The 57227-nt window shown below is 41.1% G+C and carries 59 protein-coding genes and 1 pseudogene (2 of these 60 running past the window's edge); 51 read left to right on the forward strand and 9 right to left on the reverse strand.

Annotated features, from left to right (window positions below; translation table 11 throughout):
- The 15 genes and pseudogenes from IGJ28_RS11050 to IGJ28_RS11120 form a co-directional block, all read left to right on the forward strand.
- Window positions 1-691: the 3' portion of an RluA family pseudouridine synthase gene (locus IGJ28_RS11050; RefSeq protein WP_003126615.1), read on the forward strand. Its footprint begins 215 nt before the window's first position; 691 of the gene's 906 nt are visible here — the last part of the coding sequence; its start codon lies beyond the left edge, outside the window; it ends in the stop codon at window positions 689-691.
- 242 nt (window positions 692-933) lie between these two features.
- The gene (pyrR, locus tag IGJ28_RS11055) at window positions 934-1470 is read left to right on the forward strand and encodes a bifunctional pyr operon transcriptional regulator/uracil phosphoribosyltransferase PyrR (RefSeq protein WP_003126614.1); all 537 of its coding nucleotides are present in this window, start codon (window positions 934-936) and stop codon (window positions 1468-1470) included.
- A gap of 19 nt (window positions 1471-1489) precedes the next feature.
- Window positions 1490-2770 carry a solute carrier family 23 protein gene (locus IGJ28_RS11060; RefSeq protein WP_003126613.1) on the forward strand — a complete coding sequence of 427 codons (1281 nt, stop codon included), beginning with the start codon at window positions 1490-1492 and terminating at the stop codon, window positions 2768-2770.
- 41 nt (window positions 2771-2811) lie between these two features.
- On the forward strand, window positions 2812-3738 hold the full coding sequence (locus IGJ28_RS11065; protein WP_060814300.1) for an aspartate carbamoyltransferase catalytic subunit: 927 nt from the start codon (window positions 2812-2814) through the stop codon (window positions 3736-3738).
- Window positions 3739-3779: 41 nt separating this feature from the next.
- Window positions 3780-5069 (forward strand): dihydroorotase, encoded by a 1290-nt coding sequence (locus tag IGJ28_RS11070; protein WP_029486819.1) that lies wholly within the window; start codon window positions 3780-3782, stop codon window positions 5067-5069.
- Window positions 5066-6145 carry a carbamoyl phosphate synthase small subunit gene (locus IGJ28_RS11075; RefSeq protein WP_003126609.1) on the forward strand — a complete coding sequence of 360 codons (1080 nt, stop codon included), beginning with the start codon at window positions 5066-5068 and terminating at the stop codon, window positions 6143-6145. The genes IGJ28_RS11070 and IGJ28_RS11075 overlap by 4 nt, the downstream gene beginning before the upstream one ends.
- Entirely contained in the window at window positions 6146-9328 is a 3183-nt protein-coding gene (gene carB, locus IGJ28_RS11080; RefSeq protein ID WP_252711987.1) for a carbamoyl-phosphate synthase large subunit, read from the forward strand.
- Between the two features lie 10 nt (window positions 9329-9338).
- Window positions 9339-10127, forward strand: a pseudogene (locus IGJ28_RS11085) (dihydroorotate dehydrogenase electron transfer subunit); the annotation flags it as partial.
- Window positions 10128-11048 (forward strand): dihydroorotate dehydrogenase, encoded by a 921-nt coding sequence (locus tag IGJ28_RS11090; protein ID WP_367178280.1) that lies wholly within the window; start codon window positions 10128-10130, stop codon window positions 11046-11048. It abuts the pseudogene before it with no gap.
- A 1-nt stretch (window position 11049) separates the two neighbouring features.
- Complete coding sequence (gene pyrF / locus IGJ28_RS11095) at window positions 11050-11769, forward strand: orotidine-5'-phosphate decarboxylase (RefSeq protein ID WP_252711986.1); 720 nt, start codon at window positions 11050-11052, stop codon at window positions 11767-11769.
- Window positions 11766-12401, forward strand: coding sequence for an orotate phosphoribosyltransferase (gene pyrE / locus IGJ28_RS11100; protein WP_005473159.1), 636 nt, complete (start codon window positions 11766-11768; stop codon window positions 12399-12401). Before pyrF ends, pyrE begins: the two co-directional genes overlap by 4 nt.
- A 149-nt stretch (window positions 12402-12550) precedes the next feature.
- A complete protein-coding gene (locus IGJ28_RS11105; protein WP_034704506.1) occupies window positions 12551-13228 on the forward strand; it encodes a carbonic anhydrase family protein in 678 nt (225 codons plus the stop codon).
- Between the two features lie 30 nt (window positions 13229-13258).
- On the forward strand, window positions 13259-13627 hold the full coding sequence (locus tag IGJ28_RS11110; RefSeq protein ID WP_003126601.1) for an iron chaperone: 369 nt from the start codon (window positions 13259-13261) through the stop codon (window positions 13625-13627).
- Window positions 13628-13880: 253 nt separating this feature from the next.
- Window positions 13881-14825 carry an AraC family transcriptional regulator gene (locus IGJ28_RS11115; RefSeq protein ID WP_252711985.1) on the forward strand — a complete coding sequence of 315 codons (945 nt, stop codon included), beginning with the start codon at window positions 13881-13883 and terminating at the stop codon, window positions 14823-14825.
- Window positions 14812-15300, forward strand: coding sequence for a pyridoxamine 5'-phosphate oxidase family protein (locus tag IGJ28_RS11120; RefSeq protein WP_005473156.1), 489 nt, complete (start codon window positions 14812-14814; stop codon window positions 15298-15300). The genes IGJ28_RS11115 and IGJ28_RS11120 overlap by 14 nt, the downstream gene beginning before the upstream one ends.
- A 252-nt stretch (window positions 15301-15552) precedes the next feature.
- Here IGJ28_RS11120 and efbA read toward each other — a convergent pair whose 3' ends face one another.
- Both efbA and IGJ28_RS11130 read right to left on the reverse strand, forming a co-directional pair.
- Window positions 15553-17250: a fibronectin-binding protein EfbA gene (gene efbA, locus IGJ28_RS11125; protein ID WP_252711984.1), complete on the reverse strand. Its 1698-nt coding sequence runs from the start codon at window positions 17248-17250 to the stop codon at window positions 15553-15555.
- Between the two features lie 200 nt (window positions 17251-17450).
- Window positions 17451-17840 (reverse strand): DUF1622 domain-containing protein, encoded by a 390-nt coding sequence (locus IGJ28_RS11130; protein ID WP_003126597.1) that lies wholly within the window; start codon window positions 17838-17840, stop codon window positions 17451-17453.
- Window positions 17841-17981: 141 nt separating this feature from the next.
- Here IGJ28_RS11130 and IGJ28_RS11135 point away from each other — a divergent pair, with 141 nt between their 5' ends.
- From IGJ28_RS11135 to IGJ28_RS11235, 21 genes are all read left to right on the forward strand, one after another.
- The gene (locus IGJ28_RS11135; RefSeq protein WP_103300875.1) at window positions 17982-18554 is read left to right on the forward strand and encodes a hypothetical protein; all 573 of its coding nucleotides are present in this window, start codon (window positions 17982-17984) and stop codon (window positions 18552-18554) included.
- A 362-nt stretch (window positions 18555-18916) separates the two neighbouring features.
- Window positions 18917-19975: a tryptophan ABC transporter substrate-binding protein gene (gene trpX, locus IGJ28_RS11140; protein ID WP_252711982.1), complete on the forward strand. Its 1059-nt coding sequence runs from the start codon at window positions 18917-18919 to the stop codon at window positions 19973-19975.
- Window positions 19976-20148: 173 nt separating this feature from the next.
- Window positions 20149-21033: an ABC transporter permease gene (locus tag IGJ28_RS11145; RefSeq protein ID WP_252711981.1), complete on the forward strand. Its 885-nt coding sequence runs from the start codon at window positions 20149-20151 to the stop codon at window positions 21031-21033.
- Window positions 21033-21791, forward strand: coding sequence for an ABC transporter ATP-binding protein (locus IGJ28_RS11150; protein WP_103300872.1), 759 nt, complete (start codon window positions 21033-21035; stop codon window positions 21789-21791). The genes IGJ28_RS11145 and IGJ28_RS11150 overlap by 1 nt, the downstream gene beginning before the upstream one ends.
- 418 nt (window positions 21792-22209) lie before the next feature.
- Window positions 22210-23079: a shikimate dehydrogenase gene (gene aroE / locus IGJ28_RS11155; RefSeq protein ID WP_113849704.1), complete on the forward strand. Its 870-nt coding sequence runs from the start codon at window positions 22210-22212 to the stop codon at window positions 23077-23079.
- A gap of 33 nt (window positions 23080-23112) precedes the next feature.
- The gene (gene aroF, locus IGJ28_RS11160; RefSeq protein WP_003126590.1) at window positions 23113-24138 is read left to right on the forward strand and encodes a 3-deoxy-7-phosphoheptulonate synthase; all 1026 of its coding nucleotides are present in this window, start codon (window positions 23113-23115) and stop codon (window positions 24136-24138) included.
- 83 nt (window positions 24139-24221) lie between these two features.
- Window positions 24222-25274 carry a 3-dehydroquinate synthase gene (gene aroB, locus IGJ28_RS11165; RefSeq protein WP_103300870.1) on the forward strand — a complete coding sequence of 351 codons (1053 nt, stop codon included), beginning with the start codon at window positions 24222-24224 and terminating at the stop codon, window positions 25272-25274.
- 22 nt (window positions 25275-25296) lie between these two features.
- Window positions 25297-26463 carry a chorismate synthase gene (aroC, locus tag IGJ28_RS11170; RefSeq protein WP_060814365.1) on the forward strand — a complete coding sequence of 389 codons (1167 nt, stop codon included), beginning with the start codon at window positions 25297-25299 and terminating at the stop codon, window positions 26461-26463.
- 78 nt (window positions 26464-26541) lie between these two features.
- On the forward strand, window positions 26542-27627 hold the full coding sequence (locus tag IGJ28_RS11175) for a prephenate dehydrogenase (protein ID WP_113849701.1): 1086 nt from the start codon (window positions 26542-26544) through the stop codon (window positions 27625-27627).
- Between the two features lie 10 nt (window positions 27628-27637).
- Entirely contained in the window at window positions 27638-28924 is a 1287-nt protein-coding gene (aroA, locus tag IGJ28_RS11180) for a 3-phosphoshikimate 1-carboxyvinyltransferase (RefSeq protein ID WP_252711979.1), read from the forward strand.
- Complete coding sequence (locus tag IGJ28_RS11185; RefSeq protein ID WP_103300868.1) at window positions 28921-29427, forward strand: shikimate kinase; 507 nt, start codon at window positions 28921-28923, stop codon at window positions 29425-29427. The genes aroA and IGJ28_RS11185 overlap by 4 nt, the downstream gene beginning before the upstream one ends.
- The gene (pheA, locus tag IGJ28_RS11190; protein WP_252711978.1) at window positions 29428-30303 is read left to right on the forward strand and encodes a prephenate dehydratase; all 876 of its coding nucleotides are present in this window, start codon (window positions 29428-29430) and stop codon (window positions 30301-30303) included.
- A complete protein-coding gene (locus IGJ28_RS11195) occupies window positions 30266-30730 on the forward strand; it encodes a GNAT family N-acetyltransferase (RefSeq protein WP_252711977.1) in 465 nt (154 codons plus the stop codon). The genes pheA and IGJ28_RS11195 overlap by 38 nt, the downstream gene beginning before the upstream one ends.
- A gap of 131 nt (window positions 30731-30861) precedes the next feature.
- Window positions 30862-32118: an LCP family protein gene (locus IGJ28_RS11200; protein ID WP_252711976.1), complete on the forward strand. Its 1257-nt coding sequence runs from the start codon at window positions 30862-30864 to the stop codon at window positions 32116-32118.
- 96 nt (window positions 32119-32214) lie between these two features.
- Window positions 32215-33063, forward strand: coding sequence for a DegV family protein (locus IGJ28_RS11205; protein WP_252711975.1), 849 nt, complete (start codon window positions 32215-32217; stop codon window positions 33061-33063).
- 211 nt (window positions 33064-33274) lie between these two features.
- Window positions 33275-33754, forward strand: coding sequence for a DUF6530 family protein (locus IGJ28_RS11210; protein WP_113849696.1), 480 nt, complete (start codon window positions 33275-33277; stop codon window positions 33752-33754).
- A 16-nt stretch (window positions 33755-33770) separates the two neighbouring features.
- Window positions 33771-36041 carry an AAA family ATPase gene (locus tag IGJ28_RS11215; RefSeq protein WP_438845400.1) on the forward strand — a complete coding sequence of 757 codons (2271 nt, stop codon included), beginning with the start codon at window positions 33771-33773 and terminating at the stop codon, window positions 36039-36041.
- 959 nt (window positions 36042-37000) lie between these two features.
- A complete protein-coding gene (locus IGJ28_RS11220; RefSeq protein WP_252711973.1) occupies window positions 37001-37720 on the forward strand; it encodes an ABC transporter ATP-binding protein in 720 nt (239 codons plus the stop codon).
- A complete protein-coding gene (locus IGJ28_RS11225) occupies window positions 37704-39338 on the forward strand; it encodes a hypothetical protein (protein ID WP_252711972.1) in 1635 nt (544 codons plus the stop codon). Before IGJ28_RS11220 ends, IGJ28_RS11225 begins: the two co-directional genes overlap by 17 nt.
- A gap of 92 nt (window positions 39339-39430) precedes the next feature.
- Window positions 39431-40105, forward strand: a complete 675-nt coding sequence (locus IGJ28_RS11230; RefSeq protein WP_021149701.1) for a hypothetical protein — start codon at window positions 39431-39433, stop codon at window positions 40103-40105.
- Between the two features lie 4 nt (window positions 40106-40109).
- Window positions 40110-40964 (forward strand): sce7725 family protein, encoded by an 855-nt coding sequence (locus IGJ28_RS11235; RefSeq protein WP_103300861.1) that lies wholly within the window; start codon window positions 40110-40112, stop codon window positions 40962-40964.
- An 801-nt stretch (window positions 40965-41765) separates the two neighbouring features.
- On the opposite strand, the gene IGJ28_RS11240 is transcribed toward IGJ28_RS11235, so the two are convergent.
- Complete coding sequence (locus tag IGJ28_RS11240; RefSeq protein WP_252711971.1) at window positions 41766-42002, reverse strand: glutaredoxin domain-containing protein; 237 nt, start codon at window positions 42000-42002, stop codon at window positions 41766-41768.
- Window positions 42003-42371: 369 nt separating this feature from the next.
- Here IGJ28_RS11240 and IGJ28_RS11245 point away from each other — a divergent pair, with 369 nt between their 5' ends.
- From IGJ28_RS11245 to IGJ28_RS11260, 4 genes are all read left to right on the forward strand, one after another.
- Window positions 42372-42734 (forward strand): hypothetical protein, encoded by a 363-nt coding sequence (locus tag IGJ28_RS11245; RefSeq protein WP_029486803.1) that lies wholly within the window; start codon window positions 42372-42374, stop codon window positions 42732-42734.
- An 89-nt stretch (window positions 42735-42823) separates the two neighbouring features.
- Window positions 42824-43102, forward strand: coding sequence for a hypothetical protein (locus IGJ28_RS11250; protein WP_005473132.1), 279 nt, complete (start codon window positions 42824-42826; stop codon window positions 43100-43102).
- A complete protein-coding gene (locus IGJ28_RS11255) occupies window positions 43099-43383 on the forward strand; it encodes a hypothetical protein (protein ID WP_252711970.1) in 285 nt (94 codons plus the stop codon). Before IGJ28_RS11250 ends, IGJ28_RS11255 begins: the two co-directional genes overlap by 4 nt.
- 89 nt (window positions 43384-43472) lie before the next feature.
- Window positions 43473-43823, forward strand: a complete 351-nt coding sequence (locus tag IGJ28_RS11260) for a DUF2200 domain-containing protein (RefSeq protein ID WP_252711969.1) — start codon at window positions 43473-43475, stop codon at window positions 43821-43823.
- Between the two features lie 258 nt (window positions 43824-44081).
- Here IGJ28_RS11260 and rsgA read toward each other — a convergent pair whose 3' ends face one another.
- Window positions 44082-45035, reverse strand: a complete 954-nt coding sequence (rsgA, locus tag IGJ28_RS11265; protein ID WP_208774409.1) for a ribosome small subunit-dependent GTPase A — start codon at window positions 45033-45035, stop codon at window positions 44082-44084.
- A gap of 698 nt (window positions 45036-45733) precedes the next feature.
- On the opposite strand from rsgA, the gene IGJ28_RS11270 reads away from it, so the two are divergent.
- Window positions 45734-46726, forward strand: coding sequence for a DNA/RNA non-specific endonuclease (locus IGJ28_RS11270; protein ID WP_113849691.1), 993 nt, complete (start codon window positions 45734-45736; stop codon window positions 46724-46726).
- 52 nt (window positions 46727-46778) lie between these two features.
- On the opposite strand, the gene IGJ28_RS11275 is transcribed toward IGJ28_RS11270, so the two are convergent.
- Window positions 46779-47036, reverse strand: a complete 258-nt coding sequence (locus IGJ28_RS11275; protein WP_103300856.1) for a LexA family protein — start codon at window positions 47034-47036, stop codon at window positions 46779-46781.
- A gap of 194 nt (window positions 47037-47230) precedes the next feature.
- On the opposite strand from IGJ28_RS11275, the gene IGJ28_RS11280 reads away from it, so the two are divergent.
- Complete coding sequence (locus tag IGJ28_RS11280) at window positions 47231-47563, forward strand: helix-turn-helix domain-containing protein (protein WP_003126562.1); 333 nt, start codon at window positions 47231-47233, stop codon at window positions 47561-47563.
- A gap of 82 nt (window positions 47564-47645) precedes the next feature.
- Here IGJ28_RS11280 and IGJ28_RS11285 read toward each other — a convergent pair whose 3' ends face one another.
- A complete protein-coding gene (locus IGJ28_RS11285; RefSeq protein WP_252711968.1) occupies window positions 47646-48668 on the reverse strand; it encodes a Gfo/Idh/MocA family oxidoreductase in 1023 nt (340 codons plus the stop codon).
- Between the two features lie 172 nt (window positions 48669-48840).
- Here IGJ28_RS11285 and IGJ28_RS11290 point away from each other — a divergent pair, with 172 nt between their 5' ends.
- The 9 genes from IGJ28_RS11290 to IGJ28_RS11330 all read left to right on the forward strand — a co-directional run bounded on the left by IGJ28_RS11290 (window position 48841) and on the right by IGJ28_RS11330 (window position 53598).
- Window positions 48841-49206: an HIT family protein gene (locus tag IGJ28_RS11290; protein ID WP_252711967.1), complete on the forward strand. Its 366-nt coding sequence runs from the start codon at window positions 48841-48843 to the stop codon at window positions 49204-49206.
- 49 nt (window positions 49207-49255) lie between these two features.
- Window positions 49256-49735: a GNAT family N-acetyltransferase gene (locus tag IGJ28_RS11295; RefSeq protein ID WP_252711966.1), complete on the forward strand. Its 480-nt coding sequence runs from the start codon at window positions 49256-49258 to the stop codon at window positions 49733-49735.
- Between the two features lie 353 nt (window positions 49736-50088).
- Window positions 50089-50454 (forward strand): hypothetical protein, encoded by a 366-nt coding sequence (locus IGJ28_RS11300; RefSeq protein ID WP_003126558.1) that lies wholly within the window; start codon window positions 50089-50091, stop codon window positions 50452-50454.
- A gap of 14 nt (window positions 50455-50468) precedes the next feature.
- Window positions 50469-50930, forward strand: a complete 462-nt coding sequence (locus IGJ28_RS11305) for an HIT family protein (RefSeq protein ID WP_103300852.1) — start codon at window positions 50469-50471, stop codon at window positions 50928-50930.
- 100 nt (window positions 50931-51030) lie between these two features.
- Complete coding sequence (locus IGJ28_RS11310) at window positions 51031-51573, forward strand: sigma-70 family RNA polymerase sigma factor (RefSeq protein ID WP_103300851.1); 543 nt, start codon at window positions 51031-51033, stop codon at window positions 51571-51573.
- A complete protein-coding gene (locus IGJ28_RS11315) occupies window positions 51563-52345 on the forward strand; it encodes a hypothetical protein (RefSeq protein ID WP_103300850.1) in 783 nt (260 codons plus the stop codon). The genes IGJ28_RS11310 and IGJ28_RS11315 overlap by 11 nt, the downstream gene beginning before the upstream one ends.
- Window positions 52346-52392: 47 nt before the next feature.
- Entirely contained in the window at window positions 52393-53043 is a 651-nt protein-coding gene (locus tag IGJ28_RS11320) for a hypothetical protein (RefSeq protein WP_252711964.1), read from the forward strand.
- Window positions 53044-53130: 87 nt separating this feature from the next.
- Window positions 53131-53313, forward strand: a complete 183-nt coding sequence (locus IGJ28_RS11325) for a hypothetical protein (RefSeq protein WP_252711963.1) — start codon at window positions 53131-53133, stop codon at window positions 53311-53313.
- A 33-nt stretch (window positions 53314-53346) separates the two neighbouring features.
- A complete protein-coding gene (locus IGJ28_RS11330) occupies window positions 53347-53598 on the forward strand; it encodes a hypothetical protein (protein ID WP_003126551.1) in 252 nt (83 codons plus the stop codon).
- Window positions 53599-53799: 201 nt separating this feature from the next.
- Here IGJ28_RS11330 and IGJ28_RS11335 read toward each other — a convergent pair whose 3' ends face one another.
- The 3 genes from IGJ28_RS11335 to IGJ28_RS11345 all read right to left on the reverse strand — a co-directional run.
- On the reverse strand, window positions 53800-55773 hold the full coding sequence (locus tag IGJ28_RS11335; protein ID WP_252711962.1) for an ABC transporter permease: 1974 nt from the start codon (window positions 55771-55773) through the stop codon (window positions 53800-53802).
- A gap of 3 nt (window positions 55774-55776) precedes the next feature.
- Entirely contained in the window at window positions 55777-56535 is a 759-nt protein-coding gene (locus IGJ28_RS11340) for an ABC transporter ATP-binding protein (protein WP_252711961.1), read from the reverse strand.
- 94 nt (window positions 56536-56629) lie between these two features.
- Window positions 56630-57227, reverse strand: partial view of a sensor histidine kinase gene (locus tag IGJ28_RS11345; protein WP_252711960.1) — the 3' portion only. It continues 386 nt past the right edge of the window; the window shows 598 of its 984 coding nt (coding positions 387-984); its start codon lies beyond the right edge, outside the window; its stop codon occupies window positions 56630-56632.

Consider the following 57227-nt stretch of genomic DNA (forward strand, 5'->3'; position numbering starts at 1 on the left):
ACCTGAAGATATTCCTTTGACGATTGTGTATCAAGACCAAGATGTTGCCGTGATCAATAAACCGCAAGGAATGGTCGTTCATCCTTCGGCAGGGCATCCTAACGGAACGCTGGTCAATGCATTGTTGTATCATATGACCGATTTATCTTCGATCAATGATGTTGTACGACCAGGAATTGTTCATCGTATCGACAAGGATACGTCAGGGCTATTGATGATTGCCAAAAATGATCATGCCCATGAAGCGTTAGCCAAACAGTTGAAAGACAAAACTTCTTTACGGAAGTATGTTGCGCTGGTCCATGGGAATATTTCTCACGAAAAAGGCACGATCAATGCACCGATTGGCCGTTCTAAAGTGAATCGCAAGATGCAAGCAGTGCAAGAAGATGGTAAGCCGGCTGTGACACATTTTACAGTTTTGGAACGTTTTGATCAATTTACTTTAGTCGAATTACAGTTGGAAACGGGTCGGACCCATCAAATTCGGGTCCACATGCAATACATTGGCTTTCCATTAGCCGGCGATCCTGTATATGGCCCTAAAAAGACTTTGAAAGGCAATGGCCAATTCCTTCACGCCAAACTGTTAGGATTTACCCATCCGACAACTGGAGAATCAATGGTTTTTGAAGCGCCATTACCCGAACTTTTTGAGGAAACCTTAAAAAAATTGCGAAAAAATGATTGATTTTTTTTTCAAAGAACTGTATAGTGTGTGTAACAAATAAATAGCTCCTTTAAGTGTAGTCCCGTGAGGCTAAGAAGGAAATGAGCAAGCAGACGACTCCCGCGTTGGAGCATCGAAAACTTGCTGGATGATTGCGCATATTCTGGATCGCTGTATACAGCGCCAGAAAGTATGATCGGAAAACATAACTCCTGCCTCACTAGGCAGGAGTTTTTTTATGTTCAAAATTAGGAGGGAACGAAATGCCAACCAAAGAAGTAGTAGATGCAGTAACAATGAAACGAGCATTGACCAGAATCACTTATGAAATCATCGAACGCAACCGAGGGATTGATGACCTAGTCTTAGTAGGAATCAAGACTAGGGGAATCTATATCGCACAACGAATTGCTGAACGCTTGAAACAATTGGAAGGAGTAGAAGTCCCCGTTGGCGAACTGGATATCACATTGTATCGAGACGATAAAAAATCAGATGAAGATCCTGAGATCCATTCTTCTGACATTCCAACAGCAATCGATGGCAAAGAAGTCATCTTGATCGATGATGTGTTGTTTACAGGGCGCACCATCCGGGCAGCATTAGATGCCATCATGGATTTCGGTCGTCCTCGCCGGATTTCACTAGCCGTACTAGTCGATCGGGGGCATCGAGAATTACCGATTCGGGCAGATTTTGTAGGGAAAAATATTCCAACGGCATTAAGCGAACAAATCATTGTTGAAATGGAAGAATCTGACGGTTCTGATCGAATCATGATCAATAAAGAAAACGAGTAGGAAGAAGAGTGACAGACACATGGAAAAGCAAGAATTTCGCAATACCGATGTGGTATTAGATATCAATGATCGTCCAAAGGCATTGCCTTGGTTAGGCTTAAGTCTTCAACATTTATTCACGATGTTCGGAGCAACTGTTTTAGTACCGATCCTAGTTGGGATCAACCCAAGTATCGCTTTAGTAAGTTCCGGTTTGGGGACACTTGTTTACCTCGTTACGACGAAAGGAAAGATTCCCGCATACTTAGGGAGCAGCTTTGCTTTTATCGCTGCAATGCAAATGTTGATGAAATCAGACGGCTACCCGGCAATCGCCCAAGGAGCTGTTACAACAGGACTGGTTTACATCATCGTTTCTCTGATCATCAAAAAGATTGGTGCTGCATGGCTGGATAAAATTTTGCCGCCGATCGTCGTAGGGCCTGTGATCATGGTTATCGGGTTAGGACTAGCTGCTAATGCCGCTCAAAACGCAATGTACAATGGGGACATCTATGATTTTAAATTTATCTTAGTTGCATTGGTTACATTGGGATTGACGATTTTCTTCAACATGTTTTTGCGAGGGTTTCTTGGCTTGATCCCCATCTTACTAGGGATCATTGGTGGTTACTTAGTAGCTTTAGCTGCTGGGATCGTAGACGTGCAGCCAATTATTGATGCTGCTTGGTTCTCATTACCAAGCTTCGAAATTCCCTTTGTTCAATACAAGCCAACGCTACATTTGAATGCGATCACGACGATGGCGCCTATCGCTTTTGTCACGATGACAGAACATATTGGCCATTTGATGGTTTTGAATAAACTAACAAAGCGTAACTTTTTTGAAGAACCAGGATTAAACAAAACATTGATGGGAGACGGCTTTGCGCAAATCGTTGCCGGATTCGTTGGGGGACCCCCTGTGACAAGTTATGGTGAAAACATTGGTGTCTTGGCCATTACGAGAGTGCACAGTGTCTTTGTTATCGGTGGTGCGGCTGTCTTGGCTGTCTTGTTAGGCTTTGTCGGAAAATTGAGTGCTTTGATCTTGAGTATCCCAAATCCGGTCATTTCTGGAATCAGCTTCCTATTGTTCGGTGTCATTGCTGCAAGTGGGATGAAAATCTTGATCGACAATAAAATCAATTTTGACCGCAAAAAGAATTTGATCATTGCTTCTGTGATCCTGGTGATCGGAATCGGCGGCCTTGTCTTTACGGTCGGAACATTCACCTTATCAGCCATGGCATTAGCAACTGTCTTAGGAATCATTTTAAATCTAATTTTGCCAGAAACATCACGCAGTGAAGAACAATAGCTAGCAGTCAACTAAAAGGGAAAAACTAGGAGGTATTATTCATGATCATCCAATCAGAAAGAATCAGTTTAAAGCATCTTTTGACCGTTGAAGCATTAACAGATCGAGAAGTGATGGGGCTTATCCGCAGAGGGCAGGAATTTAAAAGAGGGGCCAAATGGATGCCGCAAAAAGAACAATACTTTGCTACGAACCTTTTCTTTGAAAATAGTACCAGAACCCACAAAAGTTTTGATGTAGCCGAAAAGAAATTAGGTCTTGAAGTGATTGAATTTGACTCCTCAACGAGTTCTGTGCAAAAGGGCGAAACCCTTTATGATACCGTGCTGACAATGTCAGCTCTTGGCGTGGATGTCGCTGTGATCCGTCACGGAGACGAGAACTATTACGACGAGCTGATCCAAAGTAAAACGATCCAATGCAGCATCATCAATGGAGGCGATGGCAGCGGACAGCATCCCACGCAATGCTTATTAGACTTGATGACGATCTATGAAGAATTTGGCCACTTTGATCAACTGAAAGTAGCGATCGTCGGAGACATCACCCATTCCCGTGTCGCCAAATCAAATATGCAAATGCTCAAACGATTAGGCGCCAAAGTGTATTTTTCTGGCCCGCCACAATGGTATGACAATGAATTTGAAGTGTATGGACACTGGTTGCCTCTAGATGAATTAGTGGATCAAGTCGATGTGATGATGATGCTTCGGGTCCAACACGAACGCCATGATGGCTCAGAAAGTTTCTCAAAAGAGGCTTACTTACGGGATTATGGATTGACAGTGGAACGTGCAGCAAAAATGCAAGACCATGCCATCATCATGCATCCAGCTCCAGTCAATCGTGATGTTGAGCTGGCAGATCCATTAGTTGAAGGGCTGCGTTCAAGAATTGTCACGCAAATGACGAATGGCGTGTTTGTCCGGATGGCAATTTTAGAAGCGGTATTGAATGGCAAAGCTTAATTATAAGAAACGCGACCAATAGAGATAGAGGAGGAAGCAACATGAAAACACTTATTAAGAACGGAAAGATCATCGCTGACGGTGATCATTGTATCCCTGCAGAAATTTGGATCGAAGATGGTATCATCCAAGCGATTGGAACGACTTTTTCAGAAACAGGGTTCGATCAAGTGATCGATGCAAAGCAACAACTGATCACTCCAGGATTAGTGGATGTTCATGTTCACTTCAGAGAGCCAGGATTTGAATACAAAGAAACGATCAAAACAGGAAGTATGGCAGCCGCTCGTGGCGGTTTCACTACGGTTTGTGCCATGCCAAATTTAAATCCTGTGCCAGATACCGCAGAAAAATTGCAACAAGTCTACCAACGTATCCAAGAAGACGCCGTGGTTCATGTTTTGCAGTATGCACCGATCACAGAAGAATTACGTAGTGAAGTTTTAACGGATCAAAAAGCATTGAAAGAAGCCGGCGCTTTTGCATTCACCAATGATGGCGTTGGCGTCCAAACTGCTGGTACGATGTACTTGGCGATGAAAGAAGCGGCCAAAAACCAGATGGCATTAGTGGCGCATACAGAAGATGACTCTCTGTTGTTTGGCGGTGTGATGCATGCGGGTAAGAGAGCAGCAGAATTAGGCTTGCCGGGGATTCTTAGTGCCACAGAAGCATCACAAATTGCCCGGGATGTACTGCTGGCAGAAGAAACCGGGGCCCATTACCATGTCTGCCATGTTTCGACAAAAGAAAGTGTGCGGGTCATACGTGAAGCTAAACAAGCAGGAATCCATGTGACGGCAGAAGTTTCCCCCCATCACTTGCTTTTGATCGATGAAGATATCCCTGGCGATGAAGGATTTTGGAAAATGAATCCGCCGCTTAGAGGTAGAGCAGATCGCGAGGCATTGATCGAAGGATTACTGGATGGGACGATCGATTGTATCGCAACAGACCACGCGCCACATGGCTATGACGAAAAAATGCAAAGTTTTTTAAAAGCACCATTTGGAATCGTCGGTTCAGAATATGCTTTTCAATTGATTTATACGCATTTTGTCAAAACGGGCCGCTTTACACTCCAACAAGCGGTGGCTTGGATGACCGAGAAGCCTGCTGAAATCTTTGGATTGAAAGCTGGCAGATTAATGGTGGGAGCTCCGGCAGATCTCGCGATTTTTGATCTAGAGACAGCTTATACTGTCGATTCGGATCAATTTCTTTCAAAAGGAAAAAACACACCATTTAATAACTGGCCATTATATGGGGATACCACCCATACATTGGTCAATGGAAAATTAGTTTGGCAAAAAGGTAGGGGGATTTTATGAAACGCTGGTTGATTTTGGAAGATGGCACATTATTTGAAGGTGAGGGATTTGGCGCAGAGATCAATGTCTATGGCGAGATTGTCTTTACCACTAGTATGACAGGGTATCAAGAAACCATTACGGATCAAAGTTTCAACGGTCAGATCATCACCTTTACCTACCCAATGGTGGGAAATTACGGTGTTAATCGCGATGACTATGAATCAATCGCTCCCACTTGTAAAGGTGTTGTAGTGAAAGAACATGCTCGTGTAGCCAGCAACTGGCGGAAACAATTGACCTTAGACGAATTTCTAAAGCGCAAAAACATTCCGGGAATCGCAGGAATCGATACTCGGGCTTTGACTCGTAAAATCCGCCAATTTGGAACGATGAAAGCTAGTATTGTGGATGCCAATGATGAATTTGCTCATGCCTTTGATCAATTGAAAGCAGCCGTTTTGCCCACCAATCAAGTGGCACAAGTTTCAACTTCAAAGCCTTATCCAAGTCCAGGAACAGGACGGAATATCGTCGTGATCGATTTTGGCTTGAAACACAGCATTCTAAGAGAACTTTCTCAACGAAATTGTAATCTGACGATTTTACCCTACAATACCACCGCACAGGAAATTTTGGATCTCGCGCCAGATGGTGTCATGCTGACCAACGGACCTGGTGATCCGAAAAGCCTCCCTGAAGCCATCAAAATGATTCAAGAAATCCAAGGAAAAGTACCGATTTTCGGTATCTGTTTAGGACATCAGTTGTTTGCTTTAGCTAATGGCGCTGATACTTACAAAATGAAATTCGGTCACCGAGGATTGAACCATCCCGTTCGAGAAATCGCTACAGGAAGAATTGATTTCACCTCACAAAATCACGGTTTTGCAGTAGCAGAAGCATCGATTGATCAAGAGAAACTGATCATCACTCATGTGGAAGTCAATGATGGAACCATTGAAGGTGTCCGTCATCGTCGCTACCCAGCATTTAGTGTTCAGTATCATCCAGATGCTGCACCGGGACCACATGATGGCGTACATTTGTTTGATGAATTTTTAGAAATGATCGATGCATGGAAGGAGCAGAACTAAATGCCAAAACGTACAGATATTAAGAAAATCATGGTTATCGGTTCTGGACCGATCATTATTGGCCAAGCAGCCGAATTTGACTATGCAGGAACGCAAGCCTGCTTAGCGTTGCGAGAAGAAGGCTATGAAGTTGTGCTGGTCAACTCGAACCCTGCAACGATCATGACCGATAAAGAAATTGCCGACAAAGTCTATATTGAACCAATCACTTTCGAATTTGTCTCCCGGATTTTAAGAAAAGAACGTCCGGATGCGATCTTGCCAACATTAGGCGGTCAAACCGGCTTGAATATGGCGATGGAATTAGCTAATTCCGGCATCTTGGATGAGTTGGAAATCGAGTTGTTAGGAACCAAATTAGCAGCGATTGATCAAGCAGAAGACCGTGATCTATTCAAACAATTAATGGAAGAGTTAAATCAACCGATTCCTGAATCGGAGATCGTTTCAACAGTGGAAGAAGCAGTTACTTTTGCAACTAAGATTGGGTATCCAATCATCGTTCGTCCAGCCTTTACCCTTGGTGGTACTGGAGGCGGTATGTGTAATAATGAAGAGGAATTGCGAGTGATTGCTGAGAATGGTCTAAAACTGTCACCAGTGACGCAATGTCTGATCGAACGCAGTATTGCCGGCTATAAGGAAATCGAATATGAAGTCATGCGGGATTCAGCCGATAATGCGATCGTTGTCTGCAACATGGAAAACTTTGACCCTGTCGGGATCCATACAGGTGATTCGATCGTTTTTGCACCGAGTCAAACACTCTCCGATCATGAGTACCAAATGTTGCGTGATGCTTCTCTAAAAATCATTCGCGCATTGAAAATCGAGGGCGGTTGTAATGTTCAATTAGCGCTTGATCCCTACAGCTTTAATTACTATGTGATCGAAGTCAATCCCCGGGTTTCCCGTTCGTCTGCTTTAGCAAGTAAAGCAACTGGCTATCCGATTGCGAAGCTAGCAGCAAAGATTGCTGTTGGGTTGACATTAGATGAAATGAAAAACCCTGTCACAGAAACAACTTATGCCGAGTTTGAACCGGCATTGGATTACGTGGTAGCCAAAATCCCTCGTTGGCCCTTTGACAAATTTGAGTCCGGCGAACGCCGTTTAGGGACACAGATGAAAGCAACCGGTGAAGTGATGGCTATCGGTCGGAATATCGAGGAATCTTTGCTGAAGGCTGTGCGTTCATTGGAGATCGGCACACATCATATTGAAATGAAAGAATTAGAACAGCTTTCAGACAATGACTTGATCGATAAGGTGATCAAAGCGCAAGATGATCGCTTATTTTATGTCATGGAAGCCATTCGCCGCGGCTATGCTATTGAAGAATTGAATGAAATGACTAAAATCGATCTTTTCTTCTTGGATAAAATGCTGCACATTTATGAAATCGAACAAGAACTTGCTGCCAACAGCCAAGATTTTACAACATTAAAACGAGCGAAGCAAAACGGCTTTACCGATAAAAAAATTGCTGAGTTATGGCAGATGACAGAACAAGAGATTCGAGACATCCGTAAGGAAAATCAGTTGCTTCCCGTCTACAAAATGGTAGACACTTGTGCTGCCGAGTTTGAGTCGGCAACGCCTTACTTTTATAGTACGTATGAGTTTGAGAACGAGAGTGTTCGCAGTGAAAAAGAATCTGTTTTAGTCTTAGGTTCTGGGCCGATCCGCATCGGTCAAGGTGTGGAATTCGATTATGCAACAGTACACTCGGTCAAAGCAATTCAGGCTGCGGGCTATGAAGCCATTATTATGAACAGCAATCCGGAAACCGTTTCGACAGACTTCTCGATTTCCGATAAATTGTATTTTGAGCCATTGACACTAGAAGACGTCTTGCATGTGATCGAACTGGAACAACCAATTGGGGTCATTGTTCAATTTGGCGGTCAAACAGCGATCAATTTGGCGGAGCCATTAGTTGCCGCAGGAGTCAGCATCTTAGGTACGAGTATCGAAGACCTCGATCGTGCTGAAAACCGTGATCTCTTTGAACAAGCGTTACAGGCATTAGCTATTCCGCAACCCCCAGGAGATACTGCTACAAATACCACGGAAGCAGTGGCGATCGCTAATCGCATCGGTTATCCGGTCCTTGTTCGTCCGAGTTATGTCTTAGGTGGTCGGGCAATGGAAATCGTTGAGAACCAAGCGGATCTGGAAGATTATATGAAGCATGCAGTAAAAGCTTCTCCCGAACATCCTGTTTTAGTCGATCGGTACTTAGTAGGGAAAGAATGTGAAGTTGACGCAATTTGTGATGGCACGACGGTTCTGATTCCGGGAATCATGGAACATATCGAACGAGCTGGGGTCCACTCAGGTGACTCGATGGCAGTCTATCCACCGCAAAACCTTTCTGACGCAACGATTGCCACCATCGAAGACTATACGAAACGGTTAGCATTGGGATTGAATTGTGTTGGAATGATGAATATTCAATTTGTTATCCACGAGGAAAAAGTTTACGTCATTGAAGTCAATCCTCGGGCCAGCCGAACCGTTCCATTTTTGAGCAAGGTCACAGAGATTCCTATGGCACAGATCGCGACAAAAGCGATTTTAGGAGAAAAATTGGCGGATCTGGGCTACCGTGATGGCCTTTATCCAACACCAAACGAAGTTCATATCAAAGCACCGGTCTTTTCTTTCACCAAGTTACAAAAAGTCGATACTTACTTAGGTCCGGAAATGAAATCAACCGGTGAAGTCATGGGTTCAGACAAAAACTTAGAAAAAGCTTTATATAAAGCTTTTGAAGCAGCTGGTTTGCATATTCCGGAATTCGGGAAAGTTCTCTTTACCGTAGCGGATGAAAGCAAAGCAGAGGCCGCCGTGTTGGCTGCGCGCTTTTTCGAAATCGGCTTCTCGATCTTAGCGACAAAAGGAACAGCCGATTACTTTGAAGGCTATGGCTTGCCAGTCACCCGGGTAGCGAAAATCTCGGAAACAGAAGATGAAACTGTCGTTGATCTCATCAGAAAAGGCGTGACACAAGTGGTGATCAATACAATGGACAAAAATCGGCAAAAAGCCACTGAAGACGGATTTATTATTCGCCGGGAAGCAGTCGAGCATGGGGTGCCGCTCTTCACCTCGTTAGACACCGCTGATGCCATTCTTCAAGTAATGGAATCAAGAGGTTTTTCAACGAAAGCAATCTAGCAGTCAGAAAGGAAAACAGCTCATGAAACAAGAACGAATGACCATTACAAAACAGCGAATGCTCGCACCGCGAATCTACGAGATGACTCTCTCTGGTGCTCTCGTTCAAGAAATGACCACACCGGGACAATTTCTGCATATTCGAGTGCCGGATGATGCCTTTCTCTTAAGACGACCAATCAGTATTAGCTGGATCGATCAAGAAAGCCAAAGTTGTCGCATCATTTATCGGACAGAAGGGGAGGGGACCAAGCGGTTTGCCCATCTGCAAAGCGGGGATCAACTGGATGTTTTAGGCCCTCTAGGGAATGGCTTTCATATCGAAGATTTACAAAAAGATGAGACTGTTTTTATCGTAGGTGGTGGTATCGGAGTTCCGCCACTCTACGAACTTTCCAAACAATTAGTCGCAAAAGGTGTACGGACGATTCATTTTTTGGGATTTGCTAGTTCGGAAGTCATGTATTACGAAAAGGCGTTTCAAGCTCTAGGGGATACACGAATCGCAACGGATGATGGCACCTATGGCGTTCAAGGGAATGTCGGTAATCTATTGTTAGCAGCCGATAGCAAACCTGCGGCTGTTTTTGCCTGCGGCAACAATGGCTTGTTAAAAACGGTTGAACAACTTTTCCAAGACTGTCCGAATGTGCAACTTTCATTGGAATCTCGCATGGCTTGCGGGATCGGTGCTTGCTATGCTTGTGTTTGTCATAAAGCCGATGATCCAACAGGGACCAAAAGTGTCAAAGTCTGTGACGAAGGCCCTGTTTTTCAAGCTGGAAAGGTGGTTATTTAAGTGGTTTTAGCTGTTGAATTACCGGGGTTGTCTCTCAAAAACCCCATAATGCCGGCTAGTGGCTGTTTTGGTTTTGGCGCAGAATACAACAAGTATTATGATATCAGTCAGCTCGGTGCCGTCATGATCAAAGCCACGACCCCAGAAGCACGCTTTGGCAATCCAACACCGCGAGTGGCTGAAACACCAAGCGGCATGTTGAATGCGATTGGCTTACAAAATCCTGGCCTTCGAGTAGTCACGGAAGACATTTTGCCAGAGTTAGCGCAAAAGCATCCAGATCTGCCGATCATCGCAAACGTGGCTGGTTCCACTCAAGAAGATTATGTCACTGTCTGTCAAAAAATCAGTCAAGCGCCGAATGTAAAAGCCATTGAATTAAATGTTTCCTGCCCAAACGTCAAACATGGTGGTATTACTTTTGGTACCGATCCTCAAGTGGCGAAAGAACTGACCCAAGCGGTCAAAGCAGTTTCGCAAGTGCCAATCTATGTCAAACTATCGCCAAATGTGACCGATATCGTACCCATTGCAAAAGCAATCGAGGCGGGGGGTGCCGATGGTTTCACGATGATCAATACGTTATTGGGTATGCGCATTGATTTGAAGACACGACGTCCTATTTTGGCCAACCAGACCGGGGGGCTCTCAGGCCCAGCCATCAAGCCAGTGGCGATTCGTTTGATCAAACAAGTGGCACAAGTTTCTTCGTTGCCAATCATTGGCATGGGCGGTGTGATGACGGTTGATGATGTGTTAGAAATGTATTTAGCTGGAGCGAGTGCAGTAGCAATTGGTACCGCAAATTTTACCGATCCTTATATTTGTCCCAAGTTGATCGAAGAATTGCCTGTACGAATGGCAGAATTAGGTATCGAATCTTTGGCACAGTTGATCAAGGAAGTAAGAGAGGGGCATTAAGATGATTGAACGACCAATTATTGCTTTGGATTTTCCAAGCAAAAAAGAAATTGAGCTTTTTTTAGAGAAATTTCCTAAAACAGAAAAATTATTCGTCAAAGTCGGTATGGAAATCTTTTATCAAGAAGGACCAGAAATCGTCAGCTGGTTAAAAGATTTAGGCCATGATGTTTTCTTAGACTTAAAACTTCACGACATTCCCAATACTGTCGAGCGGTCCATGACACGTTTGGCAAATCTTGGGGTCGCGATCACCAATGTTCATGCGGCGGGTGGTATTGAGATGATGATAGCAGCAAAGCGGGGACTGCAAAATGGAACCAAGGAAGGCCAAAATGTGCCGCTATTGATTGCTGTCACACAGCTGACTTCTACTAGCGAAGAACAAATGCAGCAAGAACAGCTAATTTCTGTTTCTTTAGAAGAAAGCGTGCGTCATTATGCTCAATGTGCAGAAAAAGCAGGATTAGCTGGCGTGGTTTGTTCCGCCCAAGAAGCTGCTGCCATCAAGGTAGCTACCAATCCTGAATTTATGTGCTTAACCCCAGGAATTCGTCCGGCTGGTAGTGATGCCGGAGATCAAAAACGAATCGTCACACCAGCAAAAGCAAGACAAATTGGTTCTTCTGCGATTGTTGTCGGTCGACCAATCACACAATCTGCAACACCTTTTGATACTTACCAGGAAATTAAACAAGCATGGAAGGAAGCTATTCAATGACAGAAATCAGTAAAGCAATTGCCAAAGACCTTTTAACGATTGAAGCAGTATTTTTACGTCCAAATGAACCCTTTACTTGGGCAAGCGGCATCAAAAGCCCGATTTATTGTGATAATCGTATGACAATGAGTTACCCTGCTGTACGTAAAGCGATTGCCAGTGGTTTGGCTGCGCAAATCAAAGAACACTTTCCAGACGTCGAAGTAATTGCGGGTACAGCTACTGCTGGGATCCCTCATGCCGCTTGGGTAGCAGATATTCTTGATTTGCCAATGGTCTATATCCGCAGCAAAGCCAAAGATCATGGCAAAGGAAACCAAATCGAAGGACGTATCACGGAAGGTCAGAAAATGGTTGTGATCGAAGATTTGATCTCTACTGGCGGCAGTGTGTTAGAAGCTTGCGAAGCAGCCGCTCGCGAAGGGGCAAATGTTCTGGGGGTGGCAGCGATCTTTACCTATGAATTGCCGCAGGGATTAACCAACTTTGAAAAGGCCCAGCTGCCATTAGTGACGTTGACCAACTATTCAACAATGATCGATACTGCATTAGAGATGGACTATATCGGAAAAGAAGATATTGCATTGCTGCAGCAATGGAAACAGTCACCTCAAACTTGGACTGGTAAATAAGAACAACGAATATGCCTGGAGTGATCCAAGAGCATATTCGTTTTATTTTTATCTTTTTTCTGATACGATTTGAGACGATTCATCAAAAGTTATCTGGCAGTTGAAAGGCAGCCAGTTTCAATAGGGAGGCAGTTTTATTGAAAAGAAATATGGATGTTCCATGGAGTTATTCTGGGGAGAATGGTCCTGAGTATTGGCACACATTGTGTGACTGGTATGCTGAAGGAGCAAAGTTTCCATTGCAATCGCCCATTGCGCTTTACCATGATGATACAGAGGAACCTGTCGATGAGGATTTAAGCTTCCATTACCATCGGGAACGCTTTACTGAAAAAGAATTTAAAAATACGATTCATTTTGTTCCATACAATAAAGAAAGTTACGTGACCTTTCAAGGCATCAATTACTACCTAACGGATATTCATTTTCATATGCCTTCTGAGCATATCATCGATGATGAGCAGCAAGAACTTGAATTTCATTTGGTACATATGAATGAACAAGGAGAAAACTTAGTCGTCGGTATTTTGTTCCGGTTAACAGATAAATTAAACTGGATCTGTAATCAGCAAGATGATAGTATTTGGGATTTCAAAAACCATACCCAATGGTTTGACCCATCGATGTTTTTACCGGAAATGACCCACCATTTTCATTATGTAGGTTCTTTGACAACTCCTCCAACTAAAGGTCCGATCAACTGGTTTGTATTTGACTGGGTAGGCGAGATGAGTCGTCGCTTTATTCTGGAATTTCGTGAAGAAGTTTTGGAAAACAATAATCGTCCATTGCAGGATCGAAAAGACCGACCAATCTACTTTTACTGATGGTCTAGCGAACGAAAGGAAGGCTACGAAATGGATCAGTTTCAAGAGTACCTAACAAAAGAATTGTCAGAGGCACAGCGAAAAGTCCTGGAGCCATTATTTGAACATATATTAACTGAATTCCCGGATTTGCAGACTCGAATTGCTTGGAACCAGCCGATGTTTACGGATCATGGAACCTTCATCTTGGGGATTAGCAGTTCGAAGAAACATTTCTCAGTCTCGCCAGAAGTGAAAACGATGGCCTTGTTCAATACCCGCATTGAAGCAAGTGGCTATTCACAAACAAAAAACATTTTTCGTATTTTATGGGATCAGCCGGTTGACGAAAAGCTGATCTTCGACATTATCCGTTTTAATATGGAAGACAAAGCGGATTGTCAAACCTTTTGGCGCTAGATAGTCGTTCTGAAAATAAATTTTAATGGCCAACAAAAAAGACGATTTATTCGTCTTTTTTGTTGGTTTAAATCCGGGATCATCAGACAATAGCGACCGAATTATGCTAAAATAGTGGAAAATACACGAAAATCCTTTTAAAAATACCAACTATTGTGAACAAAAGCACAATAGAACCTTTTTTAGGAAAAAGAGCAGAGGCCGTTAAGCTTTTTTCTCTTAGTTGTTTTATAGTGTGAGAAAGGAGACTTCTATGCATGCATGGGAAGCCATACAGAAAACATTGGACCATATTGAAGCAAATTTAGCTGAGACAATCGAAATTGATGAGTTAGCCAAAGTTGCTGCTTTGTCGCCGTTTTATTATCAGCGTTTATTCACGCGATTAGTCAAATCCTCAGTCAGAGAGTATATCAAGTTACGCCGTTTGGCTGTAGCAGCCACCTATTTACAAAAACAGCAACGGCGAATCATTGATGTTGCGCTGGAGGTTGGATTCAATAATCCTATTTCTTTTTCGCGATCGTTTAAAGAAGTTTATGGCATTTCACCCTCACACTATCAGAAACAGTTGCTCCCATTACAAAATTTCGATAAACCAGATTTATCCCTTAGCCATATTGTGGTAGAGGAAGGGGAACCGTTGATCAGTGAAGGAGTCGTCTTAGCAATACAGCAGAAAATAATGGATCAGCCGCGGGTTTTCAATGGTATCGTTGGTTATTATCCTTTCAAGTATGGCAAAATGCTAGGAGAAAGAACCGGCGTAGATCCAGTTGAAAAGATTTGGCAAGACTTTTTTCACGCTTGTGCCAATCATCCATTTTTGCGAGCAGAGACGCTCATTGGTGTTTCCTATCCTGGAGAGGCACCAGCAGGTCATTCCAGTTATTTTGTCGGGGCAGAATCTGTCACTGGAAGATATGAGAAAGACATGAGCCATCTGACAAGCTGGACATTACCGGCCCGTGACTATGTTGTTTGCAGCTTTGAGACGACTAAAGCACAAATGATCGTCGGGATGGGTAAGGCAATGAGGTATACTCGTTTTTGGCTAAAAAAACACGGTTTGATAGCGGATGGCTTTTTTCCTGAGCTTTATCGACAATCGCAAGCGGAGATCATGATTGTCGAATTATGGATTCCTTTTAAAACAAGAGAAAATTTTCAAGGAGGAAAAACAAATGATGAATTATGAAGAGGGCCTGACATTACTGGAAGAAAAGTTTGGTAACGACAAAGACAATTTGATCTCTTTAGCAACGATTGCGCGCAATTGCGGTGAAAATGGGTTGCCTCGTCCTATGGTGCGGGATGTAGATGCTTATTATGAGAATGGTGTCTTTTATGTATCGACCCATGAAAGCTCCAACAAAATCCAGCAAATCAAAGAAAATCCCGAAGTTTCTATCGCAGTCTGTGGCGAATGGTTTACCGCTAATGGCATCGGAGAAAATCTAGGATGGGTCTTGGACCCAAAAAATGCGGAATTGAGAAAAAAAATTCGCAAGGCGTTTGTTTGGTACGATGAAGTTAATGATGAAGCGGATCAAGGCTGTTGTTTTCTTGCCATTCGGTTAACGAAAGGGACATTGAATATCAATCACTGGGAAAAGCTCTATCATTTTGATTTTGAAAATAAGCGCATGATTGATCAAAATGATACTTTTTAACCACCAACAATGCATCGATTCCATTGATCAGTCATCTGGACTAGCGTTGTTTCGATGAAATGGCTTGGCTGATGTGTCCGAGAGCTTCTTAGCGTTTCCAAGTATTTTTCCATAAAAAATGAGCCGCTTACGGATTTGTTCTATCCACCCATTCTCAGCGATTGACGAGAAGGCTGTGTGTTAGAGACATGTAAGCGGGTCATTTTTTTAATTCTTCGCCAACTTTTTTGGAAAATCAGCAAAAGAACAGCGTTAGTTTTGTTTTAAATCCAAAATTGTTTCCTCAGGCGTTACATAATAAGTCGTCTGGTTCTCATAAATCACAAAGCCTGGTTTTGCACCATTTGGTTTGCGAATATGTTTGACTTGTACCAAATCCACAGGTACTTGTGCGGAGTGGCGGTATTTCGAGAAGTAGGCAGCTAATTCTGCGGCTTCCAAGATTGTTTCTTCGCTAGGTGAATCCGACCGAATGATCACATGAGACCCGGGGATATTTTTCGTATGGAGCCAATAATCTGTTTTACGTGCCGTTTTTAAAGTTAACTGATCATTTTGCAGATTGTTTTTGCCTACCAGAATCTCCGTTCCATCAGAAGAGAGAAAACGTTCCGGTTGCGAGGGCGTTTGTTTTTTCCGTTGTTTCGTCCGATTTTTGACATATCCTTGGGAAGCAAGTTCTTCGCGAATCGTCAAAAGATCTTTCGGTGCGGCAATTTCCAACTGTGCTTCTACTGATTCCAAATAGGCGATCTCATCTTTTGTTTCAGCAATTTGCTGATGAATCAGTTTGACAGCATTTTTCAGCTTTTGATAACGCTGGAAATATTTTTGCGCGTTCTGGTTGGGTGTCAAGGCCGGATCTAAGGCAATTTTTATTGGTTTGTTCTCATCATAGTAATTAGCTAATTCCACTTCGCCTGCACCGCGAGGGACTTGCGCCATGAAAGTCGTTAAAAGCTCGCCTTTTTGACGGAATTCTTCCGCATTCTCAGATTCTCGCAAAGTTTGCTGTCTTTTTTCTAGCTTGTGCTTGTTTCGCTTCAGCTCATTGTCGATTTTTTTCAGTAATTCACTGCCTTGCTGTTTTACTCGGTCACGGTCAGCTTTTTCATGATAAAACGCATCAAGCAATGCGCTTAGACTCTGGTAAGTTTCCTGCCAGTCCGCTTGTTCCATCAGTGAATGAAAGGGGATCGGAGTAAAGAATTCTTTGTTCCCGGATTTTAAGTAGGTAGGAACAGGATCCGCTAGCTCGGCAAAAAATTCTTCCCAAACGGTTACTTTTTCATTTGGTCGTTCTTTTAGACGAGATACCAGCTCATCTGCCGTATCCCTGCCAAATCCTTGAAAAGTCTGCTGCAAGACTTTGGGCGACAATTCTTCTAGACGAGACAGCATTTCAAAGACTTTTGTTTGATTGAGTGTATACGGATCAACAGTGTCTTGTTTTGGCGGTGCAACATAAAGGGACCCTGGCAGCAAGGTACGATACGTATTTTGCGAATGACCAATGTGCTTGATCGTATCAACGATTTTACCGGTTGCCCGATTCATTAAGAGAATCGTGCTGTGTCTGCCCATCAATTCAACGATCAAAACAAAGTTTTGTAAATCGCCTAATTCGTCACGACGAGTAAAATGGAAATGAACGACTCGATCATTCGCAACTTGTTCAATCGTTTCCAGAATTGCGCCATCTAAATACTTCCGTAACATCATCAAAAAAGTTGGAGGTGTTTCTGGGTTGGTATAGGTAGCTTGTGTACATTGAATCCGAGCATAGCTCGGATGGGCAGATAACAATAATTTGTGATTTTTCCCTTGAGAACGGATCACGAAGATCACTTCGTTCTCATAAGGCTGGTGAATTTTATTCACTCGACCATTGACGAGTTCATTTTGTAATTCCTGAACCATCAAGTGGGTAAAGATGCCATCGAAGGACATTTATTTCCCTCATTTCTGTTTTATCAAACTTTTTTCTCATTCAATTTTTGAGGTCAAGACATTTGACCGATAAAGGTAAGTAAAATTAACGAATCCAGATTGAATCGAGTAGTTCTATTATAACGAAAAGAAACCAGAAAGACCAATCCTGATCAAAGCAGGACATACCCCATCAGATTTAGGATATATTGAAGCATTCACTAAGAGTCCGTTTTATTGTTTTGTGCATCCTTTAGGGCTTTTTCAATCTCCATATTCAAGAAATAGGAAATGACTGTTCGAATGACTACGACTACTGCTAAGCGGACGATATCGGCAAATGTCGGATGGATGATGGTCTCAATGATATCTGCAGCAATCAAGATCTCCAAACCAAGCAAAACATAACTGCCGAGAAAATTTCGAATAAAATTGTTTTCTCTGGCCGCACTCATACGGTCTTTCGCTTTTATTTCAAAACGAATAAAATCAAAACCAGCTTTTACAACTCCCCACACAAGCACTAAAATTGAAAGCAGATTCAGACAAACGACGATTAAATCTAAAATGGGGATTGCATTATCCATTAAAAGTTCAGCAAGATCAGCCATGACTAACTCCTTTGGTTTTTTCTCTATCTTATCGAATTTTACTTAATATGGGAAGTTATATGGGAAGTTTCTTGACGCTCCAAAGACATCTTGCTAGTATAAAGATAAGGTTGATGGCAGATGAAAAGGGCGGGGTTTAGGATGGAGCGATTCGAGAATTTTTTTCAGTTGGTAAAAGAGAAGATGCGAGAAAGCTGGGAAGCTTTTGTCCAAAGTGTCTACCAAAATCAGCGTAAGACCATGTATTATTTAGGTACGGGTATTCTACTTGCTGTGCTATTTGCTGTAGTGATTATTACTTCTCAAACGAGGATCAAAACATCGCTGATCCACAAGATGGCTTTTGAAGAATTGCCTTCTGATAAGATCGAACCATTAGAATATGCAGAAGCAGATCAGACGATTCGGGACACAAAAGCCATTTCTGTGATGTTTAGTAAACCGAATGGCGAAGAGTTGGCAGAAGTGTTTCAATTGTTTAATGATAAAGAGAGTGAAATGAATCGATCCGTGTACTATTATCCGATCGTATATGATACACAGTCTTTTTTAGATACTTACGGTGTAAAAGCAAATGAAATCACCTTTGTTTTCTTTGAAAACGGACAAGAGAAAAATCGGTTTACTTATCAATCACTTAAAGATCCTGCAGAAGAATTTATTCCTGAATTGAATCGGTTACCAATGTGGAATATTCGCAAATTAGCAGAGTAAGAAAAAATCTGACAATTTGAATAAAAGTTATTGACGTTCTTTTATCAATACGCTAAACTAAGTGAAACAAAGTTAAACAAATGGAAAAAGGAGGAGCTAATATGAGACTATTTTACGCATTGCAATCAAATTCATGGCAAAACTGGCGTAGATAGTTGTATTGGTGGACCTCAATCCATAGATACAACTTTTTAGAGAACCTTCTAAAGTGCTGTATCTATGCTGGTAAATGAATCTTTCACCGCATAGAACGATTAGTCTATGCGGTTTTTGCTTGAAGCAACTGCCGGATTGTCGGCAGTTGCTTTTTTTAGTTCTCAAGTATAAACAAAAAAATGAGAAAGAAGCGAGGAGAGTTAAAAATGGAAAACAAAGGATTAATTGCTGCAGTTATTGTTATTTTTGGATTTTTATTGGCGGCTTTTGGGTACCAAATGGGAGCAAAACAAACAGGAGAATCCGCTGAACAACCTACGGATCAAACAGCAAAAAAAGAACACAAAACGGTGGGTATTCTACAATTTGTCAGTCATGAAGCGCTCGACGAAATCACTCGAGGCGTCAAAGAAGGGTTAAAACAATCGGGTTATACCGAAGGGGATAATTTAACAATCGAATTTCAAAATGGCCAAGCGGATCAAAGTAAATTAGCGACCATGAGTCAGCAATTGCTGAACAAAGGCGCTGATGTATTAGTAGGGATAGCAACACCTGCTGCTCAAGCATTGGCTAATACTACTAAGGATGTGCCAATCGTTTTAGGCGCAGTGACCGATCCGGTTGGGGCCAATCTAGTGGCTGATATGGATAAACCTGGAGGAAATATCACTGGAGTATCAGATAAAACACCAGTAGCTACTCAGTTTGAATTAGCCCAAGAATTGATGCCAGAGGCAAAATCAGTTGGTATCTTATATTCTTCAACAGAGGATAACTCCAAGTATCAAGCAGCAGAAGCAGAAGCGGCCGCAGAAAAATATGGCTTGACGTCGAAAAAATATGCAGTTCCTTCAAGCAATGAAATTGCTCAGACGGTACAGGTGATGGCAGAAACCGTCGATTTCATTTTTATCCCATTGGATAATACGATTGCCAATGCGATGCAGACGGTTGTCGGAGAAGCAAACAAAACGAAAACACCAATCATCACCTCAGCAGAAACCATGGTGCAACAAGGTGGCTTGGCGACTGTGGGTCAAAATCAGTTTAGCTTAGGTGTCCAATCAGGTAAAATGGCAGCTGCGATCTTAAAAGGGGAATCTGATCCAGCAACAACCCCCATCTATACTTTTAAAGATGGCGATACGGTTATTAATGAAAAGCAAGCTGAATTTCTTGGCATCACTATTCCAGAAGCACTCAAAGAAAAAGCCAGACTCATTTCTGACGAAGCGACCGAAACAACATCAAGCACAGACTAACTATTGAAACAGCTGCTCTTAAAAGGGTTATAGCAATGCTAACTAACGTTTCATAAAGAAACAAGAAAAAAATCTATTGCTTTTAAGGAATATGTGTCCTGACAGAAACTTCTTGTTGTCAGGACAGGGGTTTGGAAGACAGATAGAAAAACAAGTAACGAGGAGGAAAAAAAATGATCGTTTCAGCGATTGGGCAAGGATTCCTTTGGGGGATTCTTGGGTTAGGTATTTTTATGACGTATCGAATTTTAAATTTTCCAGATATGACTACTGAGGGCTCTTTTCCTCTTGGCGGCGCGGTCTGTGTGACTGCTATCACGCAAGGTGTCTCACCGATAGTAGCTACTCTTTTAGGGGTAGGCGCGGGGATGTGTGCCGGATTAGTAACTGGTCTTTTATATACGAAAGGCAAGATCCCAGTAATTCTAGCTGGAATCCTTGTGATGTCGGGACTAAATTCAGTGATGCTGTTTGTGATGCGCTCGCCAAATCTTTCTCTATTGAATCAACCAAAAATCCAAGATTTCTTCACGAAGCTAAATTTGCCTAATTACTTTGATACTGTGTTGATCGGATTAGTGATGGTATTAGTGATCGGGGCTGTCTTGCTATTCTTTTTCCATACCAATCTTGGGCAAGCCTATATTGCTACAGGAGACAACGAGCATATGGCTAAATCACTAGGGATCAACACAGACACTATGAAGATCATTGGCTTAGTTGTTTCCAATGGAGTGATTGCATTATCTGGGGCATTGATCGCCCAAAATGATGGTTACGCAGATGTTAGTAAAGGAATCGGGGTCATTGTAATAGGGTTAGCATCGATTATCATCGGTGAAGTATTATTTGGCGAACTAACATTATTGGAGCGGCTCGTAGCGATTGTTGTGGGCAGTATCATTTATCAGCTGTTGATCCTATTTGTGATCAGAGCTGGCTTTGATACTACTTACTTAAAAATCTTTTCGGCGATCATCTTGACACTTTGTCTATTGATCCCGCAATTCAAAAATGCACTGCACTTGCGGACGGGTTTCGAAAAGGAGGATGAATGATGTTAACGATCAATAAAGCAACCAAAATCATTGGCAATGGTCCTCATGAAAAGAAGACGCTCTTACAGAAAGTAGATTTAAAACTGCAACCAGGGGAATTTGTGACTGTAGTCGGCGGCAATGGTGCTGGAAAAAGTACATTGTTTAATTGTATATCCGGTTCACTGCCACTTACTAGTGGTCAGATCTTGATCGATGACCAAGATGTCACGCAGTTGTCAGAAGAAAAAAGAGCTGCTTACTTGTCAAGAGTCTTTCAAGACCCTAAAATGGGCACTGCGCCGCGAATGACCGTCGCTGAAAATCTATTGTTGGCGCAACGTCGTGGACAGAAAAGGAATTTGCATTTGCGCCAATTACAAGCACAAAAAGATGTTTATTATCAATTATGTCAAGAAGTGGGCAACGGGCTCGAACAACATTTGGATACACCAACAGGAAATTTATCTGGTGGGCAACGCCAAGCATTGAGTCTCTTGATGGCAACGATCCAGACCCCAAAATTGCTGCTTTTAGACGAGCATACTGCGGCATTGGATCCGAAAACGTCTAAACAGTTGATGCAAATCACTGCAGATCGAGTGGAACAACAACAGTTGACTTGCTTGATGATCACTCATCGCATGGAAGATGCTCTAAAATATGGCAACCGATTGATCTTGCTTCGTAAAGGGCAGATCGTGAAAGATTTATCCGCAGCAGAAAAAGCGCAGCTTCGTTTGCAAGATCTATTACTATTCTTTGAAGACGACCTTTAGAAAACCGAATCTACCAGTGAAAATCGCAGAAAAAAATAAATGAAAACCAGTGAAATGAAAAAAATAAGAAAAAATCATTGACAACTTTCAAAGTTCAACCTATACTTAGGACAATCTTACATCAGTTTGGAGCGAACAATCATGAAACAATTGCAAGCGAACCCCTCACAACTGAATAAATATTACTTTAGCTATTTTAGATAGGTTTGTATTCATGAAAGACATGGGTACAAACACTCGTTTGTATCTATGATGGCTAAGGCATTTCGTAATGACTTGAAAGCCACGTAGATCGTAAAATCTATAGTGGCTATTTTTTATATTCACATATCAGCTGATATGTAATGTTTGAAGGTGTTCACTGTAGATTCTATCAATTTACAGTGGACATCTTTTTTTGTTGAAAGGAATGAATAGGATGAACCAATTAATCACTGGACACACCCGTTTAGCAGCGTTGTTTGCGAAACCTGCCAAACACAGCATCTCGCCAGCCATGCATAATCTTTCTTTTGAAGATCAAAAAGTGGATGCTGTCTATCTAGCTTTTGATGTTGAACCAGAAAGTTTAGCAGCAAGTATCCAAAGTATTCGTCAGCTTGATTTGTTAGGAGTCAATTTATCGATGCCGCACAAAATGGCAGCTGTTCCTTTAGTCGATGAATTATCTCCTGCCGCAGAACTGATTGGTGCTATCAATACAATCGTCAACCACAAAGGTCATTTGATCGGTCACAATACGGATGGGATTGGATTTATGCGAGCGCTAGGAGACATCGAAGTCTCGATTATTGGCGGTACCATGACAGTTATCGGCGCTGGTGGAGCTGCTACAGCAATTATTAGTCAAGCTGCCTTAGATGGGGTAGAAACCATTCATGTTTTTAATCGAAACGATGAATTTTATCCAGTGATTGAAAGCAAGCTGCAACAAATCGCGGCGGCTACTACCTGCAATATCACACTTGGTGATCTAGATGATCAGCAAGCATTGGGTCTGGCGATCAAAGAGAGCCAATTGCTAGTAAATGCGACTGGTGTTGGAATGAAGCCGCAGGAAGATGCCAGCCCATTAAAAGACCGCGGAATGTTACGAGAATCGTTGGCAGTTTATGACGTGATCTATAATCCGCGAGAAACACGGCTGTTGCGTGAAGCAAAAGCCGCGGGAGCAAAAACAGCCAATGGGTTAAGTATGTTGCTTTACCAAGGCGCGGCGGCTTTTGAGCTATGGACTGATAAAAAAATGCCGATTGAGAAAGTCAAAACACTGATTGAAAAAATGTAAAAAAACTAATAACTATGAAGGTAGGAAGAAAAAATGATCGTAATTATGAAACCAAATGCCACGGCAGAACAAGTAGAAGTTGTTGTGAAACGAATCAAAAAAGAAGGATTAGATGTACAGGTCAATCAAGGGAAGGAACAAATCGTCATTGGACTTAAAGGAGATACGCGTCTGATCCAAGATGTCGCTTTTCGCAGCTACGATGGTGTAGAAGACGCAATTCGTATTTCCAATACATATAAATTGACTTCGCGGGAATTTCATCCGCAGGACACGGTAGTTGATGTTGATGGTGTCAAAATCGGAGATGGACATTTCGTAACAATGGCTGGCCCATGTTCGATCGAAGGATTAGAACAAATCCGTGAATGTGCACGGATCGCCAAAGCTGGCGGTGCTCAAATCTTACGAGGAGGTGCTTTCAAACCTCGGACCTCTCCTTACGCTTTCCAAGGTCTGGAAGAAGAAGGGCTGAAATACATCCGTCAAGCTGCCGATGAAACAGGGATGAAAGTCATCACTGAAGTAATGGACGAAGGACATATCGATATGGTTGCGGAATACAGCGATATTTTGCAAATCGGTGCTCGTAACATGCAGAATTTCAAACTATTAGCGGCTGTCGGTAAAACAGGAAAACCTATTGGATTGAAGCGGGGAATTTCAGGAACAATTGATGAATGGTTGAATGCTGCAGAATACATTGCTGTTCAAGATAAAAGTGAAGTGATCTTCATTGAGCGGGGAATTCGAACATACGAAACAGCAACGCGGAATACATTCGACCTTAGTGCTGTACCGATCATCAAAAAGTTGAGTCATTTCCCAATTATCGTTGATCCTAGTCATGGGACGGGTATCTGGGATCTAGTTCCGCCAATGGCTAGAGCTGGGGTTGCTGCGGGCGCAGACGGCATGATCGTTGAGATCCATCCAGATCCGGCAAATGCTTGGTCTGATGGTCCTCAATCATTGAACGAAAAAACCTACATGAATATGATGAATGAAGTCCATATCATGGAAAAAGCGATGAAAGAAATCAAAGCACTGCAAAAATAATCGTCGTTTTTCAGTTGAGAGTGACAGCTATTTCAGAAGAAATCAAGTCATTGTGAAGTCTAAAAAAAGGAGTGTACCATTTGATGTTACACATAAATTTAGCAGAACATTCGTATGATATTGTCATTCAACGAGGTGCCTTTCAAGAAGTAGGGAAATGGGTCAAAGGACTTTGGCAACCTCAAAGGATCGCAGTGATTACGGATAGTAACGTTTCCCCAATCTATGGACAAGTCATTATTGATGCGCTTACTCATGAAGGATTTGCAGCAAAATTACTTGTTGTTCCAGCGGGAGAAAAGAGCAAGTCTCTTGAGCAAGCGACGATTCTTTATGATCGTTTAGCAGAACTTGGGCTGACCCGAAGCGATGGAATAATTGCGCTGGGCGGCGGAGTAATCGGTGATTTAGCAGGTTTCGTGGCTTCGACCTATATGCGAGGAATCCATTTTCTTCAGATCCCCACGACTTTATTGGCGCAAGTAGATTCTAGTATTGGCGGCAAAACAGCTGTCAATACTGGAAATGCTAAAAATTTGGTTGGAACCTTTGCCCAACCCGCTGGTGTTTTGATCGATCCAGAACTTTTACGATCATTACCACTTTATCGCGTACAAGAAGGAATTGCAGAGATCATTAAGTCGGCAGCAATCGCTGATGACCAGTTATGGCAAAAACTAGCCGAATTGCAAGATGAGACGGCATTATTGGACCATGCAGAACAAGTGATCACCGCGGCTTTAACGGTCAAACGAAAAGTTGTCGAGGAAGACCCTTTCGATCATGGCAGTCGCTTGATGTTGAATTTCGGCCATACCATCGGACATGGGCTAGAAAAAACAGCAGCGTTTGAAATCAGCCATGGTGCAGGAGTAGCAATCGGCATGGTGATGATCACCCAACACGCGGAGTCCATCGGATTATCTCCAAAAGGAACTACGGCCCAATTAATAGAAATGATCAGCAAGTTTCATTTGCCTACTCAGTCAGAATCGGTTGACAAAGATCAGTTGTATCAAGCGATCACTCATGATAAAAAGACCCGAGGAAACCAATTGAAGATTATTTTGTTAGAAAAAATCGGTCAAGCGAAGATCGTTACGATCCCTACAGAAGAAATCAAAAATTATTTATAAAAAAGAGAGGAAGCGACGGATGATGCGTTATATTACAGCAGGTGAATCCCACGGACCTGAATTGACCGCAATTATTGAAGGTCTACCAGCGGGATTACCCTTAACAGCAGCAGATATCAATCACGAACTAGCGAGAAGACAAACGGGTTATGGCCGCGGCGGTCGCATGCTGATTGAAAAAGACCAAGTCCGTATTACTTCCGGCATCCGACATGGAAAAACATTAGGGTCGCCTGTGACATTGGTTGTGGAAAATAAAGACTGGAAAAATTGGACGAAAGTGATGGCAATCGAGGAAGTTCCTGAAAAAGATCGGAAATTACGACGAGTGGCTCGGCCTAGACCAGGACATGCAGACTTGGTTGGAGGCATGAAATACCGTCATCAGGATTTGCGAAACGTCTTAGAGCGTTCCTCTGCGCGGGAAACAACGATGCGAGTGGCCATTGGTGCAATTGCCAAAAAAATCTTAAAGGAATTAGGGATTGAAGTGGCTGGCCATGTGACAATGCTTGGCGGCATCAAAGCAGCTATTCCTGATGGTTTGACTGTTCAAGAAATTGCCGAGCGCTCCGAAGCATCTGAAGTTCGGGTGTTGGATCCTTCTGTCGAAGAAGAAATCAAGCAATTGATCGACCAAACCAAGAGAAATGGGGATACGATTGGTGGCGTCGTAGAAGTTCTAATCGGGGGTGTCCCCGCTGGTCTAGGCAGTTATGTGCAGTGGGATAAAAAATTGGATGCCAAAATTGCGCAGGCCGTGGTTAGTATCAATGCATTTAAAGGTGCTGAATTTGGTGTCGGATTTGAAGCAGGAGTCTTACCCGGTTCGCAAGTGATGGATGAAATCCTCTGGGATCAGCAAAAAGGATACACGCGTCGCAGCAATAATTTGGGCGGATTTGAAGGAGGCATGACAAATGGAGAACCGATTGTCGTTCGTGGAGTGATGAAGCCCATTCCAACATTATACAAACCGTTGCAAAGCGTTGATATCGATAGCAAAGAGCCCTACAAAGCAAGTGTTGAACGTTCAGATAGTACGGCAGTTCCTGCAGCCAGTGTGGTTTGTGAAAATGTCGTTGCTACAGTAGTAGCCAATGAAATACTCGAAAAATTTCCGAGTGACTCCTTTGAAGAATTACAAACAGCTGTCCAAGAATACCGTGACTACTTGCTTCATTACTAAAATTCATTACTAAAAGTAGTGGAGTTTATCCCACTACTAAAAAAATATCTTGAGAAAAAGGAAACGAGGGACATTCCAATGTCACAAAAAATCATGATCGCTGGTCTAGGATTGATCGGTGCTTCGTTGGCAAAATGCATCAAAAAAGCTGTTGCTGACAGCTATCTGATTGGTTGGGATCATTGTGAATCGACCAATGAAATTGCCATACAGTCACAGATTGTTGACTTCGTGCCAGCTTCATTTACTGAAGGAGCGATCCAATCAGATATCATCATTTTGGCACTTCCAGTGGAGATCACGAAAGCTTATTTGGCTGAATTGGGAAGAGTAACTTTAAAGTCAAATGTCTTAGTAACGGATACTGGTAGTACAAAAGCAGAGATTGTTCAATTTGCGCAGCAATTCTCCTTTGATTTTATTGGCGGTCATCCTATGGCTGGCTCTCATAAATCGGGTATTTTAGCAGCAGATGAGAATTTATTCGAAAATGCCTACTACATTTTCACCCCGACTACTAGCAACCGCATGAATGAACTGCAGCGATTGTTTCAAGGGACCAGAGCAAAATACGTCGAATTGACACCAAACGAGCATGATCAAATCACTGGAATGCTAAGTCATTTACCTCATATTATTGCTTCCGGGTTAGTCAATCAGGCGAATACGTTTAATCAATCACAGCCTAGGGCTCAGCAACTAGCCGCAGGAGGGTTTCGGGACATCACTCGCATTGCTTCTTCCGATCCCCGCATGTGGACGGATATTTTATTAAGTAATCGACAGGAGCTTTTGCAGCTAATCGCAACCTGGCAAAAACAAATGGAGCAAGTATCACAGTGGTTGCTGACCAAAGATGAAAAAGCAATATTCCGTTTTTTTGAAGATGCTAAAGAAACAAGAGACCATTTACCTATCCACCAAACTGGAGCAATTCCAGCGTTCTATGATCTATTGATCGATGTTCCGGATCATCCGGGTGTGGTAGCAGAGGTCACCCAGCTGTTAAGCACGGGCAATCTCTCATTGATCAATTTAAAAATTTTAGAGACGCGTGAAGATATACTTGGTGTCTTGCAGATTTCTTTCAAAAGTCAAAAAGAGCTGGAGCAAGCCCAGCAGCTGATCACTGAAAATACGACCTATCAATGTCGGATAAAATAGGAGAACAATGATGAAACTACTTAAAGCTAACCACCTAAGAGGCACACTGACAGTCCCTTCAGATAAATCTATTTCTCACCGCAGCATCATGTTTGGTGCATTAGCAGAAGGGACGACGACGGTTCGTAATTTTTTAAGAGGGGAAGATTGTCTTAGTACCCTTCACGCTTTTCAAGAATTGGGAATCCCCATTCAAGATGACGGCGAGACGATCACGATCACTGGTCAAGGGTTTGGCGGTTTGAAAGCTGCTGACCGTCCGATTGATGTAGGAAATTCAGGCACAACGATTCGTTTAATGATGGGTATTTTAGCCGGTCAACCTTTCACGACTACTTTACTGGGGGATGATTCGTTGAATCAGCGACCAATGAATCGAGTGATGTTGCCATTGAATCAAATGGGTGCGAGACTTAACAGCAGCAATGAAAGTGAGTTTCCACCGATTACTATTCAAGGTACACGCGATTTAAGCCCAATCGATTATTCTATGCCTGTTGCTAGTGCACAAGTCAAATCAGCGTTACTTTTTGCCGCATTGCAAGCACAGGGTACCTCCCGAATCGTCGAGAAAGAACCGAGCCGCAACCATACGGAAGAAATGATTCGTCAATTTGGCGGCGAGATCACGGTTAAAGGAAAGGAGATTCAAATTACAGGTCCTCAATCCTTTGTTGGACAAGAAGTGATTGTACCAGGTGATATTTCTTCAGCTGCTTTTTTCTTAACCGCAGGAGCTGTTTTACCCAATAGTGAAATCACGCTAGAAAATGTTGGGATTAACCCGACGCGAACAGGAATTTTAGATGTGCTGGAACAAATGGGTGCTCAGATTTCACTGACAGCGATCGATCAGAACAATCAATCAGCTACGATTACTATTCGTTCTTCTGTATTAAAAGGAATCGAAATCCAAGGCGCGATCATTCCTAGACTCATTGATGAATTACCAATCATCGCTTTGTTAGCTACACAAGCTGTCGGCCAAACGGTGATTCGTGATGCTGAAGAATTGAAAGTCAAAGAGACGAACCGAATCGATGCGACCGCAGAAGAATTAACGAAACTGGGAGCAGATATCACGGCAACGGAAGATGGACTGATTATTAATGGTCCGACACCCCTTCATGGTGGCAACGTGTCCAGTCGCGGCGATCATCGAATTGGTATGATGCTGCAAGTAGCTGCTTTATTGACGCAAGAAGATGTGGAATTAGAACAAGCGGAAGCAGTAGCGGTCTCCTACCCCCACTTCTTTGAGGATCTCCGCCAATTAACTGGAGGTGATGTTGAATGAAAGGAATCGTTTTGATCGGTTTTATGGGTGCTGGTAAAACAACTATTGGTCGCTTGTTAGCAGAACGATTACAGTTGGCACATGTTGATTTTGACGATCTGATCGTTGAATCGATCGGCATGACGATCCAAGACTATTTTGATCGTTATGGGGAAGCCGCTTTTCGAGAAAAAGAAACGGAGATTTTGACTCATTCATTAATACTTGATCAAGTGATCTCTACTGGTGGCGGCATCATCCTAAAAGAAGAAAATCGGCAACTATTGCAGCAATTTCCGAAAGTCGTCTATTTAAAAACGGAGCCAGAAGAATTGCTCGATCGGTTGAAAAAGGATACGGTCAATATTCGTCCGCTTGTCGTTTCGAAATCGCCGGCAGAAATCATTGATATTTATCGTCCAAGAATGCCACTATACGAAGAAAGTGCGACAGTAGTGATCGATACCACCCGCAAATCTCCAGCAGAGATCGTGACTGAAATCATTCAAAAAGCAGGTGAATAAATGAAGATTGGTTATCTAGGCCCAAAAAACTCCTTCACTTATCGAGCCGCCTGTGAATCTTTTTTAAATGAAGAAATGGTTCCTTTTGGATCGATCCCATTATGTATTCAAGCATTAGTAGCAGGGGACATCCAACGAGCGGTAGTCCCCAATGAAAATTCATTAGAGGGTTCGGTTCATGCGACAATCGATACACTTTTCCGACAAAAGGAACTAATTATTGAACAAGAAGTGATTTTGCCTATCAACCATCAGCTGCTGACCATTCTGTCAGGACAGCCGATTTCCAAAATCATTTCTCATCCACAGGCTTTGGCCCAATGTGCGGAGTTTTTGCAACATAACTTTCCAGATGTTCCTATTGAAGCGGTGGCATCGACGACTGCTGCTGCCGTCTTTGTCGCAGAGCATCCAGCGGAGTCGGTAGCAGCCATTGCTTCCAAAGAAGCAGCCCATGCTTATGGTCTATTCATTCAGGAAAAAAATATCCAGGATACGACTAGCAACCAAACTCGTTTTTGGATCTTGCAAAAAGACACAAACGAATCGAGCGTTTTCCATGATAAGGCAACGAAAGCCACGATCTATGTGACCTTGCCTACCAATCGACCAGGTAGTCTGCATCAGATTTTGGCCGCTTTTGGCTGGCGCGGCATTGACTTGAGCAAAATCGAATCCCGACCATTAAAAACGAGTCTAGGGGAATATTTTTTTGTGATAGATTTAGTGCTAAATCAGCCTTGGGCCTTGGTTGAGAATGCCTTAGAAGAAATCAGGATGTTAAATTGTAATGTCCATCTTCTAGGTACGTATGCTGTGAAGAAAATAGGTGAAGGAAATGAAAGAGAGGAAAATCATTCCTTGCGAGGACGCTGATTTATTAGCTAAACTTTATCAAAGTGTTCAAGAGGTCCATCATCAATTGATACCTAACGTTTTCAAATCCTTTGACTACGAGGCATTCCGCGACTTGTTACAGGATTTGCTTGCCACAGAAACGCATCATTTTTTTGTAGCCTGGCAAAAACAACCTTGCGGATTTATTCATCTAAAAGAGATTGAGTTATCGGATACACCGCTGATGGTCTCTCAACGTCGACTTGAGATCGAAGCGTTATCGGTTGAAAATGCGTACCAGAAGCAAGGGGTCGGTGAAGCCTTATTAACCCATGCCGCAGATTTTGCTCGAGAAAAGCAGTTTGCAACCCTCACTCTGAATTTCTGGACCAAAAACCAAGTGGCTGATTTTTACCAACGAAATGGTTTTCAAGTTGAACGTTACAGAGCAAGCAAGATTTTATGAGCCGCTTTTCATCTTTCTATCAAAAAGTTGCTAGGAAAATCTTAAAATTTAAAAAAATAGCTTTCTTTCTTTTTTTCGTAAGGTATTCTTATAAGAAAGAAAAGCTTTTTTTATTTGGAGGAAACTGTCCTATGAGTCGAATGGACCGCAACAAAAAATTGCATGAACAATTAGCGAAAAAAGAGCAACGAGCTGCTCATAAAGAAACGATCTTTGCTCGTCGAGAAACAAAATCTGTGAGAAGACCTCAAAAGGAAGAAGAATATTCAGCAGAAAACGATTTTGCACAACAAAGGGAGAACGACCAAACAAGTCAGAAGCGGTCTTCTGGCAATCATTCATCAAAAAAAACAACCCTTCAGCGGCCGAATCTATTAACTGGCAAAAAAACCAAGTCAAAATCCTTTGGTAAACAAAAGGATTTCGGCAACAATGGTCAGTCAGTTAACAAGAAGCCAGCGAAACAAGAGCAGAAAGTAAAATCAAAAGAAGCTAAACGTAAGAAACGGCCAATTTTGCGTTTCATCCTGTATGTGCTAGTGTTTGTACTTGCTTACTCGATCGTGGCTTTTGTGGCAGGGCAGCAGGTGGCCAAAAGCGATGCACAAGTCTCAGAGACGGAAACGTTTAATGGTGTAGCATCTGCGAACGGAGCAAAAAATATTTTGCTTTTAGGAAGCGACAGCCGTAAAGGCGAAACTGGTCGTGCAGACACGATCATGGTGCTGCAATTGGATGGCCCTTCAAAGAAACCGAAGCTGCTTTCTTTCATGCGGGATACGCTAGTCACGATTCCGGGATATGGAGAAAACAAGATCAATGCAGCTTATGCATTTGGCGGGGCAGAGTTAGTTCGGCAAACGTTAGCTGAAAATTTCGGAATCCAAACGAATTATTATGTCAAAGTAGACTTTCAATCTTTCGAAAAAGTAATTGACACCCTTTTTCCTAGTGGTGTACCGATCAACGCTGAGAAAGATATGAGTAAAAACCTTGAAGTCCCTATCAAGAAAGGGCAACAGAATATGAACGGTTTAGAATTATTGCAATATGCGCGGTTCCGTATGGATGAAGAAGGCGACTTTGGGCGTGTGCGTCGACAACAACAAGTGATGGATGCTGTGTTTAATGCCATGAAGAATCCTTTATCCATCGTTAAATTGCCATACGCAGCAGGGAAAGTCCTAGGGTATGCTTCTACTAATCTGCCAGTTAGCTTCTTGCTGAGAAACACATTTTCGATTGCCAAAGGCGCAGGGGGCATTGATCGCTTAACTGTTCCTGTCGATGATTCATGGCAGTATGGCTCAACCTATGAAGCAGGAAGTGTGCTGGTCATCAACTTTGATACCAATAAACAAGCCATCGAAAGTTTCTTAAATCAGTAAGTTTAACTGAAAACTTTTTGAAAAGAGTTTTGAAAGCTTACTGGTTTATGCTATATTATTAATGACGTTTGAAATATGTTGAAACGAGGAAAAGAAATGAAATTAGCCGTTGTTACTGATAGTACAGCTTACTTGCCTGAACGCATCCAGAATCACGCTGACTTGTTCGTTATCCCAATACCTGTTATTTTAGATGGAAAAAGCTATAACGAAGGGATCGACATTCAGCCAGATGAATATTACTCTTTGCTGAAAAAAAGTAAAGAATTTCCTAAAACTTCTCAACCTGTCCTTGGTGAAGTGATTGCATTATACGAAACCCTTGCTCAGAAAGGTTATGATACGATCTTAAGTATTCACCTTTCTAGCGGCATTTCTGGCTTTATCAATACGTTATATGGTATCAAAGATGATATCAAAGGCGCGCGGGTTATTCCCTATGATTCTAAAATCACCAGCATGCCAATGGGACATATGGTAGAAGCTGCGTTGGATCTGAACCAACAAGGCAAAACCATTGAAGAGATCGTGACCCACATCGATCGCATCCGCGATAATACGTATGCTTATTTGATCGTAGATGACTTAAACAATCTTGTGCGAGGTGGACGTTTAACAAATGGTGCTGCATTGATCGGCGGATTATTGAAAATCAAACCGATCTTGACTTTTGACGAAGGAAAAATCGTGCTTTATGAGAAGATTCGTTCCAGTAAAAAAGCTTTTAATCGCGCAGAAGACATTATTGGTCAAAGAGAATCAGAAATCGCTTACCCAGTGAAATTCTATGTGATCCATGCCAATAACTTGTCTGTGGCTTTAGAGGAAAAGGCAAAGCTGCAAAAGAAATACCCTGATGCCGAAATCGAAGTGGGGCATTTTGGTCCTGTGATTGGTTCTCATTTGGGTGAAAAAGCGATTGGGATTGCCATCGCAGCGCAATAATAAAAGTGAGTTATTTATTCCTATGCAATTATTTGATTTTTATAAAAATACCTATGTTACTTAGAAGCTTGTCAAGGGTTCGCTTTTGCTAGTTTCTGGTCACATGGGTATTTTTTTTGCTTTAAAAGCATCTTGCTTGTTTATCTGATTAACACTGACTATACTTAATCCAATTACTACTTTAGTAAATTACTAAACAGGAGGATGGAAAATGAAAATACCAGAAAACTTAAAACACAAACCCGTCATCAAAGTTGAAGACTATGATACAGTAGATGGACGCTATGCGCTTCATACGGATGCGAAAGGCTTATCGTTGGGTCTGGCACAATGGAATGATCGAGGAAAAGTAGATATCTCAGGGAAAGTATGGCGGCACACGGGGGAAAAGTGGTCTCGTCAATCAGAAGAACTCCCATTATCACGGATTCTTGACTTAGCGATCCTTGTCGCGCAATCTAGCCTCTATTTTCAAGATGCCTATCGTCATGAAAAGTTTTATGATCCAGAAAACCCACTCATCGATATTATTGGACTGCAAGGAAATCGGATGACAGTAGAAGTTGATACAGACAATCCTAAAATTGATGAGGATATTCTATTGTTCTATGATGCCTTGCAAAAAGATGGTGAATTGATCGGCGAACGTTTTCGAATTTTAAATCGGTTGTTAAACGAATTGGGCTATTAAGAAAGGAGGAATCTACATGGGGATCAATCGTACCCCTTTTACTTTGACAGAAGGTCGACAGTTCAGCAAATTAGAACAGCAAATGATTTGGCAAAAACCAGCGAGTCATCAGACAAGTCAAGAAGAACTGCGGATCGCTCAAGAAATCAAGCTAAACTGGCAAGATCCAGAGATGAAGATTTTCAATGTTTTATTGGAAGGAGATGCTGGCTCTGGAAAAACACAATTAGCCAAAGCTCTCTCCTATGATCTTCAATTGCCTTATACCAAAATCACCTGTTTTGCTGATATGGATAAATCAGATGTTTTTGGTGCATTGTTGCCGATCGTAGCAACAGATCAAGAAGAAGACAGTGAATTGTTAGAAGCGATCTATTTGAGTGATAGCTTAGATCAGGTCATTCAAGTGATTGCGGATCACTATTCGCTCACCAGTGAGGGTGCCCGAGAAAAATTAGCAGACTTGATTCGACGAATTGAAGAAACAGATACGACCGATGTCGTTCATTATAAATTTTATCCTTCGGAAATCGTTCGTGCGATGGAAAAAGGGTATCTATTAGAAATCCAAGAACCAACAGTCATCCGGGATGCCTCGGTACTCGTCGCTCTCAACTCTGCATTGGAGCAAAATGGGATGCTGAATCTGCCAACTGGCGTTGTCAGGCGCCATCTGGATTGTGTCGTCATTATCACAACAAATCGGAACTATCAGGGCAATCGTCCATTGAATGAATCTCTTAGAGATCGGATGCAACATGCGGAAAAAATGGACCTTCCTGAACTATCTGTGATGGTCGCACGGGGACTTGCTAAAACCGGCTTTCAAGATCAAGCGATCGCTAGCAAAATGGCAGAGATTATTCGACTTCTCGATACTTCTGCACGAGCAAATGCCATCAAGGGTGTGGCTGGTATGCGGTCTTATTTTTATTGGCTGAATACGGTTAAAAATGGGCAATCACCTTTAAATACGTTAGCGGTCAAAGTCTTATACAAGTTAACGACAGATCCAGACGAATTGCGCCTGCTGCAAGAAGCCCTCGATCAATCAGAATTGCTCTTAGAGCTAAGACGTTTGTATCAAGGACAGAAAATGAGTCATCGACAACCAATACAAGGACGCATCGTATCTGCTGAAGAGGCGGATGCGCGAAATATTGAAGAAGCATCCTTGCAGATGGGGACAGCAGCTAGTACTGAAGAAACAGCAGAGACACTGGAGACACCTGAGGTGCTAGATACACAGGAAACAAACCAAGATGATCAGGAAGCGGTGCCTCAAGACACTATAGATGGAGACTCTTTAGAGAGCCAACATTCGTCTGATGAGGGACACACAAAGGAAGGAAGTGAACAATCTGCTCAAGAACCTTCCAGTCAGCATCTTTCGATCGAAGAATTCAAGCAATTGGATAAAGAAGTAAGAAAACAAGCAAATCAAGAAGCGCGGCAAGCGCTAAAACAATCTATCCATGCGAAAGAAGGATTGATTGTGCATCGGCCAAAACTCCAAGAAAATGCTTCTCAGAAAGCCCAACAACTTCTAGCACCGTTGTTGCCGGTGGTTGAAACAATAACAAAACAGTTGCTTGAATTATTAGAAAATGAAGCAGCTTCTTCTTATGGCAAAGGAAAATATAGCGGGACACGCTTTGATGCAAGTCGTGTTGCTTATGGCGACTTTCGAACATTTGATAAGAAAAATCCTCCTCATGAACAGCCTTCATTAGCGATCGCTTTACGAATCGATGAATCAGGGTCCATGGTACGGGAGGGACGGATCACCGCTGCACAACAAGCTGCACTCGCAGTGAGTGCGTTTGCACAGCGCCTAGATCTCCCGCTGATGATTTATGGTGACACAGCCGATTTGTCTGTACGAGAGAAGACTTCTCTCTATTCTTATAAGGAATTTGCTGAACCTTTTGATTATGTGCCGGCAAAACTGATGTCTCTTCAACCCCGACAAAACAATCGTGATGGGGCAGTGCTGCGGGTACTAGCTGAAAAACTTTCCCAACAATCTGCTACGACAAAATTACTATTGACGATTAGTGATGGTCAGCCAAAGGCGATGCCAGATTATACGGGCAATAAGGCGAAAGCGGATATTCAAGCAGTCATCAAAGAGTATGAACGCCAGGAAATCATCTTTTTGTCCGCTGCCATCGGACAAGACAAAGACGTCATCAAAGAAATCTATGGCGCAGAAAGATATATCGATATCAGCAATCTTAAAGAATTTCCCAAACAATTACTAACACTGATCAGCCGTTATTTCTAAATTACGATTCATTCGGCTGCTTTTTAAATAACATCCGTCTTGCATAGAAGTGGGAGGCGGATGTTATTTGTTTCTTATAAAAAGAATATGTAAACTAAATTAAACGAACGTTTTCAATTTCTGCTTCGTATGCTAAACTGATCACAAAGGAGGAACAACAATGACTTTGAATTGGCGTTATATCTATCCTTTCTCTACTGCAGGAGCTTATTTCATTCGAAGAAGAACATTGTGGATGAGTTATGGACTATTTACATTTGTGAGTTCGCTCTTATTTTTTTGTGAAAAGTGGACATTCTTTTTTTCGTTGGTATGCTCTTGAACGGCGTTTAAAACAGACTTCACAAGACAGTTCTTTTCAAAGTTGGCTCTTTTTACTCCTTATTTTCCTAGGGGTGGTCGGTATTCTATGGATCGGCATGGCAGTTATCTTTTTCCTATATAGTCGTTCATGTTACAAACAATTCCTTTTTTCCGAAGGGGAAAAATCCGTGACGATCCGATTTTTAGTAGGACAATCGCTTCATTTGATGGTTATCGAGGAGACTCTTTTTTCCTTGAACGGGATTGGTTTGGCTTTTTAGATTGGCGATTCATTAGGTGGGATTGTTTTTGAACGAGCCTTTCATGATTTTAGCCAGTTTTTATCAGTTGCCTGCTGGATTACTGAATAGCGGTTCTTCAGTGATACCTTGGGCATGGCATTTACTAATTGGTTTGCAGTGGTCCTAGGCTGTTGGCTTGGCTACAGGAGCCGGTTGCCTGAAATCGTCAATCGCCATGAAGTAAGTTGATGTGAAAGGATAATGTTCTATCGATGAGAAAAAAATGAACGAGTCTCGTTTGCACTTGCTTGCTAAGATGATGACGGCTACCAACGTAAATCGTTTCACTTAGAAAACCTTGCAAGCGGGATCTCTAGTTAATAATCTTTGTTTTTAAAGAGAAGGGGTGTTTTTTTGTTTTTAGAGATCAATGCTATTTCCAAAAGCTTTGACAAGAAACAAATTTTTGATCAGGCAAGTTATCAATTTGAAACCGGAAAAATCTATGGTATTTTAGGGCGCAATGGGGCAGGGAAAACGACGTTATTCCAATGTATCGCTCGGAATATGACCGTTGATAGCGGGAGTATTTATTTAGTTGAAGACGACAATCAACGAATCTATGAAAATACAGATGTCGGATTTACATTCACGCAACCGCATCTGCCAGGTTTTATGACGGCGATTGAGTTTTTGCGCTTTTTTATGGATGTCAATCGGGAGCGCATCAAACAGTCGCTTTCTCCAGAAGAATTTTTAATGTCTGTAGGAATTTCTTCAGAAGAGCAGCATCGTTTAATGAAAGATTATTCCCATGGCATGAAAAACAAAGTACAAATGCTTCTTTCTTTGATGGTGCAGCCACCAATCATGTTGTTTGATGAACCATTGACCTCTTTCGATGTTGTAGCTGCCCATGAAATCAAACAAATGATCCGATCAGCAAAAGAGGATTCGATCATACTGTTTTCCACTCATATTTTACAGCTTGCACAAGATTTATGTGATGAAGTGGTCCTACTAAATAATCATCAATTGACCGGGATTGATCCTTCTCACATTCATGAACCAGATTTTGAGAAAGAAATCGTTACTTTGCTGACGGAGGGGGAGCCCGATGCTGCAATGGATTAAACTTTATTGGCTTTATGAAGAGACGATTTTTTCAACGAAAGCGAATGGATTTCTCTATTTTTTGACCAAAATTCCTTTGATTGGAAAACATCTTCCCCATGATCTTTATGGGCAATACGGTCTCAAAAAAATGCTTTTTACTGTATTATTTAGCTTGCGCTTGATCTTGCCATTTTTCACAAAAATTATTTGGCTGCTTTTTTATTATGCAATTGCCTTGGTTGCTTTTCATGGTTGGGAGAATTTATTTGGCTCTTTTGATCAGTTTGAAGAACAAATAATGATTGCTGGTTTTTATACTTGGCTAGTGGTCGTTGCACTAGCCAGCAATTTTTTTTCTTTGTTCTCATTTACATTAGATCAAAAAGCGATTGAATTCACGGATTACTTCATGGTGTCAAAACGACAGTATTTGCGAATGAATCTTTTCTTTAAGACGCTCCAATCCATTATTTATTATCTACCAGCATTTTTGTTGTACAGCTTTTTTGCTGGCAATAGTTGGCTGACCCTCGTTGGTATCTTTGGTGCTGGCTTTGCTTGTGTGGCAGCTGCCAGTCTAATTCGCTGGGGATTCCAAAAGCAATGGGGCAGTGGCTGGCGCATCGGTTGGCGACTAGCCATATCTATGCTGACTTTAGCGTCGCTCTACGGCTTATTGCTTCAACAGATTATTCCAACTATGACATTCGGGTTGGGACTTTTGGCGTTCTTTCTGATTGCCGGCACTGGCTGTTTTTACTACCTAAAACACTTTACACAAGAAAATGATTTTTTCCTTTATTCTGTTGAAAAAAGCTATCAGCAATTTAGTGTGCTAGAAACCATCAGTTCAGATTCAAGTCAATATCTCAATGAAGGGATTGAAATGCAGAAAAAACTTTCTTTGGATCAGGAGAAGCCACTCACTCATTTGCAAGGATCAGAATACCTCAACGGATTGCTCTTTCAAAGATACCGTAAACTGTTGCGCAAAAAATTGCTGAACCGTGTCGGTATTGTGTCTATTCTATTTCTAGGATTGATTTTATTATCCTTTTTGAAGATTGTTCCATATCCTAATGAAGAGGATCTGACAGCACTACTGCCAGCGCTATTTTTAGTTATGTATTTTGGTTCATTGGGAAAAGCAATCGTCCAAATGGTTTTTGTTAACTGTGACATCTCCATGCTTTACTATCCTTTTTATCGGGAGAAAGAAACGATCCTCAGTGGGTTTAATTATCGTTTTATCAAATCAATGTTTTACAACGGAGTCTTTGCGGGAAGTATTTTTGGCGGCTTCTTATTATGGGACTTGCTAAATGGATTGCAAGCTAGCTGGTATTTCATTGGGGTCTTATTTTTATTATTGACGAGTTTGACAGCATTGTTCTCATTTCATGAATTATTTATCTATTACTTGCTACAACCTTTTACTGGGGACATGAGAGTGGTCAATCCGGTCTACAAATTTGTCAGTGGAGTATTGTATTGGATCAGCTATATCAACCTGCGCCTGCATGTTTCTGGATTTGCTTACTCGATCGTTGTCTCAATGGTCTTATTACTCTATGTTTTTGTCGGATATGTACTGATCATTCGCTTCGCGCCGAAGACCTTTAAAATCAAAGAATAGGAGAGAATCAGGACTGCATTATAAAACCTATTCACAAATGCGAACATATGTTTTATAATGAGAGAAAGTTGTGAATAGGAGGGTCTAGTCAGATGAAAACTACGTTGACTCTTGAAATGGAAGAAGCCCTTTATTATTACTGTCGCGAAAACAGTGATATCGTCATCGAAGAGGTAATCATGCCGGACGATCAAGGAATCGTTGATACTCTAAGTTGTCGCTTAACACCAGAAAATTTGTTTGAATGGCGCTGTTATGAATTAAAAGTCAGCCTGGCGGATTTTCGTTCAAAAGCGAAGCTGTCATTTATTGGGCATTATAATTATTTTGTTTTGCCGCATGCATTATATGTAAAGGTCAAGGAAGAGATTCCTGCTGCCATCGGTGTATTGGTTTACCATGCATTTGCTGATCAAGAAAAGGGGAGCCCTGGTTATTTTAGTGTCGAGAAAAAACCGCAGCGGCAATCTTTACTCGTCAACGAAAACGCATTGTTGTATCGTTTGATCTCTGCACAAGCACGAGAAGTGGGGAAGGCCAAGCAAACAGCACGAGGTTTGCGCGTTTTCTCGACGGAACGATTGTACAAAGAACTAAAGAAAAGGGAACCAGAATACGATTTATTTGGCGGCGGGGTCAATTACTACGACCGTTTTATTGAAGATACGCAGCTACAAGCTATTGAAGCGCTAAAAGAAGAACTGGCTGCAACGCGAGAAGCTTATTTCGAATTGGAACAGCGTTTTTTGACACAAGAAAAGGAGTAGCACTATGTATTATCCATATTTTCGCGGCAAACAATTTGACTTGTTGGCATTAAAAAGTCTATTAGAAATGGAACAGCTGTCTTTAGAAGTTCAACCCGTCATTGAGCCTATCCGGCAATCCAAGACTTTTTGGGATACAGTCGAGCTGTTTCAGAAAAAAGCGCATCCTTTTTTTGTTATCGTCAATCCACAGGCGGGGGACTTTCTGACGGAAGAAGGAAGTCGTTTATTACAAACACTGCCTAACGCTAAAGCCTATATCATCGATCAGCCAATTGAAACCATTGACTGTCAGCCGGACCTTTGGGTTGTTCATGAATCTGCTCCAGCGTTGGCCAGTGACTGGAGTAAAAATCAGACACCGATCTTAGTTGGACAAGAATTCCGTTTATTGAAAAAAATCCAGGGACCAAAGATTCTCATGCATGATTTTTTTACTAGACTTCCTAGAAACAGCTTCTATCAGGAAGTACCAGAAGAAGTGCTACCAACCGTTTATCAACACTACGAGCAGCAAGGATTTTCCGGCTATAGTGATTTTTCTATCGACAGCAAAATCTATTATGCACATAGTTATCCCTCTAAAACAATTGTTTTACACTGGCTATTTGTTGATCAGCAGCAAAAGTTGCGAATCACTCATTTTGTTTCGGACGAATCATTAGAAACTCAAAAAGAAAAGTTTTTACAGCTCATGTCACAAGTTTTGCAACATGAAGAAATCTATCCAACTCAAACATCAGGCTTAGAGTTATTACTTGAAGCATACAAAAAGGATAAGTTTCCAGGTATGGGTGTTTTGCGGAAAGCTGCTGTCATGAACCACTTGGAATTAATCAGCCGTTATCATTTTACATGATTGTTAGTTATGTCATCAGTCATATAAAGAAAAGTTTCTCTCAGGAGCTGAAATCTAACTGCAGCTACAATCATAGATTTTGGTTGCAGTTCAATCATCACTGAAATCACCAATCAGTCATGCATCAAAAATCCTAATAAGCAGCTGAAGCACGCTAAAATTTGTTTTAGGAAGCCAACTGTACAATACTGGCATTCAATACATAAAAATCATCAATCTGCGCGGCAAAGACTCATTTTTTACTCAAAATGGTTCACTTTAAGAAAAATCGCTGTTTTTAAGGAAAAATACAGCTCAATCAGAGGGAGGAGAAGTAAATTCACCAGATTCTTTCAGAACTTTAAAAATTACTTATTTTAGTTTACATAATATATATTATACAAAGTTGTATTTGGAAAAAGACGGTTCAAAATGTTTTTGATTTTTGCATTTTGACCCTCTCTCGCTGTCTTTTTCCCCTTATGAATATTGAAATCAACAACGATTCGCCAATTTTCCTGTCATTGGTGTTTATTTGGCTGCTAATTGATGTATTGTCTTGGTGTATTGTCACTGATCACTAGTTTAATACATCGATTTCATTTGATTGGGTCTCGTCATTAAGATCTTTCGTTTGTTACTAAGTGACTCATTTGTTTGATTTCATAAAATTGTTGCTGTGTATGTTTCGTTTATAAGTTTATCAGGTATCAGATTAAGCTGAGTTAATTTCCTTAAAATCAATTCTTGAGTTTACTTCAAAAAATAGCGATCGATTGTTATAAAATGCATTCCTGTGGTTGTGTCTGGCGGCTGCGACGATCATTTCTGTTTGAGTTTTCTTAATTCATCTGGGCGAAAGCCAAACCACGGGTTCGAACCAGTTGAGGCATTAGGGATTAAAACTGGTACGGACTGGAATCCGTATAGTTTCACTTCTTCGCGAAATTCTTCTTTTTCTTCAATGTTCTTTTCTATATATGGGATTCGATGAGTGTCTAAAAATAATTTTGTCTTTTTGCATTGAATACAATTAGTTTTGCAATAAAGCGTTATCATATAATATTATTTCTCCATCCTTTTTATTTTTATTGGTTTGTACGTTATTTTTATTGTAAATTTAATTCTTGTTTAATTCAATAATCTTTACTTATCAACATATAAATAAAATAGATTGTTTTGTTTTATTTTTTTATATTGTTATGATACGCGTTTTTTTATCGTGTTGGTTTACTACTGACCTGATGTGAGTTGAGGGAAAAAGATTTTGCTGATAAAAGTCATTAAAAAAGTGTATCCATCCATCCCTGTCCTGTTTGAGTTTAAGATCGCCCTCACTCTTATCTATTTTTGCGGCAAAATTTAAAGAACTGTTCGCTTTACAAATGCGAACGAATGTTTGTATTATAGTGGTGAGAGGTGATTCTTATGGGCATGCTCCAACCCTACGAAGATCGAAAAAAATTAAAATGGCAGGGATTCTTTCTATCGGAACATACAACAGAAGTCGGACAGGATGAGCGCCAGCGTCACTTTGTGTGGCCTGCAAAGCCAGCCATGACTAGCGAAGAGATCAATGAAGTGTTGACTTTAGCTAGGATCAAAAGTCGAGCAGTAGCGATCCAATGTGAAGAAGTCAATGAAGACGGTCTCTACCCTCCTGACGTGGTCGGCATGATCCAAAGCTACGATTCTTTAGGCATTTATATTGATGGACGTAAAGTACATTACGATGAGATCCGGCATATTTCCTTTTTCGAAGAGACGAAATGGTTCGCACTGGATGAATGAATCGTAGGCGATGAGCCACGACAAGCGTACAATCGGAAAGTTTTTTACGGAATGTGCAAATCTATTTTTTTTTAAAGGAGGTTTCCCCTATGCAAACGATTAAAGGAACAGTGACAAAGATTCGATTGCTGACGTTTACTTCTTCTCCCCTCGTCCGTTTTACAGTAGGAACGACGAATTGTTTGATCAATCGCCATAGCTTATCTTTTTTAGCAGATGTCACGGAAGGCATGTCTTTGGTGGCTGTTGGCGAGTGGAATGCGCGCAAGCAATTTATTGTCCGTAAATATGCTGTTCGGGGGAAAACGAAAATTATGATGGACATCGAACAATTGTCTCAACAACGAGGAAAGGCGGTTCTTTCATGAGAGCGCGGGATTTGCTGACAGCATTAACGACAACGACACAACAAGAGTATCAGGGAATTTACTTAAGCCGTAAGGGAACCTTGGTCCCTTTCACGACGATTGCACAAGATGCTTCTGGGAACTTGATTTTATTTTTTGAACCTAATCGTCCCCCACTATCCATCAAAGAACTTTATACGAGTTTAATGTTGCACAAGAACTTGCCTTTGCTCTATTGGGACGGTGAAGAACGGCAAAAGGTCTATGGGTTTCGTGAAGAAGATCGACAGATCATTCTCTGATCTTTTTTCTGTGAGATACCAACCAATCATTCTTCTTTTTATTCATGGTATACTATAGATCAAGAAAACATTTTCAACGGAGGTAAAAAATGGAAAATCCGCGCATATACACCATGTCTTTTGCAAGTGTCTATCCCCTCTATGTACAGAAGGCGGAGCGCAAAAATCGTACCCGAGATGAAGTGGATCAGATTATTTTTTGGTTAACTGGTTATTCGAAAGAAGGTCTGTCCCGACAATTAGCAGAAGAAGTTTCAATGGAACGTTTCTTCGCAGAGGCGCCTGACTTGAATCCGAAAAGAAAAATGATCAAAGGAGTTATCTGCGGCGTTCGTGTAGAAGAGATCAAGGAACCTTTAATGCAAGAAATTCGATACTTGGATAAATTGATTGATGAATTAGCCAGAGGAAAAACAATTGAAAAAATTTTGCGAGGTTAGTTTTTAAGTGGTCCTATTCTATAATTATTGCGTTTCATTGGTCCATTACGTATAATGAGACTACCTTGGCAGGGGCAAATCGTTTGCTTCGATCCGTTGGGCATTCATGTCCGACGGATTTTTTTATTTAAATTCAGTCTAAAAAAAGCGCTGTGGCTCTTTTGCAGGAATCCCATTTTGGTACCTCCCTTTCTTAATGTGATTAGGAAAACGAGTCAAAATGTATACAGCATTCAGGTCACAGCGCTTTTAGTATTGCTATCTTTCTCTTTTTTTACGTGCTTGCAAGTGTTCTTTGTGTCTCAAATAGGCCAATTCTTTCTCCATTTTACGGTAACGGTTAAATAGATCTTGCGAGAGTTCTCCAGAAGCTAACGCTTCTTTGACTGCACAATTTGGCTCTGATTCATGACGACAATTTTTGAAGCGGCATTTTTCTGCTAAAAGTTCAATCATCTGGTAATGCCGATCTAATGAAGAAGCAGCAACCGTCTCCAAACTGATTTCTCTCATGCCAGGAGTATCGATGACCATTGCCCCATTTGGCAAGCGGAACAGCTGTCTACTCGTGGTAGTGTGACGACCACGCCCATCTTCTTCACGAATGGCTTTGGTTGTCTGCCGTTCGTCTCCTAGTAATTGATTGAGTAAAGAAGATTTACCAACCCCTGAAGAACCAATAAAGGCTACCATGCTTTCTGGCGTCAAAAATGGTTCGAATTGCGTCCGCTCATCTTTGTAGATGGTGGTAGCTAAAACCGGCAAAGCGAATGTCAGCTTCAGCTGGTTGATGATTGCTTCTGTTTCTGTTGTGTCCATCTGATCGATTTTTGTTAATACAATGACTGGATTGGCTCCACTGTTCCAAACAATCGTAACGAACCGCTCCAAGCGAGCGAGATTAAACTCTTCATTGGCGCTTGTTGTAAGAAAGACAGTCGTCACATTAGCAGCGATTCCTTGTTCGTCTGGTCGATTTCCAGCTACTTTCCGCTGTAAAAAACTTTTTCGCGGCAAGACGGTATCAATCAAAAATTGATTTTGATCATAACAATGCCCCATTACCCGATCGCCTACGATCGGATAGTCTTTCAATGCTGTTGCTTGCTGGCGAAACTTTCCGGAGACACGGGCATAACGTTCTTCTCCTGAAGACAAGACTACTTTTGCCAGATCTTTCGCTTGAAAGATAACAATTCCTTGATTTTCCATGAATTTCCTCCATTTATGTTTGGAGGTGCCACTCTATAAAGGGAAACCTCCATGATCTTGACGTCCATTATAAGTATTCATATGACATTTCCCCTTTCGTGAGTAAATTCATCGATTGATGTATCCCTAGTATAGCATTTCTTGCGATTGTCAGACCAGCTTTTCTTTTATAGCTCAATAATGATGAGCCGCAAGAAATGCTATGGAGCGTTGAATATCCCCTGTCAATGGCTTCAAAACCACTAAAACGAAAAAGCTGAAACTCACACGATAGACAGTCCCCTTTAAACTCTCTTCATCCTCTACGATTTTTTCAAGATAGCTCCTCGCTCATTAAGCAATAAGCCTCCCCTTGTATCACTGTTCTACTATTATCGTTGTTCCTTCCTATCTTCTTCTGAGATCCCCATTCTTGCCCTATCTTCCCTATGTTCATTAGCTTTTGACCACTCTCCTTATTTTTACCCATTAGTGAATAATCTTAGTTCTTTTGTGAATGATTCGTTATATAATATTCTCTTTTCTATTTATTCATATAAGAAATATTTGGTAAAAAAAGTTTTTTTCTTTTCAACTGTTATTTAAAAAATGGTATGATAGCAGCAGAATATTTATTTTTTCCTCCTTTATTGAAACTCGCAACCCCATCTTACGCTCGCGATTTTACAAAGGAGCAAACCATATGTTAGGAGAAAATCATGGCAAAGAAACTTCTTGGTACAATCAGTGGTCTTTTGATTGCTGCTGTACTTGGTATCAGCTTGTACACGCAAACCCAAAAAGACCCGAACCCCACTTCATCACCTGGACACTCATCTACTATACAGGTGAAACAGTCAGAGTCTTCTAAAGCATCAGACTCGCATACAAAAGAAACCCAGTCGGCAAATAATCTCGCTGCATTGACGTATCAAGGGACACAAACCATTACTATCAACAACAATGTCCCCTCCTTCTCACAAGATACCCTCTCTACAAAAAATGGTGCATGGGAAAAATATGGTGATCTCGATCACTTAAATCGAGCCACTTCTGCGGAAGCTATGTTGAATCAATCCCTGATGCCTACTGAAAAACGCGGGGATATCTCTAGTGTCACGCCTACAGGCTGGCACAATAAAAAGCTGAAAAAAGGTTATCTTTATAATCGAACTCATTTGATCGGCTTTGCTCTGGCGGGAGAAAATGCCAACTGGAAAAATCTGATCACAGGTACACAACAGTTGAATAATCCCGAAATGTTACGCTATGAAATGGATATCAAATACTATTTAGAACAAGATCCCAGCCATTATGTTCGTTATTCGGTGACTCCTATTTACCGCGGTGATGAATTAGTGGCACGAGGCGTTCAAATGCAAGCCCAATCGATTGGCGATAATACGATCCGCTTCAATATTTATATATTCAATATTCAAGATGGTGTGACGATCCATTACCAAGATGGGACAAGTGTGCTTTCTGAAGAAGCATCGGATGCGACTAGCACTTCGGCAAAAAATACTACATCGAATGTTGCTGAAGATGAAAAAGAATATGTAGACGCGAAGGGAAATGGTCTGATCAAAGGGTCAAAAAATGGCATTTATCATCTGCCAGGTACGAGAGGCTATGAACAGACGACAAATCCAAAAGAATGGTTCAAAACGATTGCGGAAGCCAAAGCTGCTGGTTATCGAGCACCAAAATAAAAAAGCCATAGGCTTTTTTATTTTGAGAGCATCCCTATTCGACACGTTAACCTTATAGCGCTTGCTCGTACCTTGATTTTTGTAACTCTGTCAAATAGTTATTTCCTGCTTCTGTTAAACGCAATGTGCGTGATTTTGGAAATTTTTCTCTCGTGATTAGGCCTCTATTTTCCATCCGAAGTAGATGACGGTGAATGAGAGAAGTTGATTTGATTCCTTCATGGGCACAAATTTCTCGAATAGATGGTGCTCGTTTCTGTTCTTGCTGATAAGCATCAATAAATAATAAGATCCGATCTCTTCTAATCATATTTTCCTCCAGGGGGTAGAAGACAAAAGCAACGGACAATTGAAAAACCTAAGCGTTTATTTCCTATAGGTAATATTATAAATGAAAAATTCCCTTGGAACAACAGTTTTTGAAGAAGTCGCTGGCTTTTCATCGCATTTGTTTTCTTTTGACTTTATGATGAAAAGAGTAGAAGAAAAAAGTGAGGCGTTGGTATGAGTTTTGGCGAAAATCTAAAAAAATTCCGAGAAGAAAAACAGCTCGGCGTCAATCAGTTGGCTTTGAAATCTGGAGTCAGTGCAGCGCAAATTTCCCGCTTTGAAAATGGTAAGCGTAAGACACCCCATGTGGATACTGCAAAAAAATTGGCAAAAGCACTCTCAGTCCCATTGCCTTTATTGATTGGTGAATCCGTTTCTTATGATGAATGGGATTATGACGAAAATCAACGGCGAGTGGCCCATCAAATCAAAGATATGACCGAGGAAGAAATCACGGATATCTTAGAATATATCGCTTTTGTTAAGCAAAAAAATAGAAAACGCTAATTGAAAAAAGCCATCTGTCTCTAAAAAAATAGAATCAGATGGCTTTTGGCCTGCTCTCTGACGAGAATTACCAGAAATGAAATTATCGTGGATAAACTGCTTGGATACTGTCTTCAAGAATCTTCATTTGTACTAGGGTTTCTTCGTCTTTGACTGTTTTAGGCTTTCCATTAATAATAGCTTCATACAGTCCGGCATAAACACGGCTATAGTCTCCTACTTCAGAAACTACTTTTCCCTCATGATAGATTCCTTCATCATCATAATACGTCAGACAGCCATAATGTTCAGGAAGATCAATTCCAAAGTCCGCATGATCAGGCATATAAAACATTTTTAAATGCTCTTCTTGGCGATCTTTGGTTTGTTTGACAAACATGCCTTTCTTACCATAAACGACAAAGCTTGGTCGTTCTTTGATTCGGAAATAGCTTGATTTGATCGATACCTTTAAAGGACCATAGAAGAATTCCAGATCGAAATAATCGTTCATGCGATTCGGACCTAAAAGTTGGCGAACTTCTGAATGGTATGTCTCTGGTTCGCCGAAATAAGACAGCACTTGATCGATGGTATGACAAGCATGTCCATAAAGATAACTACTATTTAATGAGAATTCTTGTGTATTTTCTGGAATTTCGGGGCGATAATAGTCATAGTGCATTTCTACTTCAAGTAAATCCCCTAGAACGCCACTTTCAATAACTTTTTGGACAGTCAGAAAGTCAGAATCGTAGCGGCGATTTTGATAACATTGAATCAACAGTCCTTTTTCTGCAGCCAAAGCAAAAAGTTCTTGAGCTTGTGCATACGTTTCAGTAAAAGGTTTCTCTAGCAATACATTCTTTCCGTGAAGCAATGCATCCTTGGCAGTTTCAAAATGCAGATGGTTAGGAGTAGTCACAACGACTAATTGAATCGCTGGATCATCATAGATATCGTTGATATCTGTTGTGTAGGTCGTTCCAGGAAGTTTTGCCCAAGTATCGCGAATCACTCGGGAATAGATTGTTTTTACGTGGATTTTGTCGGATAATTTAGTAGCAAACGGCAAGTGATAGCGATTAGTGCTTTTTCCATTGCCAATATAAGCAATTGTTAGCATAGTTTAAAGCCCCCATTTTTCATGATAGTTCCATTATAGTCAAACAAACGATCAGATGGAAGCAAGAATCCTTCTCGCTGTCTATTTGTATGTCTCCTTAATTAACTAATGAAACAAAGCGCTTATCATTTTGAAACGAATAGGCTATGATTGATTCAAAAAGGAGAAAACGATGAGATGTCCTTTTTGTCAGATCGCAGCCAGACAGCTTCCTGCAACAATCATTTATGAAAATCAATGGACAATGGCGATTCTTCCTAAAAATCCCGCTGCAGACGGTCACCTCTTAGTTATACCGAAACAACATGTAACTTCTATTCTTGCTTGTGACGAAGAAATATGGATGCAAGTTACCAAGGCAGCAAAAAAGGTGGCAACAGATTGCGTGAAATCTGGTAACTTTGAAGGTATCAATTTCTTAAGTGCCCATGGCGCTGCTGCCCAACAATCCGTCAATCATCTGCATATCCATTTGATTCCTCGAAAAGAAGGCGACGGCATCAATACTTGGCCCGATTTTCATGACAGTAAAAAGTAAGAAGGTTATTAACGAGTCGTCAATTGAACAATGAAAGAGAGAATGATCAATGGATATTCAGTTAGAAAAAGTTACCTACCAAACATTACCGATAGCGTATCGGATACAAAAAGAAAGTTTTAAACAGTTGTTTGAACACTATCAGGATACAGAAACCTCCCCTTATCTGGAAACGTATGAGAATTTCTCTAAAAAGTACCAACGAGAGAATAATTATTTCTATTTGATCCAAGCCGACGGATCAGCAGTAGGTTTTGTACGAATCGTTCTATCAGAAGCCCCGGCGCTGGTAGCTCGAGTGGCCCCCATCTGTATTTTGCCTGCTAATGAAAATCATGGGATTGGTAAAATGGCCATTCAGTTAGTCGAAGCTAAATTCTCGTCTATTAAGACATGGCAGCTAAGTACGATTTTGCAAGAAACCCGCCTACTTTCATTTTATCAAACACTCGATTATCAGCTATCAGATCGTACGAGTCCGATTGTGACTGGTATGGATCGTGTATTTCTTACCAAACATATCCACTAAAACTCATTACTTATTGTCTTTTCTCCCCATTACCTATGACAGAGTCTCTTAAAGAGCGACTGTCATAGGTAACCTTGTTTACATAATATTATACTGGTAAATAAAAAACACTTCTTGTTTCCTTGATACTTTTCGAGAGAAAGTTCAAACGAGTTTGACGAAAAGGTCTCATACAAGCGTTTTTTGGAGCCACTCATTCGTTTTTCTCAACTAGCTTTTATCAGTTTCTTTCCTTATTTATGCAATTTATTTCCTAGTTCCTTTTCATCATCTTTCTATAATGTTGCTGATCTTATGTTATAATTAATTATGTATTTTAAAACTAGATAATTACTATAAGAGAAGGTGGATTTATGGAACAACATCAACCATCCTGGATAAAACTGCTTTTTTTCTTTTTGATTTTTATGGGAGCAGATCTTATGAAACAGGTTATCGTTCATCATTTCGCTTGGTTAGACGTGCTGCAATTAATGAATTTCCTAATATTTATTCTACTCTCCTTTTTCATTCGCCAGTTACCTTCTACCTTGCGAAAGATTCTGATTGGTACTTATCTTTTTATTATCGGTGGAATCATGTCTCTTTTATTTGGAAATCCCTTTGAACTTGCTTCATGGACACTCTACTTCGTGGGTGCGTTTTTTGGTACATTTTTGTGGGATCATTTTTGTCAACGATTTAGACTTCGTTGGTTTATTGATAAAATAATTCGTTAAAGGAGCGAATTTCGATGGATTGGCGCAATGATCGGATCAAAGCTTGTCAAAATGGAACAAATCCCATGTTAATGAAGGAATTATCGGGTGGTTTTGCGGTTTTTGGCGATACCCAATTTTTACCAGGCTACTGTGTGTTGTTACCTAAAAAATCAGTCGGAAGCCTAAATGATTTATCACTGGAAGAAAGACAAGAATTTCTCGTCTCGATGAGTGTTCTGGGTGATGCCATTTTAGCCGCCTGTTCGCCACTGCGAGTCAATTACGATATTCTTGGCAACACGGATCAATTTCTTCATGCACACGTTTTTCCACGATATTCTTGGGAGACCGAAGTGCGTCGTTCAAAACCTGTTTGGCTATATCCAGCAACATATTGGACATGTCCGCAGAATACCTATGATGAAGAGAAACATCACCTCATACGTCAGCGAATCACGACTTCTTTAACTGAATCCGTTCCCGGTGATCAATGAGAGCTCTTGACCAGGAGCTTTTTTTGTTGATAAAAGAATTTTTCACAACTCTGATAGAAAACAGTTGAGACGTCCGTATAATAGACAAAGAGGTGAAAAAATGAACGATCATCAAATGATTCATTTGATCAAGAACAAAGATTATACCGGCTTGGAACAACTAATTGATAGTTACGGGTCAAGTATTCTTATGACCATCCATCGAATCTTACAAGCCCCTCATGAACAAAGTGAATGGTCAGATGTAGCAAATGAAGTATTTTATGAAATCTGGCAAAAAATCGAGGCCTATGATCCTGAGAAAAGTAGTTTTATCACTTGGATCTTGCTGATTACTCGAAGTCGCGGAATCGATCGCAAGCGTAAGTTAAATAAAGCATTTCAACAAGAAAGTATTGAAGAATATCAAGAGCTAGCTATTACGGAATCCCCGTTAAGTGAAGAAGAATTTCTGATTTGGCTCGAAGAGTTATCCCAAGTCGATCAACAAATTTTTCTTTTATATTATTTTTATCAAGAAAGTCCAGAAGAGATCGCGCAACAACTGGATTTGCAGACAACAGCTATTTATAATCACTTATCTCGCGGCAGAAAATTGTTGAAAAAGATTTGGAAAGAAAGGATGAATCGTGATGAATTTTAAACAGATCGTTGATTCAGAAAATCGTCGTCTCAGAAATGAAGTAACGCAAGATGAAAAAAATCGTCTTTTAGCTAATGGCAAAACATATATCTTTTTTCAAGAATTGATGACTGAAATTCAATCACTCTTAGATAAAGACGAAACAGTTCAAGGCTATCTCCCTCTCTCAACTTCAGGCAACCTTGCAATCAGTAATCAAGGGATAGCTGGTTTGTCTTATGCACGTACAGAAAGAGCAAAGCAATATGTCGCACAGTTCAATGATACTCGGAGTAATCGTCTATTTGTTTTTACAGAAAAACGGATCCTTTTTCTTGTGATCATCGACTTTTTAGATGATCAAACCTATTTCAGTTACCCCTACTCCTCGATTCCGGCATTTTCTTTGAAGACGCGTAAACTGAATCGCTTTGAGAAACCAGAAGACGAGGAAATCATGTTTTGGGCTTACTTTGATTTTCAATCGGATAGCCATATTTTTAGTGATGTATTGACAAAGAAAGACTATCAACTGTTTCAACATTTCCATGACACGATTCCTGCACTCAAAAAAATTCCAATCACTGAAAAAATCCACCGTAAAAATCCCTTAGATTACATAATCAGTAATTGGCATTTCAATTATCGATTGATGATATTCGTCAATCTTTTACTAATTCTTTTAGCTATTGGGTTAGTCTTGGGGATCGTCTTTGGAATCGGGATTTTTAAAGACTGGTACTATCGTGATTTGATTGGGTTTGTTGATCAGAGATCATTTTTTGTCCGATAATTATGTTATAATAGTCAAAAATTAACGAGAGAAGGTCTACCCGTTTTATGAAAAGAAAGGTACTAGTCCCATTGCTGCTATCCTTGCTATTAAGCGGCTGTTCTGCAAACGTACCAGAAGAAGCAACCACATCTTCGAGCAGCCAAAAACAAATGCCTAGCGAAACCGTAGAATCATCGCAATCTTCTCTTTCAGATACAAAAACTGTTACGAGGGCTTCTGCTAGCGGGTCTACCAGTGAATCGGTATCAGAGACGGAGTCACCAAAGACTCCAGAAACAGCAAGCGCATATCCCTATCAAGTAGATATGTCACAACAATCCAATGTCCTGACATTTTCTTTTGAAGGATTCAACGTTCCTGACACTGTTACTATTGATCAGAGCAAAGAGGAAGTTACTTTTGAAAGTTCTACACCCGATGATTCCGTGACTAGCCGCTACCGAGCAACAATCGCAACGGTTCCCACAAAAACAATTCGCGTTTTTAGTGTAGGAACGAATCAAATTCGTGAAGTCAAAGTGAATACACAAATCTCAATCGGTAAAATACTGGGTGGAACCCAAGATCGTAAAGACTACCATGGTACAATGTATTTGTTTTACAACCATGATGGTGGGCTTTCCCTAGCAACGCCGAACTATGCTGGCAACGTTCCTGCAGATCAGATGGATGTCATGCAGGAAGTTCTTCCCTAAATCACTTCAGAAGAACCTAACTTTCAGAACCTTAGCTTGACTACAATATTGCAGGAATAATCAAAAATTTGTTGTGGAGGAAAATCGATGAATCTCAAACGTTTTGTACAATTGTTTATTTGCTATTTCGTATCTATGGTGGTTGCTGTTTTACTGACCAACTTATTCAATATTTCAATTATGCCATTTTATTTGTTGGTGGCCTCTATTATTGGGTATATCACATTAACGATCCCGTTAGTAGTCATGACGATCAAGAAAAACAAATAGTTCCGAGAGTGGATTTATTGAAAGGAGCATCAGATGATTGGCAATGTTCGTTATCTACCAAGAAAGTTAAGAAAATGGTACATTCTCTATCTTATCTGTCTGATACTTATTTATGGCTGGTTGTTGTTTACTGATCAGTCTGCGGTACTTGCTGTCGCTATTCTTCTCGTTCTTTTTGCAATCGAACTTGCATTTATGTGGCATTCAGAAAATTCTTTTTTAGGCAGTGTTCTGGTTGCTTGTCTGCTTTATGGCATCTGGATGCTACCTTTCGTGCTTCGGTGATTAGTTTTCATTTATTCGTATCGAAAGTGAATCGGAGAAGCTAGCATAGAGAATTTTCTTAAAAAAATACCCTGAGGAAAGAGCAAGTCATGACGTTGTCATTGACGATAGGTCTTTGCAGTAATGCAAACACTGAGGGCTCTATTCCTTTGGGTATTTTTTGTTCAATTTAACTAATTTAACTTAGTGAGTGACAAACAATTATTGCTCTCGTTCAACAAGTCGGTAATAGACTTTTGCTGTGATAAGGTATACCAACAGATAAATGACTGCGAAAAGAGCAACTGATACAACAGTCACACTGATCAGCAGATTGCGGTCGGTCAACCCGAAAAGCAAAAGCAGCTTGCGAATCATCGGAAACGCGAATGCAAGGTGGATGATCGCAGCTACCAATGGAAAAGAAAAAATCATCAATACTTGTTGTTGGATCACTTGCTTGACTTCTTTATGACTTAAGCCAACTTTCTGTAAGATCTCAAAACGTTCTTTATCTTCTATTCCTTCAGAGACTTGCTTGTAATAGATGATTAATGTAGCTGCCAAAATAAAGATCAGTCCAAAAATCAACCCTAAGAAAAAGAATCCTCCCGTAAACGTTTTGGTCTGTACTTGGAAGAGATCTTTTGATTCAATGCGTGCATTCGGATCAGCTGCTTGAAAGTCCTTTCGTATCTCTTTGCCCATTGTTTCTCGATCACTGGTTTCAGGCACTTGGAAGTCAAAAACAGTAGTGATCACTGGTTGTTGATAGATGAGGAATTCTTTTTCCTGATACCAACTAGTTAATTTCTCAGAAAGCCAAGTATCATCGACTACCACCACAAGTTGTTGAACGGGATTCTCCACTTGAGTAAAAGGTGGCAGCTCAGTTAGTGATCGAAGAGTGAACTGACTATGATCGATCGTCAGCTCTTTAGGCAACGCTTGATGGGTCCAAGTTTCTGGAAAGACCAACAATTCATCTTTTTCTGGTCCTTCTTTTCCTGTGATTCTTTGGTACTCCGTACTAGTAACAAATGTGAGAAAGACCGCTTTTTCTAAATTCTCGCTGTTATCTTCAAAAGTTGTTGAAGGAGTAAGTGTGTTTCCCTCAACCGTAAAAAGTAAGTCTCTAGTAGCAGTGACTTGTTTCCGGTTTTTGAGCGTTACTTTATTTTCAAGACTATCGATGGCTTGGTTCAATTGTTGCAGATTCGCCTCTGACTCGATCTGAAAGTCATAAGGAAATCGTGTTTCCACCACATTCTTCTGTCCGAAATAAAGACTAGCTGTTGTGGCAACAGTCACTAAAACCATTGTTGACAAAATACAAATACTTGCTAGACCTGCTGCATTTTGTTTCATTCGATAAAGCATCGTTGATACATTGATGAAATGGGTCGTCTGATAATAATAAGTGGATCGCTTTCTTAAAAACTGCAATGCTTTAATACTGCCAGAAATAAACAACAGATACGTGGCGATGATCACAAGAATCACAGCGACAAAAAAGAGTGCCAAGGCGCTGATGGGCGACTTGATTGTGACAGAAATCGTATACCCTACCGCTAAACAAATGATCCCTAGAAGGGCTAAAAAGCCTTTTGCTCGCGGCTCTTGTTCATTGCGCTTACTACCTTGCAGCAGTTCGATCGGCTTGGTTCGCCGGACTTGCAGCATATTGAATAGAAAAAGGCAGCCATAAACCATCAAAAAGTAAAGGATCACAAGTCCGATACTTTCTACAGACAGTTCAAATACGAAGGATTCTCCCACCTCTAGAATTCTTTTTAAAATCAAGAACCCCAATCGTGCAAACAAAAGACCTCCAACTAGCCCTGCGGCCAGACTGATGAGGCAGCTATAAAAAAGTTCCCAAAAGACCACTAACGCAATTTCTCGTTTCCCTAATCCTAGAACATTGTAAAGTCCAAATTCTTTTTTTCGTTGTTTGATCAAAAAGTTATTGGTGTAAAACGAAAAAATGGCGGCGAAAACCATTAAAATGATATTTCCTAGTCGAAACATAAAAATAGCACTTTGACTGCTTGGCAGTTTATTCATCCCTGGATTATTTACAATGATTTGTGTCATCATTATCACTGCAACTAGAAGACTCATGGACAGTAAAAAAGGAGTATAAGCTTTGGTGTTTTTTCGCAAATTGGAAAAGGCGATTTTTTGAAAGAACATTCCTTACTCCTCCCTTGCAAAGACAGCTGTCATGGTTTCCGAGATTGCTTCTAGAAAAGCGCTATTCGTTCGTTCTCCGCGATAAAGCTGATGGAAGACGTGACCGTCTTTGATGAATAATACTCGTTGCGCGCGGCTTGCAGCAATGGAGCTATGAGTAACCATGATGATCGTTTGTCCATTCTGATTGATTTGCTGAAACAACGTCAGCAATTGATCGGAAGTTTTTGAATCTAGCGCCCCAGTTGGTTCATCTGCTAGTAAGAGATCCGGCTTTGTGATAATCGCGCGTGCGACAGCTACCCGTTGTTTCTGGCCGCCGGATAATTCATAGGGATAGTGTTGTAACAAGTCGGTAATTCCCAGTGTTCGCACTAATGGTTGCAGTCGTTGGTCCATTTGTTTGACCGGCACTTTCGATAAGACTAATGGTAATAAGATATTGTCTTTGACAGAAAAAGTATCCAATAAATTGAAATCTTGAAAAACAAAGCCCAAATGATCTCGACGAAAACTTGCAGCGTCTTTTTCTTTGATGGTCGTCAAATCGATACCATTAAGCGCTAAATCTCCCGCTGTCGGTTGATCTAACGTGGCCATCAAGTTCAGTAGGGTGCTTTTCCCAGATCCTGATTCTCCCATAATGGCGACATATTCGCCTTCTTCTACTGAAAACGTGATATTCTTCAATGCTTCGACCGGCTGGCCGTTCAACTGACTTTGATACACTTTTTTAACTTGTTGAATGTTTAATAGTGGCATTGTTCTCTCCCCCTTCTTTTTTAGCATAAGCTGTTTAGAAGAAAAAAGCGACTTACAATAAAAAACGCAAACTTACAGTGTTGAAAGTTTGCGTTCAAATGAAATTTTTAGTGGGAAAATGGATCGTCACCGTAGTTCCCTTCCCTACTTCGGAGTCAATCGTTAGCTGACAGCCGATTTTTTCTGCTGCTTGCTGGCTCAAATATAATCCTAATCCGCTAGCACGCTGCTGAAAGCGTCCATTTTGTCCTGTATAACCTTTTTCAAAAACCCGCGGCAAATCTTCTTGACGAATACCGGTCCCTGTGTCTTGAATCAAAAGACAATTGTTTTCGGTAAAAATCCGGATTCCGCCTTTTTCTGTATACTTCAGGCTATTAAAAAGCAACTGCTCAAAGATAAAAGTCAGCCATTTTCGATCCGAAGTAACGGTCAAGTCGATAGCCAAATCCAGTTGCAAGTCTTTTTTTGAAAAAAACAAGGCATATTTTTTGATTGCTTGGTGAATGAGAGGTGCTAACACAATCGGTTCAAAAACAAAGTCATCATTTTTCAAGTTTTGTCGTAAATAATTCAGCATCATTTGCAAATAATCATTCACTTTAAATAGTTCTGCTTTGACTTCAGTGGGCGATAGGCCATCACTTTGCACTAACAAATCCATCGCTGCTAATGGTGTTTTGATCTGATGC

Origin of the sequence: Enterococcus sp. AZ091 (assembly GCF_051714805.1) — a bacterium.
Lineage (GTDB): Bacteria > Bacillota > Bacilli > Lactobacillales > Enterococcaceae > Enterococcus_D > Enterococcus_D gallinarum.

Excerpts from the sequence above, each read along its gene's own strand:
- pyrR (WP_003126614.1), top strand. The coding sequence starts at position 934 with ATGCCAACCAAAGAAGTAGTAGATGCAGTAACAATGAAACGAGCATTG.
- IGJ28_RS11060 (WP_003126613.1), top strand. The coding sequence starts at position 1,490 with ATGGAAAAGCAAGAATTTCGCAATACCGATGTGGTATTAGATATCAAT.
- IGJ28_RS11065 (WP_060814300.1), top strand. The coding sequence starts at position 2,812 with ATGATCATCCAATCAGAAAGAATCAGTTTAAAGCATCTTTTGACCGTT.
- IGJ28_RS11070 (WP_029486819.1), top strand. The coding sequence starts at position 3,780 with ATGAAAACACTTATTAAGAACGGAAAGATCATCGCTGACGGTGATCAT.
- IGJ28_RS11075 (WP_003126609.1), top strand. The coding sequence starts at position 5,066 with ATGAAACGCTGGTTGATTTTGGAAGATGGCACATTATTTGAAGGTGAG.
- carB (WP_252711987.1), top strand. The coding sequence starts at position 6,146 with ATGCCAAAACGTACAGATATTAAGAAAATCATGGTTATCGGTTCTGGA.
- pyrF (WP_252711986.1), top strand. The coding sequence starts at position 11,050 with ATGATTGAACGACCAATTATTGCTTTGGATTTTCCAAGCAAAAAAGAA.
- pyrE (WP_005473159.1), top strand. The coding sequence starts at position 11,766 with ATGACAGAAATCAGTAAAGCAATTGCCAAAGACCTTTTAACGATTGAA.
- IGJ28_RS11105 (WP_034704506.1), top strand. The coding sequence starts at position 12,551 with ATGGATGTTCCATGGAGTTATTCTGGGGAGAATGGTCCTGAGTATTGG.
- IGJ28_RS11110 (WP_003126601.1), top strand. The coding sequence starts at position 13,259 with ATGGATCAGTTTCAAGAGTACCTAACAAAAGAATTGTCAGAGGCACAG.
- IGJ28_RS11115 (WP_252711985.1), top strand. The coding sequence starts at position 13,881 with ATGCATGCATGGGAAGCCATACAGAAAACATTGGACCATATTGAAGCA.
- IGJ28_RS11120 (WP_005473156.1), top strand. The coding sequence starts at position 14,812 with ATGATGAATTATGAAGAGGGCCTGACATTACTGGAAGAAAAGTTTGGT.
- efbA (WP_252711984.1), bottom strand. The coding sequence starts at position 17,250 with ATGTCCTTCGATGGCATCTTTACCCACTTGATGGTTCAGGAATTACAA.
- IGJ28_RS11130 (WP_003126597.1), bottom strand. The coding sequence starts at position 17,840 with ATGGCTGATCTTGCTGAACTTTTAATGGATAATGCAATCCCCATTTTA.
- IGJ28_RS11135 (WP_103300875.1), top strand. The coding sequence starts at position 17,982 with ATGGAGCGATTCGAGAATTTTTTTCAGTTGGTAAAAGAGAAGATGCGA.
- trpX (WP_252711982.1), top strand. The coding sequence starts at position 18,917 with ATGGAAAACAAAGGATTAATTGCTGCAGTTATTGTTATTTTTGGATTT.
- IGJ28_RS11145 (WP_252711981.1), top strand. The coding sequence starts at position 20,149 with ATGATCGTTTCAGCGATTGGGCAAGGATTCCTTTGGGGGATTCTTGGG.
- IGJ28_RS11150 (WP_103300872.1), top strand. The coding sequence starts at position 21,033 with ATGTTAACGATCAATAAAGCAACCAAAATCATTGGCAATGGTCCTCAT.
- aroE (WP_113849704.1), top strand. The coding sequence starts at position 22,210 with ATGAACCAATTAATCACTGGACACACCCGTTTAGCAGCGTTGTTTGCG.
- aroF (WP_003126590.1), top strand. The coding sequence starts at position 23,113 with ATGATCGTAATTATGAAACCAAATGCCACGGCAGAACAAGTAGAAGTT.
- aroB (WP_103300870.1), top strand. The coding sequence starts at position 24,222 with ATGTTACACATAAATTTAGCAGAACATTCGTATGATATTGTCATTCAA.
- aroC (WP_060814365.1), top strand. The coding sequence starts at position 25,297 with ATGCGTTATATTACAGCAGGTGAATCCCACGGACCTGAATTGACCGCA.
- IGJ28_RS11175 (WP_113849701.1), top strand. The coding sequence starts at position 26,542 with ATGTCACAAAAAATCATGATCGCTGGTCTAGGATTGATCGGTGCTTCG.
- aroA (WP_252711979.1), top strand. The coding sequence starts at position 27,638 with ATGAAACTACTTAAAGCTAACCACCTAAGAGGCACACTGACAGTCCCT.
- IGJ28_RS11185 (WP_103300868.1), top strand. The coding sequence starts at position 28,921 with ATGAAAGGAATCGTTTTGATCGGTTTTATGGGTGCTGGTAAAACAACT.
- pheA (WP_252711978.1), top strand. The coding sequence starts at position 29,428 with ATGAAGATTGGTTATCTAGGCCCAAAAAACTCCTTCACTTATCGAGCC.
- IGJ28_RS11195 (WP_252711977.1), top strand. The coding sequence starts at position 30,266 with ATGAAAGAGAGGAAAATCATTCCTTGCGAGGACGCTGATTTATTAGCT.
- IGJ28_RS11200 (WP_252711976.1), top strand. The coding sequence starts at position 30,862 with ATGAGTCGAATGGACCGCAACAAAAAATTGCATGAACAATTAGCGAAA.
- IGJ28_RS11205 (WP_252711975.1), top strand. The coding sequence starts at position 32,215 with ATGAAATTAGCCGTTGTTACTGATAGTACAGCTTACTTGCCTGAACGC.
- IGJ28_RS11210 (WP_113849696.1), top strand. The coding sequence starts at position 33,275 with ATGAAAATACCAGAAAACTTAAAACACAAACCCGTCATCAAAGTTGAA.
- IGJ28_RS11215 (WP_438845400.1), top strand. The coding sequence starts at position 33,771 with ATGGGGATCAATCGTACCCCTTTTACTTTGACAGAAGGTCGACAGTTC.
- IGJ28_RS11225 (WP_252711972.1), top strand. The coding sequence starts at position 37,704 with ATGCTGCAATGGATTAAACTTTATTGGCTTTATGAAGAGACGATTTTT.
- IGJ28_RS11230 (WP_021149701.1), top strand. The coding sequence starts at position 39,431 with ATGAAAACTACGTTGACTCTTGAAATGGAAGAAGCCCTTTATTATTAC.
- IGJ28_RS11235 (WP_103300861.1), top strand. The coding sequence starts at position 40,110 with ATGTATTATCCATATTTTCGCGGCAAACAATTTGACTTGTTGGCATTA.
- IGJ28_RS11240 (WP_252711971.1), bottom strand. The coding sequence starts at position 42,002 with ATGATAACGCTTTATTGCAAAACTAATTGTATTCAATGCAAAAAGACA.
- IGJ28_RS11245 (WP_029486803.1), top strand. The coding sequence starts at position 42,372 with ATGGGCATGCTCCAACCCTACGAAGATCGAAAAAAATTAAAATGGCAG.
- IGJ28_RS11250 (WP_005473132.1), top strand. The coding sequence starts at position 42,824 with ATGCAAACGATTAAAGGAACAGTGACAAAGATTCGATTGCTGACGTTT.
- IGJ28_RS11255 (WP_252711970.1), top strand. The coding sequence starts at position 43,099 with ATGAGAGCGCGGGATTTGCTGACAGCATTAACGACAACGACACAACAA.
- IGJ28_RS11260 (WP_252711969.1), top strand. The coding sequence starts at position 43,473 with ATGGAAAATCCGCGCATATACACCATGTCTTTTGCAAGTGTCTATCCC.
- rsgA (WP_208774409.1), bottom strand. The coding sequence starts at position 45,035 with ATGGAAAATCAAGGAATTGTTATCTTTCAAGCGAAAGATCTGGCAAAA.
- IGJ28_RS11270 (WP_113849691.1), top strand. The coding sequence starts at position 45,734 with ATGGCAAAGAAACTTCTTGGTACAATCAGTGGTCTTTTGATTGCTGCT.
- IGJ28_RS11275 (WP_103300856.1), bottom strand. The coding sequence starts at position 47,036 with ATGATTAGAAGAGATCGGATCTTATTATTTATTGATGCTTATCAGCAA.
- IGJ28_RS11280 (WP_003126562.1), top strand. The coding sequence starts at position 47,231 with ATGAGTTTTGGCGAAAATCTAAAAAAATTCCGAGAAGAAAAACAGCTC.
- IGJ28_RS11285 (WP_252711968.1), bottom strand. The coding sequence starts at position 48,668 with ATGCTAACAATTGCTTATATTGGCAATGGAAAAAGCACTAATCGCTAT.
- IGJ28_RS11290 (WP_252711967.1), top strand. The coding sequence starts at position 48,841 with ATGAGATGTCCTTTTTGTCAGATCGCAGCCAGACAGCTTCCTGCAACA.
- IGJ28_RS11295 (WP_252711966.1), top strand. The coding sequence starts at position 49,256 with ATGGATATTCAGTTAGAAAAAGTTACCTACCAAACATTACCGATAGCG.
- IGJ28_RS11300 (WP_003126558.1), top strand. The coding sequence starts at position 50,089 with ATGGAACAACATCAACCATCCTGGATAAAACTGCTTTTTTTCTTTTTG.
- IGJ28_RS11305 (WP_103300852.1), top strand. The coding sequence starts at position 50,469 with ATGGATTGGCGCAATGATCGGATCAAAGCTTGTCAAAATGGAACAAAT.
- IGJ28_RS11310 (WP_103300851.1), top strand. The coding sequence starts at position 51,031 with ATGAACGATCATCAAATGATTCATTTGATCAAGAACAAAGATTATACC.
- IGJ28_RS11315 (WP_103300850.1), top strand. The coding sequence starts at position 51,563 with ATGAATTTTAAACAGATCGTTGATTCAGAAAATCGTCGTCTCAGAAAT.
- IGJ28_RS11320 (WP_252711964.1), top strand. The coding sequence starts at position 52,393 with ATGAAAAGAAAGGTACTAGTCCCATTGCTGCTATCCTTGCTATTAAGC.
- IGJ28_RS11325 (WP_252711963.1), top strand. The coding sequence starts at position 53,131 with ATGAATCTCAAACGTTTTGTACAATTGTTTATTTGCTATTTCGTATCT.
- IGJ28_RS11330 (WP_003126551.1), top strand. The coding sequence starts at position 53,347 with ATGATTGGCAATGTTCGTTATCTACCAAGAAAGTTAAGAAAATGGTAC.
- IGJ28_RS11335 (WP_252711962.1), bottom strand. The coding sequence starts at position 55,773 with ATGTTCTTTCAAAAAATCGCCTTTTCCAATTTGCGAAAAAACACCAAA.
- IGJ28_RS11340 (WP_252711961.1), bottom strand. The coding sequence starts at position 56,535 with ATGCCACTATTAAACATTCAACAAGTTAAAAAAGTGTATCAAAGTCAG.